Origin of the sequence: Pseudomonas halotolerans, from assembly GCF_039581215.1 — a bacterium.
Taxonomy (GTDB): domain Bacteria; phylum Pseudomonadota; class Gammaproteobacteria; order Pseudomonadales; family Pseudomonadaceae; genus Aquipseudomonas; species Aquipseudomonas tehranensis.
Map to the genome: position 1 here is coordinate 115,344 of NZ_JBCNTJ010000014.1, position 56,177 is coordinate 171,520.

A 56,177-nucleotide genomic window follows, 5' to 3' on the forward strand; every position below is an offset into this window, starting at 1 on the left:
ACCAGCGAGGCCGGCAAAGGTACCCACATCGAGGCGAGCTTTCCCTGGACACCTCGTGCCCTGGAACGGGCCAGCAAGAATAAGGTTCTCCATTGATTTGTAATTTGCTGCTGATAGATGACCACTCGCTGATCAGAGCCGGCGTGCGCGCCCTGGTCATGGATCTTCCCGGTTATGCCGTTGTTGGCGAAGCCAGTGACGGGACGCAATTGCTGGAACTGGTGGAGCGGCTGGCTCCAGATATCGTCTTGCTGGATATTTCCATGAAAGACACCTGCGGCCTGGACGCACTGCAACAGCTCAAACGAGTGCGCCCCCAAAGCAAAGTGCTGATTCTGTCGATGCACACCGATCCGGCGTTGATCATGCAGGCGCTGGAATCCGGAGCCCATGGCTATCTGCTCAAGGACACCACCGCCACCGAGCTGGAACACGCCCTGGAAGCACTGCGCAACAACGAACGCTACCTGAGCCCCGCCATCGCCCACACCGTGATCAACCAGGCACTGACCCGCGTCCAGAAGCCGCAACCCGACCCTGGCCGGGCTCATAATCTGACCGCTCGCCAGTTGGAGATCCTGCGGCTGATCGTGCGCGGCAAGTCCACCCGGGAAATCGCCAACGGCCTGAACCTGAGCATCAAGACCATAGAAACCCACCGGGCGCAGATCATGAAACGCTTGCAGATCCATGATGTGGCCGGGTTGGTGCTGTTCGCCGTGCGCGAGCAGATCATCAGCCTGGACGATTAAGCGCCACCGCCGCCCCCAGCAAAGGCGAATCGGCGGGCAGGTGAACACGCAGCGCTTTCGCCCGGACAGTGAAACGCAAACTGTCGACCTGCAACGGCTCGCCATCAAGATTGATATCCAGACCTTGCGCGACCTTGATCTCCACCCACGGCAAGCGGGCGCGCACAAACATGTTGTCGATGCCCAGGCCACCCGCCAGCAGGTCCTTCAGGGTGCTGACCACTTCCTGTGGCGCCGGCAGGATGCTGATGTCCAGCAACCCATCATCGGCCAGCGCCTCCGGACACAGCACATGGCCACCTCCCGCCTGCCGGCCATTGCCGATGCCCAGCGCCAGCAAATCGCCCTGCCAGTGGAAATCCGGGCCCTGCAACTCGCCATAGGCCGCACTCAGTTCACTGAAACGAGACAAACCGGTGAACAGATAGGCGGCACCGCCCAAGACCTTTTTCAAGTCCTCGGAGGTGTTCGCCGTCACTTGACTGCCAAAGCCGCCCGTGGCCATGTTCAGGAAAATCCGGCCAGCGACTTCCCCCAGATCGATGGCCCGGGGCGTGATATCCAGCAGATCCAGGGCCTGCTCCGGCTCCAGCGGGATACCCGCCGCACGGGCAAAGTCATTGGCCGTCCCCAGCGGCAGCAATACCAGGCTGACCTCACTCGACTGACCCACGATCGCCTCGGCGATATCACGCAAGGTCCCGTCCCCGCCGCCGGCGATCAGTGTCGTGTAACCGGCATCCAACGCCTCATCGACACAGCGTCGGGCATCGCCGGCCTCCCACGTCAGCCGGACCGCCAGGTCCCAGCCCTGCTTGCGCTTGAGCATCACTGCGGCGCGAACCTCATCGTTGAGCGCTTGCTTGCCATGCAAAATCAACAGCGCCTTGCCTTTGCTCATTGTCATCTCCGTCATGGGAAGGTTCAGAGAATGGGACCGCTCACACGGCCGAAAAAGCCCGGGCCGATTCAATTTAAATAAAAGAAGCCGCGTGCCCATGGAAGAACAGCCGGGCAGCCCGCCCGCTTTCTGCTTCTCGGCTCGAAGAATTTTCTTACAAGAACTGACGAATCAGCTCAATTGACCCTTCAACGGTATTGAGACACTTTGGTGTCCTGTTGTGCTGGATCGTTTAAATGCTCATTACACAAGGATGTCCTAACCCATGGATGGATACGTCACGGCCGACAAGGGCCGGAACAATGGTTCGAACCGTTATGGCCAAAGGGATGAAACGTCCCATGCATAGCCATAAATACAAGCTGTCACCCCGGCAGCTCGCATCTGGAAACGAACAGGCCAACGTTCAAAACGAATGCAAAAGTTGCAGTAGTACTGCAGGAGGAGTTGATTTGGAGCCGCGCGTCGTTGAACTGGAAACCCACCTTAAATACATCCGTAAAGACATGGATGAAATCCGAACCGATGTGAAGGTTATCCGCCACAGGCTCGCCTATTCGGCAGGCGCAGCGGCGGTACTCACTGGCCTGCTGGGCTGGGTTGCGAACAGCCGATTCGATCAACTGGTCATGTTGCTCTCGCAATAAATTCGATGGGCATGAGCGCCCGAGCACTCCACTCGGGCCAGATGACACCGCTGCTGCAGCGCTAGCCCAGGACCTCGCTCAAAGGAATGAAACCCACTTCGTCACCTTCGACCAGGGTTCGCCCTTCATGCACTTCAACCAGTCCTTCAGCCCAGGCCGCGCTGCGCAGCACACCGGAGCTTTGATTGCGGTAAATGATCGCCCGACCGTTCTCGATGCGACCTCTCAAGTATTCTCGTCGTCCGCCTGCCTTCGGCCAATTGAAGCCGGCTGGCACCTTGAACGTGAGCGGCGTTACCGCCTGAACGCCCTGGCGTCGCAACAAGTAAGGCCGGGCCAGCAGTGCGAATGTCACCAAGGTCGAGGCAGGGTTTCCGGGCAGGCCTATCACGGGCACACCACGAAAATGCCCGAACGTCAGCGGTTTCCCGGGTTTGATGGCGAGCTTCCAGAGCGCGAGTTCACCTTCTTCGCGCAAGGCGGTTCCCAGGAAGTCAGCCTCCCCCACCGACACCCCGCCAGTGGACAGGATCAGATCGACATCCGACAACTGCCCCAAACGCTGGCGGGTGGCTGGCAAGTCGTCGGGCAGAATACCCGCGTCGACCACTTCACAGCCCAACTGCCGCAGCCAGCCACAGAGCAGCACGCGGTTGCTGTTATAGATCTGACCAGGGCCCAGCGCCTGACCTGGCTCTACCAGTTCGTCACCGGTGGAGAGGACTGCAACACGCACCTTGCGCACGACCTCCAGCGACGCGCAGCCAAGAGACGCCGCCAGCCCCAGCTCGATGGGCCCCAGGCGAGTACCGCAGGAAAGAACCGTTTCTCCGACGGTTGTCTCCTGCCCCTGAGGACGGATGTTTTGTCCGCTCACCATGGGCTCGGTAAAGCGTATGCGCAGGTCATCTTCAACGACGGTGTTTTCTTGCATCTCGACGCAATCAGCACCGGCAGGAACAGGCGCTCCCGTGAAGATCCGTGCACAGGTTCCGGCCGCCAGCGGCTGCGGGGCCTGACCGGCGAAAATTCGCTGGCTGACCACCAGCGGCTCACCTGTGCAGTCAGCCAGCCGCAAGGCGTAGCCGTCCATGGCGCTGTTGGGCCATGGCGGCAAATCAAGGGTCGATACCACATCCTCTGCAAGCACCCGCCCTTGTGCCGCAGCCAAAGGCAAACGCTCGCGCTGGGTAATCGGCGTGGCCGCCGCCATCTCGAGCAAACGCTCCAATGCCACTTCCACAGCCATCAAGGCGCCGGCCTTGCCCGGTTTACCCACGGGATTCACAAGGCGCCGCCTGTTTCAGATGGGCCACGAAGTTACACGGACGATGCCGCGCATCCAGTTGCTCGGCGAGGATCCCGTCCCAACCGGTGCGCACCGCGTTGGTCGAACCGGGCAGGCAGCAAACCAGCGTGCCATTGGCCAGGCCTGCCAGCGCCCGAGACTGGACGGTGGAAGTGCCGATGTCCGCCACCGATATTTGGCGAAACAACTCGCCGAAACCGTCGACCTGTTTGTCCAGCAGACACGCGACGGCTTCCGGAGTGCTGTCGCGCCCCGTGAAACCGGTGCCGCCCGTAATCAGCACCACTTGCACCACGTCCTCGGCGATCCAGTTCGCGACTTGCGCCCGGATCTTGTACAAATCATCTTTGAGCAGAACCCGCGCCGCCAGGTTGTGACCGGCCGCCGTGAGCCGATCGACAAAAACCTGCCCGGACGTATCGGTTTCAAGGGTGCGGGTATCACTGACTGTCAGCACCGCGATATTGAGCGGCACGAAAGGTACATCAGCCTTGGCTTTCATAGGCTCGTCCAGTTGTAGAGGAAACAGCCCGGTGTTATATCACAGCGCTTCATTTTTTCGCCTGTGCGGAGATACGCCATGACTTCGAACACTTCACCGCCATCATGCTCCATCCTGCTGCTGGCGGGTGGCCGCGGACAACGCATGGGCGGGCAGGACAAAGGCCTGTTGGAGTGGCAGGGCGAACCGTTGATCGCCCATCTGCATAGACGAACCCGAGCACTGAGCGACGACCTGATTATCTCCTGCAACCGCAACCCGGAACGCTATGCGCGGTATGCCGATCAATTGGTGCATGACGATGAAGGGGGCTTCCCCGGCCCTTTGGCAGGCATACGGGCGGGCCTCAAGGTGGCACGCTACCCAACTCTGCTGGTGCTGCCGTGTGATGTACCGCAAATCGACGCAAGCCTGCTTGACAGCATGCTCAGCGAAGCGAGCCAGCATCCCGACAAGCCGCTGATGATACGTCATGGTGAACATTGGGAACCGCTGCTGTGCGTCATTCCGGTGGCGCTGGCACCGGCCTTCGAACAGGCCTGGAGCGAAGGCGAACGCAGCCCGGGTCGCATCATGCGGGCCCTGCATGCGATTGCCCTGCAATGCCCTGCCAACGATCATCGCCTGGCCAATCTGAATACGCCGGAACTGCTCAATGGACACAAAGGTGTGTCAGATTGACACTAGCCAGGAACTTGCGTGCGATGTATACGTCTGAAGGTCAGTAACTTGAAGAATTCTATTTCGGAGAAACACCATGACTCAACGGACCCTCGCCACTTTCATGCTCGCACTGGGCCTCGCCACTCTCGCCGGGTGCGCATCGCCAACAGTGATCACCTTGAATGACGGTCGCGAAATCCAGGCCGTCGACACCCCCGAGTACGATGAAGACACCGGCTTCTACGAATTCGAACAACTGGACGGCAAAGAGACTCGCGTGAACAAGGATCAGGTTCGTACCGTTAAGGACCTGTAATTTTCAACGCCACAGCCAGATACAGAAAAGCCCGCGATGTTTGCGGGCTTTTTAATGCCTGTTCGAAAGCCGGGCCGACTACCACTGCAAGCTGATAGCGCTTTGAAAAACACGTTCCTGACCGGTGACAGGATCGATGAAACGCAACCCCTGGGCCAGCAACTTGAGCGGGTTGGCGTAATCGTCCGCCACGTCCCGGAGCACATCGGGGTAAAACGGATCGTTACAGATGCCCGCCCCGAGCGCATTCATATGTACTCGTAACTGGTGCTTCTTGCCCGTGACCGGATACAGACCGTAGCGCCACAGCTCGCCGTTTTCTTCCAGGACTTCGATGGCCGTTTCGGTATTGGGCACGCCCGGCCCTTCCTGCATCCGGAAGAAGGGTTCGCCATCGATCATTCGGCTTTTGTGCACTCGGGGAAAGACCAACTCGGGCAACGCAGGGGCTATGGCCTGGTAGCGCTTCTCGATTTGCCGCGTTGGAAACAGCGACTGATAAGCCGAACGGCTCTGGGGGTTGGCTGAAAACAGCACCAGCCCGGCCGTATGCCGGTCGATACGGTGCAGGGGCACCAGATGGGGATTGTCCAGACGCCGGATCAGACGTCGCAACAGGGTTTGCTCGACGTACTCGCCCGCGGGAGTGACAGGCAGAAAATGCGGCTTGTCTGCCACCACCAGATGTTCGTCGGCATACAGAATCGATTCCACGACCGGTATCGGCTTCTCGTCGGGCACTTCACGAAAATAGTGGATGCGCAGGCCCTCCCGGTACGGCAGATCGGCGGTAATTGCCTTGCCCTCGCCGTCCAATACCCGGCCCCGAGCGATCCGGTCCACCCACTGCTCACGACCGATGGTGCTGAAATGCTCGCACAGGCACTCCAGCACCGTCTGCCAGGAGCCGGGCGGAAGATACAAGGTGCTGGCCTGATGGTGTGCGGCGCAAAACGATGACCGGGACATGGGAAACTCTAATCTTCTTGCAGGGTGGCATTATCCGTCAGCCGCGCAAGCCAGCCCAGCAATGATTGCTTCACGCCGGGATCGACGTCGTCTTGGCTGCCGCTTCGGTAAACTCTTTCAACCAGCGCAGCACCTCCACCGCCTCCCAGCGACCCGGATCGTACAACGCGTACAACAAGCCCTGGTAACCCACCACATCCAGTTGCTTGTGGTAGCCGGCACGCTGGAATAATGCTTCGATCTCAGCGAAGCAGGTGTTGAAATGCAGTTTGTTGAAAGGCGTCTTGCCTTCGGTGACCAGCCCGTCCAGGCGCAACTCCTGGACCGCCTCGCGCACAACGTCCACGGACATCCTGTTCACGCTGTTTTTCAGTTGTTCGACATTGACCAAGGGACACACTCCGGATAGCTGTATGGGCATACAGTAACCGAAGAAGGGAATTTTCGCCAATGGCCGTGTCCGGAATCGACGTACGCAGGGAGTCAGCGCAGAAAGTCGGCAACCCGATCAGGATCGTCGAAAGGCCAATCCAGCTCCGCACCATTGTCGACCCTGCGCAGCACCGGGATTCGCAGCCCATAACGTTCGGACAAGTCCTCGCTCTCGGCGATATCCACCAGTTCCACCAACAATCCATGCTCGACGAAGGACATCAATACACTTTCGGCAACTTCACAAAGATGACAACCCACGGTGCCGAACAATTGGCATTCAGGAGACATGGCAGGTAGACCCACAAAAAATAGATGGTCATTCTAGGCCCCCTCCGCGAAACCGTCGAGCCGGGTAATATGTCGCCCGGTGCTTCGGTGAACGCTGATGCAAATCTCTGAGCGCCAATGCTTTTCCCGCGATGCCCGGCGCTTTTTCCTTCTACGCTGTGTGGCGCAAACCTTGAAACGGAGTTCCCCTTGTTTGCCAATCTGCTGATCATTCTTGCCTCGTCCCTGGTGGTCATCGCCCTGTTCAGGCGCCTGCGCCTGCCCCCGGTGCTGGGCTATCTGTGTGTCGGGCTGGCAGTCGGCCCTACCGCCCTGGACTGGGTGAACGACAGCGAAGAACTGCCAGACCTGGCCGAGCTCGGTGTGGTTTTCCTGTTGTTCTCGTTGGGTCTGGAGTTCTCCCTGGCGAAGATGATCCAACTGCGCCGGGTCGTGTTTGGCCTTGGCAGCCTGCAGGTGCTGTGCTCAGGGATACTGCTGGGCGGCCTGTTACTCCTCGCCGGCGCCCCCCCTATCGCGGCAATGCTGCTCGGCACCGGGCTGGCCTTGTCATCCACCGCTATTGTCAGCAAGGAGCTGACCAGCCTGGGGGAAATATTCAGCAGCCATGGCCAGAACGCAATCGGTGTGCTGCTGTTTCAGGATGTCGTCGCCGTGTTGCTGTTGACCCTCGTCCCCGTTTTCGCCGGCAGCAGCGAACAACCATGGTACTGGGCGTTGCCCCTGACCTTGGGCAAGACCCTGGTGCTGTTCGGGGGCTTACTGCTGGCCAGCCGTCTGTTGTTGCCCCGGTTGTTCCATGAAGTGGCCGAATCCCGGTCCGCAGAGCTGTTCGTGCTGCTGGCCCTGGTGATCGTATTGCTGACGGCGTGGCTGACCCATCTGCTGGGCCTGTCGCCGGCCCTTGGGGCGTTTCTGGCGGGTATGTTGTTGGGGGAAAGCCATTACCGACATCAGATCGAGGCCGACATACGGCCGTTCCGCGACATTCTGCTGGGGCTGTTTTTCGTCAGTATCGGCATGTTGATCGATCTGCAATTGTTTGTGGAGGACGGCTTGCTGATCCTCGGCTTGACCTTGGGATTGATGCTTGTCAAAGGCGGCGTGGTCGCAGCGCTGGTGAAATGGCAAGGGGACGACGGCGAAACCTCCTGGCGCAGTGGCTTGGCCCTGGCCCAGGGCGGCGAATTCTGTTTTGCCCTGATGGCACTGATGCAGCAGAACCGTCTCATGCCCGCTGACATCAGCGGCCTGCTGCTGGCAGCGACCTTCTGCTCGATGCTGCTGACGCCACTGCTGCTACGTGCCGCGCCGCGTATTGCTGCCCATCTGCACCGCAAACCCAACGAAGAGGCACAGCTGGACCAGATAAGTGCACTCAATGCCGACTTATCAGGTCATGTAGTCATTTGCGGGTATGGTCGTGTCGGCCAGTCAATCGGACGGTTTCTACGCCGGGAAAACCAGGCGTTCGTGGCGCTGGACGACGACCCGGTCATCATTCAGGAAGCCAGCGTCGGGGAAAGCTGCGTGCACTATGGAGATTCACGCCGGGGCGACCTGCTGGCCGCTGTCGGGCTGAGTCGCGCCAAACTGTTGGTGATCGCCGTGGACAAAACCGACATCGCCATCAGCGTGCTAAAGGAAGCCCGCCGGCTCAATCCGCAGGTGCCGATTCTGGTACGCACCCGCGATGACAGCCAATTGGCCGAGTTGCAGGCTGCCGGGGCCAGCGAAGTGGTCCCCGAGCTGCTGGAGTCAAGCCTGATGCTGGCCTCCCACGCCCTGATCATGCTCGGGCTGCCGAACCAACAGGTCCAGCAGCATGTGAATCAGGTCCGCCGCGACCGTTATCGCTTGCTACACGGTTTCTACCCCGGGAATCAGGACAAAGAGCCTTAGCATCAGTCCTGACTGACCGCGCCGATGCTGTGGATCGAAAGGTCGGCGCTGTAAGACTCCTGCTCCTGGGGCAGACGCAGCCTCAGCACAACGCGGTGTTGCGCTGGAGTGCTTCGCGAATTCTGATTTTCTGGGTTAAGGTTTTACTCGCTGACGCCCAGCTTCAGCGCACAGGCGCAGGGGGGGCGCACCCGTACATGACAGAACCCTGGGCAAAAGTTGCACCAGTCAGTTTCACTGAACCTTCCGGCAAGGCTCATACTCGAACGCTTCAGACGTCACTTACGGAGATCCACCCATGGCCAGAACCCAGGCAAAGACTGCTCAAGAAATCCTGATGGAAGATTTTCAGACGCTGGTCAGCGACACCGAACGGCTGTTGGATCACACCGCGACATTGGCCGGCGACCAAGCCGATGAGCTGCGCGGTCAGATCCACGAAACCCTCCTGCGCGCCCGCGACACCCTCAAGTTGACCGAAGACTCCGTGCGTGAGCGCGGCCAGGCTGCGGTGATAGCCACCGAGGAATACGTACAGGCCAATCCTTGGCAATCCGTCGGCATCGCCGCGGGCGTGGGCTTTCTGATCGGCCTGCTGGCGACACGGCGCTAATGATGGGCATTGACGAATCCGACTCGTCCAAAGCGGGCACACAACCTACAGCACGCCGCCTGGGCGCAGCATTTCTCGGCTTGCTGCACAGTCATGTCGAGTTGTTCGGCATCGAATTGCAGGAACAGAAGGCACGCACAGTCAGCCTGCTGCTGTTCGCAGGGCTGGCGCTGGTATTTGCGTTGCTGCTGCTGGTCGGGCTGTCGGCGCTGGTACTGATCCTGGTATGGGATACCTATCGTCTGGCGGGGATTATCGGACTGTGCCTGTTTTATCTGCTGGCAGCGCTGTTCTGCGGGCTGCGGCTCAAGGCAGCAATCTATGACGAGTCCTCACCCTTCCATGCCACCCTGGAAGAACTGGCTAACGACCGGGAGCGCCTGTTGCCATGAGCCTGCCTGATATCCCTCAAGCCCGGACACGCCAGGAAATGCGCAAGGCGCTGGTACGCCTGCGCATGGAAATGCATCGACAGGAAATTCGCCAGGAAACCCGTCAACTGTTGCAACCTCTGCAGCGGGTGCGCGGTTTCACACAGAGTTGGCACGAGGGCTTCGGCATCAAGCACGCGCCGCTCTGGGGCGTGGCGGCGGTGTCCTTGCTCGGTTTTCTCACCGGCAAACGGACCCGCAGCGGCCGCACCAGCAGCCTGACGGGACTGATCCGGCTGGCAACGACCCTGCTGCCACTCATCAAACTAGCCAAAAGTGTGCGTAAACCCTGACGTAGCGATAGCCTATAGGCCTTGCGAGGTGCCCCGCGAACCGCGAAGCTAGTGTCCTGTTTCGCAAATACGTTCCTTTTGACGAGTGGCTGTTTTCGTCAGGCAAGGCGCCGCGACAAGTCATAGCCCGCTATGGCGAGGAGCGGCAACGCAGCATGACGACAACAGACGCCGTCAAAAAGGAACAGTATTTGTGATACTGGACACTCGCATCGACCTCATCAAACGGAGCAACCGGCCTTGGATTGGCATACCCTGCTGACTCGCGAACGCCTCGGAAAGCCGCTGCACAGCCCGGAAGAACTGGGCCGCAGTCCGTTCCACAAAGACCACGACCGCATTATTTTCTCTGGCGCGTTCCGACGCCTCGGACGCAAGACGCAAGTGCATCCGGTCTCCAGCAACGACCACATCCATACACGCCTGACCCATTCGCTGGAAGTCAGTTGCGTGGGCCGCTCCTTGGGCATGCGCGTGGGAGAAACCATCCGCAACGTGCTGCCTGATTGGTGTGAGCCAAGCGACCTGGGCATGGTGGTGCAATCGGCCTGTCTGGCCCATGACATCGGCAACCCGCCATTTGGTCATTCCGGGGAGGATGCCATCCGCTATTGGTTCCAGCAGGCCGCAGGCCGCGGTTGGCTTGACGCCATGAACGAAGCCGAGCGCAACGACTTTCTCAACTTCGAAGGCAACGCCCAAGGGTTCCGGGTGCTTACGCAACTTGAATACCACCAGTTCGACGGCGGTACGCGGCTGACCTACGCCACCCTTGGCACTTACCTGAAATACCCCTGGACCGCCCGTCACGCAGACTCCTTGGGCTACAAGAAGCACAAGTTCGGCTGCTATCAGAGCGAACTGCCGTTGCTGGAGCAGATCGCCCACAAACTCGGCCTGCCTCAGCTCGAAGACCAACGCTGGGCACGGCATCCGCTCGTTTACCTGATGGAAGCCGCCGATGACATCTGCTACGCGCTGATCGACCTGGAAGACGGCGTGGAAATGGAGCTTCTGGAATACTCGCAAGTAGAGTCGCTGCTTCTGGACCTGGTGGGCGACGATCTCCCGGACACTTACCGTCAACTGGGGCCACTGGATTCGCGAAGGCGCAAACTGGCGATCCTGCGAGGCAAGGCGATCGAACACCTGACCAACGCTGCAGCCAGGGCTTTCGTCGAGCAGCAGCAAGCGTTGCTGGCCGGGACGCTGCCAGGGGATCTGGTGGAGCATATGCATGGCCCGGCCAAACGTTGTGTGCTGAATGCCAAGGACATGGCGCGCAAAAAAATATTTCAGGATAAGCGCAAGACCCTGCATGAGATTGGCGCATACACCACGCTGGAAATCCTCCTCAACGGATTTTGCGGCGCCGCCCTGGAGCAGCATGGCGGTCGCACACCCTCGTTCAAGAATCGCCGCATTCTTGATCTGCTGGGCAACAATGCGCCCGATCCGAACGGTTCTTTACATGGTGCGTTCTTACGAATGATCGATTTTATCGCCGGGATGACTGACAGTTATGCCAGCGAAATGGCCCAGGAGATGACGGGCCGTACCCGTCAGTGAAAAATGGCGTCGGCCTCCACCGCCAGCCGACACCACGCATTCGTCAAAGCCCCCCTGTTGGGAGCGAGCCTGCTATCGCGTGCAGGCTCGCGCCCAATAGTTCGTCGCACAAGTTGCGCATGAACGTATGGGCAAACAGCCTAACCCATCACCTCCTCCAACTTACTTTAATAACAAACTCCCCAAAGAAACATCTGACCCACTATAACTTTGTAATATAAAACTAACGCAGTTCTTCTTACCTGCCTACCACACCCCTAATTACCTCGTAGTACCTCGCCTCTTTTTTTGTAGGAAACTTCTGAAATTGAAGATGTATGCCTGTCTCCTCATACGACCTCGGCTTTAACTGGGCTAAGGTGCGCGCTTTATAAGCTCGTAGGGACTTTATTCATGAACTCCGTTTTCATTGTTGACGACCATCCAGTCATCCGCCTCGCCGTGCGCATGCTCCTTGAGCATGAAGGCTATAAAGTCGTAGGGGAAACTGACAACGGCGTCGATGCGATGCAAATGGTGCGCGAATGCATGCCGGACCTGGTCATCCTCGACATCAGCATACCCAAACTTGACGGGCTGGAAATCCTCTCGCGCTTCAACGCCATGACCACTCCGCTTAAAACATTGGTGCTCACGGCCCAATCCCCAACGCTCTTTGGTATCCGATGCATGCAGTCCGGCGCCTCCGGTTACGTTTGTAAACAGGAAGACCTCAGCGAGCTGGTCAGTGCAATCAAAGCCGTGCTGTCAGGCTACAACTATTTCCCCAGCCAAGCGCTGAACCCTGTCCGTCATGATGATCCGCGCAGCATCGAGTTGGAACTTTTCAAGAGTGTCAATGACCGGGAGCTGATGGTGCTGCAACTTTTTGCTCAAGGCCGTACCAACAAGGAAATAGCCAAAGGCATGTTTCTAAGCAATAAGACCGTCAGCACTTACAAGCAAGTTTTTCATTAATGCACTTTATAAGGAAGCCGCCGCGACAGGCGAAAGCCATACCTGTTTGCCTCCTTGGCTTGACTCAAGATGCCACCCATCGCCCACAGATTGAAAACCCGCTCTTGTACCGATACTGTTCATTTGTACAGTATTTGGTGCGACGGCAATGCAAGACGATTTTGATGGTTTGGTGGACGATTCAGGCTTTGAGCTGGGGATGCCCACCCATGAGGAGCTGCTGAAACATCAGTGCGACCTTCTCTGTAGCGACCTGGAGCTAACACGCCGCAACCTCAGAGCGGCCCACAGGGAGCTTGCTGGGTTGATCGTTATGTACCGGGGTGTGCTGAAGGAGGTGGCAACACTGAAGATCGAGAACGAGAAGCTGAGGTGGACGCTGAGTGAGATCTACCTCCGACAAAGCCGAGAGGCGACGAAGAAGATGGGGTATGCCTATGGGGATCACGGCAAGAAGTGAAACGCTAGGGGCAGGTTCAACGGGTGACGTGATGGCACGGCACTCCACCGAGGCGGTAAGCTGAGGGAACCCGACATCCCGAAAAGGAGCCTCTCGTGATTATTGGTCATTCCGACCCACACAAATACCTCTACCACTACACCAGCGCCGAGACAGCGACTACTGGAATTCTCAAGTTTCGCACGCTGAGGCTCAATCCTTACATCAACACCAACGATCCGAAGGAGAGCAAAGACTGGCTTTTCGATTTCGGCTCGAGTGAAGGCAGGGATCTATCTGCATATGACCGAAACGACCTTTCCGCCAAGCTTTCTCAAGAACTCAAACACAAGACCCACGTCACTTGCTTCTCGACAGATGAAGACTCACTAACGGGCAACCAAGCTCTGGATATTAACAAGCGAGGTTTCTGTAAGCCCACCATGTGGGAGCATTACGGTCGCAGACATACAGGTGTGTGCTTGGTCTTCAATCGAGAACGACTCATCGAGCAAGTGAGAACACAAATTGCTGAAAGATATCCGGTCTACTGTGGCCCCGTCAGCTATGCCAATCACGTCCTTGAGCACCACCCCGACCACCAAGAATTCACAGTAAACGTCGATGTATTGGATAGGGTCGGGGTGGAGAAATACATGCTGATGCACCTCGCCGAATACCATCAAAACCTTTTCTTTGAAAAAATGACCGACTGGAAAGCCGAATGCGAGTGGCGCTTGCTTGCGTTCACAGACTCAGACAAGCCTGTCGATATTAATTTCGAACAATCGCTGGCAGGACTGGTATTTGGGTGTGACATCACACCAGAACACCGTAAAGAGATATTTGAGTTAAACCATTGCAGCGGCGTTCATCACATAGGTCTTCAGTGGAAAAATAATAGGATGTGGTACGACTGGAAGTGAGGCCGATATTTCCAGAGACTGGCCCGCGCCAAAATCCACTAAGCACTCTTGCTCAGCCTCCGCGTTTCCGGCTGAAAAATAAGATTGGCTGATTTTCGTCAGTTCTGCCCGAGGTGTTAAACGGGCTCACTGGGGGGGCATGCCTAGCCGCCAGTGATTATAAAATAACCCTTCCCCCTAGGACGCTTTCTGAGGCTGATTCAGACCAGCAATCGGCTCAGCTTGCATGGGATCCAAACGCAATCAAGCCCACCTTGAGCGGGCTCCTGAGACTGCCTGAAACCCTATTTCATTTCACGTTTGATCCTGTACACAGTTGCCACGCCGCAGTCAGCGAGCTTAGCCACGTCGTCGGCTGAAAGGGTTGGATTCTTGGTTATGATCGCTTGCACCTTATTCCAGAGATCGGCGTTCTTGCCCTTCCCGGCTGGCCTCCACTCAGGATCAGCAGCTCGCTTGTTGCTCAATCCTTGCTTGATGCGTTCAACACGCTTCTCCTGGTCGAGACGGGCCATGGTAGCCATGAGGTCTAGAAGCATTGCGTTGATCACTTCCATGATTTGGCCGGTAATGCCCTTATCTTCAACCATCAAGTGAGAGGTTGGCAGGTCAGCGATTACTAAACGTAGGCCCTTGGCCTTGATGGCGGCCTTCAGAGTCTCCCAGTCAACCTGTGAGAGACGACTGAGGCGGTCTACAGACTCACAGGCGATAACCTCCCCTGGCTTTGCTGCATCGAGCAAGCGCATTAACTCAGGACGGTCGAGCTTCGTTCCGCTGATGTTCTCGGCATACACGGCAACGATGGTCAGGCTTTTTTCAGCAGCGAACGCTTCCAATGCTATCCGGGCACGGTTGGCGTCTTGGTCCTTTGTGCTGGCTCTCAAGTACAAATGTGCGTTCATGGCTGGCTATCCTTTAGTCTGTTGACTTGATAGATCAAGGATAGTCTATCAGATAGCTATTTATCTATAGATATTTAATAGTCGGATCAACCCTCAGACAGACGGTTATCGGACTACCGGAAAGGTATAGACCTCAGATAGCGATCATTGGCGAAGTTTGAGAATTCCAGCACTGATGGCGGAGGCGTTCTCATCAAGGGTCGCAAGCGATGTGACAACGCTCTCATGGGTAAATGGCGAACCACCAGCTTTAGCCCACAAGGCCAACTCTTCAATGGCTGCCGCAATCGCGTGTTGGTTGTGCAACAGGAGCGTCAAAACGTCTGCTGTGGCGATGTTAGCGTCTGAGCTGTCTGGCATGAGTGTCATCCTTGAGGGTGTGAGGGAGACTAGCCACTTCCCTCACGATATAGCTATTTACCTTTTGGCTTTGTTGGTTTCTTCGGCGGGGGGATCGTCTCCACCGTCGTAGTGTTGGGGCGCCGATTTGCTTCTTTGATAGGGATGAACTCACCTGTCTTTGAATCTCTGCCACGTTTGTTAGCCATGCGCTGCTCCTTGATAACCGTCGCCACGTTGGCGACACCATCAAAGCTAGTTCAGGAAGGACTTTCCGCAAGCTGACCGGGGATGTGCGTTCTTTTGTAGAAATCAGTGATTGCGGCTCAAAACTGACGTTTTGGTGCGAAAACCTCAAGTTGAGACGCTCTCACCGTATCCAGCTTATCCATGGAATATGGAAAGCCCCGGAAATGCGGGGCTACAGAAATGCCACATACTCAAATTCCCGGAGTGAGCGCCGACAGCGGCCACAGGTTTAAGGTATGTTTCGTGTGGGATAATCGAGGTTATGCTTGAGACAACTGACAAGTGGGGGTCATTCGATGCAAATGGTGGTAGACAGCAACCAGCTACAAAGCCCACAGCTTAAAGCATTTCTTGAGGCTTCCACTGCCAACCGAGCGATATTGACGGATTACTCCGCAATAGAAGCGCTACAGGGAGATATCGTTAGGAGTTTCGCCAACGGCATGAGTATCGCCGGACAATATCCAAATCAAATCATCATACTTAAAACAACGCAGTCGGTTTGCCAGCTCAGTGGTAGGAAAGCTGGGTTGCAACGCCGCTTGATTGATACATCGCAAACATCTGGATTTGCCGACTTCGTTCAAAAGCTCAAGTTGGCAGGGAGTGGTTACCAACCGATGGTTGACGAACTTATAAAGAAGGCGAGAGACGCCGATGAACAACTAAACAGAATGCTTTCCGACGCAGCCGCTATAGCTCAAGTCTTTGATGAGCTCACAATAGGCTTCAGCAAGGATGAGCGCAAAATAGTGCGAGATAATGAACCCTTCACCATGAAAATGGTGGACACTCTTATCAAGTTGGTAATAGAGGTATCTGGAGAAATATTCAGGACCCACCCAAGAGCACCCCGAAAGGTTACGTACGAACAGTTGTCCAACACTTTTATATTTCGGAACTCGCTCTGTTGCTGCCTTCTCGCACTCGAATGGACAGCTAACGGGGGAGCCAAAGACGTCAAACGCCACAAAATACGAAATGACATGATTGACTCTCACTTTGCTACTTATGCAACATACTTTGATGGCCTACTATCCAATGATGCAAAAGCATTACGACTTTACAATAGAACCAAGGAAGTTTTAACAGCCGCTTTCAAATGAATCGCTTACTACCGATTAAAACCAGCTCATCCACTCTCAAACATTACCCCATAGATCCGGCTCGCTATCGGTAAGCCCTTTAGGTAACACAGGAGCATCAAACTTAATCTCCTCATCCAATGTATCTGCAAATCCTCGTAACGTTTCATGCACGACTACAGAAGCCTTCGGCGGCATGTCAATATATGCCTCTAACGGAACATCTTCAAAAATCGGCCCTGTAAGGCCCTGTGGAGCCACTGTAGACTCGCTGGGCGTTATGACTACCGAAGCCATTACTGAGCCCTCCCCTCTATCCAAAGACTGCGCTGAGACGGCTGTAGAGGCATGTTTATTATGTGACTCTAGTGAAGCAATGATCCTGTAACTATTTGAATAAACATAGCCACGGAGTTTCTTACGCTCCACCGCCATATAACCATGCTCAACTAGCAGCTTGATGAATCCCTTCACTGTACTAACGTCGCATCCCGTATCTTTGGCGATGTCTTCTTGATCATCAAACCATTCTTTACCTAGCGAGCGGAAAAACTCGTAGCGACTGGTCATGTGCACCCAGATGATTTTCTGAGTACCAGTGAGCTTAAAGAGTTCGCCAGTAGTTTTACTGATCCAGTGTGTAGCACGCATAATCTCATGTGTAAGCTTGCAAAATGTTTCGGTCATCGTATTCCTCGTATTAACTTATAAAGTTTTCATCTGCCTTAGAAATTCTGCCTCATCTGTAACACCTGTACGGAATAAGGCAATTGCTTCAATCATCGCAGCTACACGAGCTGCTGCACTGGGACCACCAGTACCATTGCGAGCCTTCAACCATTCCCGGCTCTTGCATTTAAAATCAATATTCATTTATATGCTCTCCTATTAAATTTATGCTCACGCATACGGTTTATTGCACAGAAAGCGAAGCTTTCATCCCAAGCACTCTCATAATGAAATCACCCTAAGCATCTCTGCACAGTTAACAGCTTTGACACGAAAGCGTTAGCTTTCAGGAATTATCTACAGAGGCGGGATCAACTTAGACCAAGCGGTCTTGCACCCAACAAACAACAAATATCAACACAAAACTAAAAAGCTTTGCTCTTGATCTTCAGTATTTACAGTGCCAAAACTCAGAGGGCGAGCCCGACGTGTCTGCGAAACAGAGCGAGCAGACAAAATCAATCTTATTATTTCTTTCTTGTTATTATCTATCTTACTAGTAGGGGATTTTCCACCGTGTACGTAGTGGATTTTCCCCTGCGTACATAGGGGAATTTCCCCTCCGTTGATATCTGGTGCAAACGCCTGGGTCAAATTTCAGGCAGCACAAAACCGATGCCTGACATCACTCTATGGTGAAGTCGAGAACATTCGATGTAGACTGCTGAAGAAGGTGGCGAATATACGCCTTTTGACCCAGTTTGTCAAGTTGTAAATAATGCAGTTAGTTATACAAAATGGAACTATCGATGCGAGCTCCTATAGTGCGCTCTGGGAGGCGTTAGATACACTCACCACCCATAGAGGCATCCCGTGCTTATTAAGCGTGATAGAGCGCATTACAGGGCGTCGTAGGAGGTAGGATAAATAGTGAGCAACTCTCATTGCTTCAGTAGCGTTATCAAAGACTTGATTCATTATCGGGTATCCTTTAGATGATAGGGCCGCAAGCAACCCTTAATTATTGCATCAATAAACTTCCTGCTGATTTCCTCTCGCTTTAATCAGCATCTTAGAAAGCTGCGCATCAACCTCGACCCCAACAACATCACCAATCTTGTTAGCCAGCGCCGTATCATCGAGACGACCCCCTTCAACAGTGACGTTAACTATCACAGCACTCTCCGAAGCGTGGGTGCTCGAATTAATGTGTTCGCTGGGAGCGGCTATCTTCCCAGCGTTCAAGTCAGTTGGCAGCAGCCAGTCACTTGGCAGCAATGTTTGTCGGCGCTGTTGTTGAGCTGTGTCGTCCATAATGTCTTTAGCGGTAACTGGCTCAGGCATCCTGAACTGCCTGTATCGGCCATCAGCGAAGTTCTCAGGCTCAAGAACGAATTTAGATAAGTCCAACTTTGGAAATTGCATCGCTACCGTGTTTGGCTCTAGAGCTTGCAATTCATTAGCCTCACCCTTGCGATAATCTTTGACATCGAAGAGCCAGTTCCAAAATCCGCCAATAGGCCCGCCTTGACGCTGGGTGCTGCCATCAATGGCGTCATAGTTTCCTGTGCCCGTCATACGAGTATCTACAGCGATATCAACTGTGGACATCTTATCTTGAACTTGTTGATCGGATGTCTTCTCAGAGCCATCGACATTACGATTTGCACCGAAGCGAAGCATCTGTGTAGCCAGCTTAGTCAACCCAATATCAAATAACGCTAGCGTCTCTTTAAAGGGTTTCATTGCCTCATTAAGTTGTCGCTCAGACTCTATTCGCTCAAGGATAACGCCTTTCAATTCCTCGCTAGCGTTGATAATGTTGTCATTCAAATAAGCTTGATTGTCAGAACGCTGTTGAGCGGCTGCAATAGAGTTCATTTGTTTGGCGAGGATATCTTGGTTAGCCTTCAGGAAGTTGGACATACCCTGATCAAAATCAGCAGCCGTAATCTTGGCATCCGTAACAGCCTGCTTGAACCATCCTGCCTGCTCTTCCACCTTCCCCTTAAAGCCCAAGCGAGTTGCAGCAGCTTGTCTGATTGAAGCAGCGACTACACCACCAACAGCATCGAACAAATCGTTTACATCAGAGCCCTCCGGGCGCCCTTTTGCTCGAATTTGGGAAATCTGGTAGTTGGCGCGCTTCTGACTCTCCTTATCAAGAGACGCTGCTCTCCAAGTAGCACTCTGATTTTCAAAAATTTTTGTTGCCTGTGTCAGAGTCTTACCTAGAGCCAGTTGTCCTTGAACAAACAGAGCAAAGCTTCTGGCCGTTTCTACTGACACTTCCTGCCCATACTTATTGCTGATATCGATGAACTGATCACGAGCAAATTTCTGATTGTCTGGATTTTTCCCGCCAGCCGCTTGGAGTGACGTATCAAAGGCTTCTGCACCACTTGCCTCAGATTGTCTTTGTGTAACACGTTCGCTTAAGTAGCTGACACCGCGTACAAGCCCGTATAGCGCTGCTGTAGCTCCCGTAACTCCTATAGCGAGACCACTGAAGTCCATAGGCTTTGGCATAGTCTGACGGGCCTGCCAAGCCTCGTGGCGTTGAGCAGCAAACTGGAATCGCTGAGCCTGCTGCTGGTGACGCTCAGTAGCGCGGGCTTCACGATTAGCGGTTGTGGTCTTAGTTGTTGCCCAGCGCTCCGCCTGACGGATCCCAGCAGCACGAGCATTATTTAAGGCAACTTCGGCACGCTGGAATTTGTTCTGAGCTAACAAGGCTTGTTGTTGAAGCTGCACCGTCCGAGCCTGTCGCTTTTGGAGTATGTCGGCCAAGCGAGTCTGACGAAGCTGGGACTGTTCAGCAGCAGCGGTTAGCTTGGCCTCGCCTAGTCGAGTCTTGAGTGCCTCTTGTTGAACTTTCTGCTGTTTAGCGGCAACTACAGCTCGTTGAATTTGATCCTTGAGTGCAGCACTTTGAAGTGAAGCCTCTTGTTTGGCACCAGCGTAAACCAACTTCTGCTGGGCGAGTTCAGTGCTAAACTGTTGGCGGCGAAGTTTAGTAAGCTTTGTTTCCAAAGCCAGCTCTTTATCCAATGATCGACGAACATCAGCATCGAGCTTAAGTTTGCTAGAACTCTTATTGCCAATGTTAAGTGATTTGTTAAGTTTGGTTTGGAGCTGCGTAGCCTGCTTGCCTAGCCTAGTCATTTGGCTTTCGGCTGTTTTCATCATCTGTGTGAAACGCTGTAAGCCGCTTGAGTCTACAGAAAACTTAAGGGCGCCAACGAGCTGAGAAATAATTTCGTTCATAGGCTACGCCCCTCCCGATACCCGAGACGACGAGGGTAAAAATAATCAACGTGGCTTTTAAAGGTTTTAGCACCACGCCCACGATAAATAACCTCATAGCCACTTGGAAGGTGATGCCGATACTGAGAGATGTATTCAGCAATGAACGTTAGACTGTTACGACTACCGTGCATAGCGACAAGGGTTGAATTTTCATCGTAATCAAACCAGTGATATCCAAAGCTGCTCTCGCCACGACGCTGAACATACATGGAAACAAGCCCAACGAAGTTTGGTACGTTTGCTGGGCGATGGACCCGGAGAAGAAGAAAGTATTCGGGCTCTTTATTCAGAGCTTGTTGCAATGTATCGGGTTTTTCCATTAAAGCTCCTCAAATTCTATATAAACCCACGATCCAGCGGGGATACCTTCATAGGCGCAGGGTAGTTGATAACTGTTGCTCATCGTTTCAGGGTGCATAGCATTAAACTCATTACAAGCCTTAGTAATTATCCCGTCACTATATTTGCTTGAACTCATCAAGACAGTAATAGTGCCCGCCCTACCACTTGCAGACTTATGTAGGAGCCCCTGTGAGCTCGCAGGAGGCGTTACATTAGACTGTTGATGCGTATGTAGCGCCTCGCTATTAGAAGCGCTTACAGGGGCTTGTAGGAGCCTATTAGTTGGATCATACTTCTCAAGCAAGATCCTGGTAGTTGCATCGAGTATCATGCTGCACTTCCATCGGCGTTTAGCTTACCAGCCTCAATTAACTCTGCACGAAGCTTGGCCCGGGAAGCGGTGAGCTGATCACGTGTCTGTTGAGCAAGCTTCTGACGCTCTTGGTCAAGTTCTCGTTGGCGCTTACGCTCATCTGCTGCAAGGGCAAGATCAATCTGTCTTTCAACCGCAGATTCAAAAGCCGCAGACAACTCAGCTTCCAACTCAGCCTTCACCTGATCATATATCGCAGCGAGGTCTTGTTCTTGCTGAGCTGCGGGCTTCTTCAGATATAGGCTGATGTATTCGCCCATTGGATTACTAACTAATGTCGCCGTTGGCAGACTACCCGGTACTGGTTCGAGTGGCGCGTAACCTTCATTAAGAAGCCGGTGGTACAAGTCTAGGGCTTCGATCAACGTGCTGGGAACAAACTCAACGATTGCTCCGGGAACATCCGTACTTGGACGCTCAAAGCGGTTTAAATAAAAGTCTCGCTTATTATTGCAACGGGCTTGGTACTCCGATTCGCTAAAGACGAACTGCATTGGTGTTTGTGTTTGCTGTTGTTTGCTCACGATAGGTGTTTCCTCGATTTTTAGTTGTGTATTACTTTGTTTGGGTTGCGGGGTGTTATTCTGTTTAGCTGCTCGACACGCCTTCTGACGACAGGCAGCGGAACAGGTTTTGCTAATAGTGTTTCGAGCGCCGTAGCGAGCGGAACATACATCACAGTTTCTAAAGATTAGAGCCACAGGCGGGCCTCCTATTACGGGGTAGTTGTCACGGATGTTTGAGTTTTACTGGAGGGATGTCACAGAAGGAGCTTCAGGTAAAAAAATAAGCCGAACGGAGTCCGGCTCAATGAGCGCATAGAGCGTTCTAAAGCTTGCTTCTTCGTGAGAGGGTGATGCGGAAAATAAGTGACAGGAATCGGCACATCGCTCCTGTCGGGCGAGCCCTAGGCGCCACCGCCTCGGCCTACACGACACACTGAACTCAAGCAGCGCTTGGTTCCATGTCGGTGATTCTGGAATTTAAGAGGATATTGCGACTGGCGTAGGAAAATTTCCCTATCTACAGGCTTAGTATGCACCACAAAAGCTATTTTGTCAAGCATAAACACGCTACAATAGCAAGCTATTTTATGAAGTTGTCGTATATGTCTTATATTTTGTCGCTTTTATCACATTAAAGAATGTTCTAACGTTGGGCCTGGAGACTTTCGTAGTCTGCCTCGGTCCAAATCGCCTCCCCCATCATGGCGTCCCCTTCAAGTGGTTCCGCTTCTAGATGTTCATCAGCCGCTTTAAGGACGAGCAATAGCTTTTCCCCTACATAGAGCCGATACCGGTTCGATTTCCGATCGACACCGGCATAACGGTAAACAGCATCCGAATGAGACGAAGTGATACGGCGATCCGCGTATATGGTGATGGTGTAACCAACACTGCGCAGCATCGCTGCAAGCCGTTGGGGGTCGTCCCGCTCTAGTTTCCAGACGTCCCCCTGCTTTTGCCATACCTGCCCCTGGGAGGGCACTACGGTAGCTTTAAGCAAGGCGAGATCTCGCTTAAGCAGTTCGCGCTCTTCATTAGCCTGACCTATCTGTTCTACAAGCTCCACAATAGCTCCCGTGGAACGAATGGCAGCCCCTAGGGACTCTATGCCCCGCGAGAGCTCTAGTAATCTCGCCTCGGCTGCGATAATTGCTTTCTCATTTACGCCCACGCTCTGTTGGGCTACCGCCTGTCGTGCAGCCTTCACACTAGTGTGGCGATAAACCGTATCGATGATTTCCTTTGGAATCACTTTCTTGTTTTCACAACCCTTCAGCTCCTGGCGCCTCCGGCATCGCATAGATACCTGCACACCCTGAATGGTTCTCATGATGTAGTTGTGGCCGCAACTCTTGCATTTCACCAAACCAACATAGAAGTGAGCAGCGGTTTTCGCCCTTGGAAGGGTTTTACGTTTCTCGCCTTCAATCTGAGCCAAGTGAAATGTGGATATGTCCACGATTGGCGGATACACCTCCGAACCGTCCCAGCGGCCTATCGCCGCTTCATTTCGAAGCCATCCTTCAACACCCGGCCCGGAGCACTTAGCAAGCGCGGCAAGGCCACTCTCACGCATGCGTCTTGCGATGACAGCTTTACCTAGACCCGAGATGTAAAGCTCAAATGCCAGCTTTACCTGGGCTGCAATCTCTGGAATCACTACACCTTCCGAGGTGAGCCAAACAGGGGTATTCCGCTTGGGCGTCTTACCCTCCTTCGCCAGCCTACGGCGGGAATCGTAAGATCCGGTGAGGCGACGACTGAGGTTGTCACTGTACTGGCGAGCTGACTGAATCTTTCCCAACAGGATGTAGATATGCCCGCCGTCCAGACTCTGGCGTGTGTATCTTATGCCGTCGTCTAGAGTGACGATCTCGACGCCTTTGCGGAGTATCGGACCCAAGATGTCCAACATTCCTAGGGTATCCAGACGGCCAGCTCTATCTACCGACTCGACTAGAACCGCGTCTCCCGACGCAATCGCGCCTGCTTCAACAGCGGCCAATAGATTAGCGAAGCCTCCGCCTTCCTTGATGTGGTCGCCTTTCCAACCGCTCTTACCCAGGTCTTGAAACGTCAACTCGCTAATGGTGTAGCCGGGGTTTTGGGCCAGCCAGTTAGCAACCATGGATTTCTGACGCTCAAGGCTTGAACCCTTTGCTTGTGGGGCACTTGAGAAGCGTGCGTAGCTAAATGCGGTAGCCATTTTTTCCCCCGAATGTGAACCTCAATCTAATTCTACATATGTGAAATAGCTACAAAAAAAGGCTGATGCAGAAACTCAAAGTCAAATCCCTGGTAGAACTGATAGAAATGGCAAAGCGCAACGCGTTGGTGTGAGAAAAAACAGGATGCTCAAATGCATAAAAAAATACCTCCTGCCGTTAAGCGCGGGGTTATATGCGCAAGTCCTCATGGCGACGCCGGGAGTGCCCGAACCCTACACACTTTTGGGTCGCTCGACGGCGGCTCATATCGAGGTCCTGCTGGATGACGCTCACCGTAGCCTGTTACAAGACCGGCAGGAACTGGTACTGGGGACGTCTGCCCCGGATTATCCGCCCTTCGATCTGTCCACCAGCGGGCACGACTACGAGGGCATGACCGCCGACTACGCCGGCATCATCGCCAGGGCGATCGGTCTGCCCATGCGGGTTTTGCGCTTTGCTTCCCGAGATGAAGCCATTGCTGCCCTCAAGAATGGAAAAATCGACATGCTCGGCACCGCCAATGGGTTCGAAGCTCGCACCCCCGGCATCGTGCTGTCGACCCCCTATGCCGTGGACCAGCCCGTTCTTGTCACCCGAACGAATGAAAGCCGTTCCCTGACCGAAGATCTCCAGGGATTGCGGCTGAGCATGGTCTATCACTACCTGCCGCTGCGGGAAATACAGAAGCTTTACCCCAAGGCAATCATCAGCACCTATCCCTCCTACCAGAACGCCATAAACGCCGTTGCTTTCGGCCAGGCGGATGTCTTTCTCGGCGATACCATTTCCACCCACTACATGATCAGCAAGGGCTACCTGAGCAATATCCGCATGGCCAGCTTCGGCAAGCATGAGTCCTACGGATTCGGTTTCGCAGTTCGAGGTCACGATACCCGGCTGCTGGAGGCTATCAACGCCACGCTGAACCAGATTTCCATCGCCGAGCAAGCAGCCATCTCCAAACGCTGGAGCGCAGGCAGCGACTTGTATCTGACTGAACACAAAATACAACTGACCGCCCGTGAGAAACGCTGGCTGGCAAGACACCCGGTGGTTCGAGTCGTCGTGAATGAAACCGCGGCCCCCTTCACTTTTTTCGATTCCGATGGCGATTTTCGCGGCATCAGCGCCGACCTGCTGGAACTGATCCGGTTGCGCACCGGCATGCGCCTGGAGATCCAGCGCAGTCAGAACGACAGCGAAATGATTGGTGCGGTGTTGAACGGTCAGGCCGATATGATTGCTGCGCTGCTGCCCAGCAGCGAACGGCAACAACAGTTGAAGTTCAGCCGCCCCTATGTCGACAGCTCATTCGTGTTGCTGACCCGCAAACAGTCTGACACCCCCGCAACCCTCGACCAGTTCGGGGACCGAAGTCTGGCAATCACCAAAGGCAATCCGGTCATTGAATGGCTGCGCAGCCAGTATCCCAACATCAGGATCATCGAAACCGTCGACCCCCTGCATGCCGTGGAAATGCTCGCCCAGGGCCAGGTCGACGGCGGTGTGAATTCTCTGGTCATGGCCAACTACTTCATTTCGTCCCACTCGCTGCGCAACACGTTGCAAATCAGCAGCACCGTAGGAACCCAACAGGCCATGTTCTCGCTGGCCACGGCTAAAAACACCCCAGAGCTGAACGCCATCCTCGACAAAGCCTTGACCAGCATCGACCCCGACGAACTGGGCGTGATCAACAACCGGTGGCGGGGTTACGTTTCGGCATCGGAACACGCTTGGCGCACTTATAACCGCCTGTTTTTCCAGATTGTCGCCGCCGTCGGGCTCTTGTTACTGCTGTCCCTGGCATGGAATGCTTATATGCAGCGGCAGATCAGGCAACGTCAACGGGCGGAGCTGGCCCTCAATGACCAGCTTGAGTTCATGCATTCGCTGCTCAATGGCACTCCCCACCCCATCTATGTCCGAGATCGCAACGGTTTCCTGCAAAGCTGCAATGACAGTTATCTGCAGACGTTCAACGTCAAACGCGAAGACGTCATCGGCAGGAACGTTATGCCCGGATCCATGAGCAATGCCTTCGAAGCGCAGGAGTATCAAGCGGACTATCAGCGTGTCATGGCTGAAGGCACCCCGCTGATCATGGATCGCCCGCTGCATATCGGCGATAGAAAACTGACCATCTATCATTGGATTCTCCCCTATCGCAACTCTACTGCCGAAGTACAAGGCATCATCGGCGGCTGGATCGACATCAGCGAACGACGCCAACTGTTCGATGAACTGCGCGCCGCCAAGGAGCGGGCCGATGACGCGAATCGCGCCAAAAGCACATTCCTGGCGACCATGAGCCATGAAATCCGCACCCCCATGAACGCGGTGATCGGTATGTTGGAACTGGCTTTGAAACATGCCGACAAAGGCCATCTGGACCGCTCGACAATAGAGGTGGCGTACGAGTCGGCTTCCGGTCTGCTGGAATTGATAGGCGATATCCTGGACATTGCACGTATCGAGTCAGGCCACCTGAACCTGGCACCCGAGCGGGTCAATCTCAGGGCCTTGCTGGAATCGGTCATACGGGTTTTCGAAGGCGTGGCCCGGCAGAAAAACCTGGCATTGTCGCTGCTGTTCGAGCCCAGTGAAGACAACCCGGACGTCCTGATAGACCCCTTGCGATTCAAACAGGTACTCTCGAACCTGATCAGCAATGCCCTCAAATTTACCGAACGGGGTCAGGTCCGAATCAAGGTCCAACTGTCTCCGGGCGCCGAGGATGACGCCCTGCACATGCAACTCGAGGTCAGCGACACCGGCATCGGCATCAGTCCGGCAGACCTGCAGCGCCTGTTCGAGCCGTTTTCCCAAGTCGACAATACAGGCCGGATGGCGCGAACGGGTGCGGGGCTTGGCCTGGTGATCAGTCGCAACCTGTGTCAGATGATGGGCGGTAGCCTGCACATGAACAGCCAGCCGGGCGTCGGTACCCAGGTCCAGGTTTCCCTGCAACTGACCACCCTGCCAAAGACAGCAGTCTGCGCGCCCCCTGAGCCTGTCATCGATACAGCCGCGACCGCCCTGAGCGTTCTCATCGTGGATGATCACCCGGCCAATCGCTTGTTGATGTCGCAACAACTGGAATACCTGGGTCATCACTACCATGTCGCCCATGATGGCGCACAAGGGCTCAAGGCCTGGCGTGAAGGGGATTTCGACCTGGTCATTGCCGACTGCAACATGCCCATCATGAATGGTTACGAACTGGCCGGATCGATTCGTCGCCATGAGCACGAACGAGCACTGCCGCGCTGCACCATCCTAGGGTTTACCGCCAATGCGCAACCGGAGGAAAAACAACGCTGTAAGGAGGCAGGAATGGACGACTGCCTGTTCAAACCCATCAGCCTGAGTGCCCTGAGCCAATGGATGAAAACGGTCAGATCCGCCGGCCGCTCAAGGGTCTTCAATGTGCAAAGCCTGCAGGCATTAACCGGTGGCAACCCCTTGTCAATCCGGCGCCTGTTGGAGGAACTGCTCAACAGCAATCGTTCGGACCGTCAGGAATTGCTCGACGTCGCCCGCGGTGGGGACCGACAGGCACTGACCGAAACGGCGCACAAAATAAAAGGCGTCGCCCGAATTGTGCAGGCGACCTCGCTGATTCAGCGATGCGAAGCACTGGAGCACGCCTGCCAAAAGGCTCAGGGGCCTGAACCCATTGGCGAATACACCCAGGCCCTCGATCACGCCCTGATTGACTTGGAGCGGGCCCTGGAAACAGAGATCGCCAAGGCAAAATAATCCAGCGTTTACTATGCTGTTCGCTCAGCAGTGCGCACCAGGGGGCGCTCTCAATTGGTTTTCCCCGGCGCGGCAGGGAATGAGTTGGGAACGCCCACTGACACTTGGAGTGACTGCAATGCCCAGCGCACCGCCTCCGCAACAACGCCGGTTCCCTCTGCACGTACACATCAGCGTGATGTTTACGTTACTCCTGCTGCTGACGGGTGTGATGCTAGGCATTTTCAACTATCGCCAGACCACGCAAATCATCCTGTCCAGCAGTGAAAAGCTGTTCAACCGTATCGAGCAGGACGTACGCCTGGATTTGTATGACACCTATGAGCCCATCCGCCATCTGTTGGGCCTGCTGGCCGATTACCCGGCGACACGCGAACCCACGACCGCTCAACGTCTGGCCCTGCTCGTGCCCTTCAGCCAGGCGCTGCGGGACAACCCGAACCTGGCGTCGCTGTACCTGGGCGACAGCAATGGCGACTTCCTGATGGTCCGCCCCTTGCGCACCGAAACCCTGAAGACCGCGCTGAACGCGCCGACCAACGCAGCCTACCAGGTCTGGACCGTGGATCGGACAGCTACCCCCGGCCAGGTTCGTGCCCAGTCGCTGTTCTACGACCAGAGCCTGACGCTCATTGGCCGTCAGAACATTGCCGACGAATCCTACGATCCGCGCAATCGAAGCTGGTTTCGCAGCGCGCTGGCAAGCGCCGAGCAAATCACCACCGAACCCTACGTCTTCTTCTCCACCCAAAACCTGGGCACCACCCTCGCCCGGCGCAGTGGCGCACAGGCGGTCATCGCTGCCGACCTGACCCTGGCGTCCCTGTCCCAGACCCTGGCCAAGCACAGGGTGACCGCCGGCACCGAAATTGTGCTGCTCGACCCCCAGGGCAATACAGTCGCCTACCCCGACAGTCATCGGCTGATCGCCGACACCCAGTCGGCCCGCCTGAGCAAGGCACGCGACCTCAGCCCGGCCATCGCCGCCGCACTCGACGACAACACCGACACCCCACGCCTGGAGGCAGGTGGACGCCAATGGATCGTTTCCCGCAGCCACATGCAGGAAGGCGGACCGCAGGGCCTGGAACTGGCGTTGCTGGTCCCTGAAGATGAGTTGCTGGCCGATGCCTATCGCATGCGCTGGCAAGGCGCGCTGATTACCCTGGCCACCCTGCTCCTGTGCCTGCCCCTGGGCTGGTTGACCTCCAGGATTCTGGTCAAGCCCCTGCGCGCCCTGGTGCAGGAGGCCGACGCCATTCGCAGCTTTGATTTCAACTACCCGGTGTCCCGTCGCTCCCCCGTGCTGGAGGTCGATCAGTTGGGCGTTTCGATGGCGCGAATGAAAGAGACCCTGGCAAGTTTCTTCGAAATCACCGCCAGTCTGCGCGCCGAAACCCGCTTTGCCCCATTGCTGGAGCGGGTGTTGTTCGAGACGGTGAAAATCGCTCAGGCCCAGGCCGGCCTGATTTACCTGCGCGAAAACGATGACGATCGGGTCAGGCCTTACGGGCTGGTCATCGATGGAACGCCTCGGGACCTTGCCGCCTTCGAGTTGAAAGGCCATGCGCTCAAGGCACCGGACAGCCCGCCATGGCTGCAGCAGCTGGACGCCTCGGACAACCTCGTCACCTCGCTGGGCTTCGAGCAGGCCGCCGACCTCAAGAGTGTCTTGCTGGCACTGGACGCCCCTCGGGTTCACCTGATCGGCATTCGCCTGCGCAATCGTCACCAGGAAACCGTCGGGGTTTTGGTGCTGCTGATCACCGACAGCGGTACTGAAGCCGACCTGGAAAAACTGCAGCCGGACCGCATCGCCTTCCTGCAGGCCGTGTCCGGTGCCGCCACCGTGAGCATCGAAGGCCAGCGCCTGCAAGCCCGGCAAAAACAACTGCTCGATTCGTTCATTCAACTGCTGGCCGGGGCGATCGATGCCAAGAGTCCTTACACCGGCGGTCATTGCCAGCGGGTTCCCGCCCTGACGCTGATGCTCGCCCAAGCCGCCGCGGCCAGCCAGGCGTCGGCGTTCCAGGCCTACCGCCCCACGGAGGATGAGTGGGAAGCGCTGCACATCGCCGCCTGGCTGCACGATTGCGGTAAGGTCACCACACCCGAATACGTGGTCGACAAAGCCACCAAACTGGAAACCCTGAACGATCGGATTCACGAGATCCGTACGCGCTTCGAGGTGCTCAAGCGCGACGCCTGGGTCGATTACTGGCAGGCCCTGGCAACGGGTGGCGAGTCGTCATCCCTGGCCCAGCGACGCGACGCGACACTGGCCCGCCTCGATGACGACTTTGCCTTCGTCGCCCGCTGCAACCTCGGCTCCGAGGCCATGGCCGACGCCGATCTGCAACGTTTGCAAGGTATTGCTCAACGCCCTTGGACCCGGACCCTGGATGACCGCCTGGGCGTTTCCTGGGAAGAAAACCGCCGCCAGGCACGCACCCCCAAACCTTCGCTTCCAGTGACTGAACAGTTGCTGACGGACAAGCCCGAGCACCTGCTGGAGCGCCACGAAGCCGAACTGATCCCGGCGGACAACCCATGGGGCTTCCAGCTCGATGTGCCGCCCTGGAAATACAACCGCGGCGAACTGTACAACCTCAGCATCACGCGGGGCACGCTGACGCGAGAGGAGCGCTATGTCATTAATCATCACATGGTGCAAACAATCCTGATGCTCAGCCAGTTGCCCTTCCCCAGTCATTTGGACAACGTGGCGGAGATCGCCGGCGGGCATCACGAGAAGATGGACGGCACGGGATATCCCAAGCGGCTCAAACGCGAGGAGATGAGCCTGCCCGCGCGCATGATGGCGATTGCGGACATATTCGAAGCGTTGACGGCGGCCGATCGCCCTTACAAGAAGGCCAAGAAACTGAGTGAAGCCCTGGGCATCATGGCCACCATGTGCCGTGACGCCCACATCGATCCAGAGCTGTTCGGGCTGTTCATCGATGAAAAGATCTACCTGAGCTACGCCAACCAGTTTCTCGATCCGCGCCAGATCGATGACGTCGACCCGGACAGCCTGCTGGCCAAAGCGGGGCTCAAAGCATGAAAGCTATCCCTGTAGGAGCTGCCGAGCCAAGCGAGGCTGCGATCTTTCTGCTGACGTTTGAATCTCACGCGGAAGATCAAAAGATCGTCCGAACGCGGCCCGAGCCTTCGCCAGCGCCTACAGGAAGCAGGTCAGCAGTCGGTCAGGCGCAGGAAAATTTCGGCCAGTTGTTCAATACCGACCCGATCATGTTCGGTAAAACGCGCCAGTTTCGGACTGTCCAGGTCGAGCACACCGATCAGGCGCCCGCCCTTGACCAGCGGCACCACCAGTTCGCTGTTCGATGCGCTGTCGCAGGCGATATGACCGGCAAAGGCATGGACGTCTTCGACGCGCTGGGTCTGGCGAGTCGCCGCCGCCGTCCCGCACACACCACGGCCAAAGGGAATCCGCACGCAGGCGATCTGGCCTTGGAACGGGCCCAGCACCAGCTCTTCGTTACGATTGAGGTAAAAGCCGGCCCAGTTCAAGTCGTCCAGTTGACTGAACAGGAAAGCCGAAAACTGCGCGGCATTGGCGATGAAGTCCCGCTCATCGGCCAGCAGGGACTCAAGCTGTGCCGCTAACAAGCCGTAGCCGTCCAGACCTTCGCCCGTGCCCTTCAAATCGATCATGCCTTATTCTCCAAAAGTTTGAGGCCTACCCAATACCGGGCAAACTGATAGGCGCAACGTCCGTTGCGGTTGCCACGCCCGGTGGCCCAACGCACCGCCTGCACATCCAGCGCTTCATCACGCTGCCAGGCCAACCCGGCCTTGGCCGCCAGCTCGCCGATCCAGTGCTCCACCACGTTGAGGAAATGCTCCTGGGTAAACGGATAAAACGACAGCCACAACCCGAAACGGTCAGACAGTGCGATCTTGTCCTCCACGGCCTCACTGGGGTGAAGCTCGCCATCGACCCGCTTCCAGTTCTCGTTGTCGCTTTCCTTTTCCGGCACCAGGTGACGGCGGTTGGAAGTGGCATACAACAGCACGTTGTCCGGCGCCTGTTCCAGAGACCCGTCCAGCACGCTTTTAAGAACGCGGTAATCACCCTCCCCGGATTCGAACGACAGGTCATCGCAAAACAGCACAAAGCGCTGTGGCAGTTTTGCGATTTGTTCGACCACCCGCGGCAGATCGGCCAGGTGATCGCGCTCGATCTCGATCAACCGCAAGCCATGCTGGGCATGTTCGGCCAGCAACGCGCGCACCAGAGACGACTTGCCAGTGCCACGCGAGCCCCACAGCAACGCATGGTTGGCCGGCAGGCCATCGATGAACTGCTGGGTGTTGCGACCCAGCTGTTCAACCTGACGATCCACGCCAATCAGGTCCGACAAGCGCATGTCGAGGCTGACTTCAAGCGGCAGCAGGTAACCACTGCGCCCGTCGCGCTGCCAGCGGGCCGCCAGCGTCCGGGTCCAGTCGATCGTCGGCCGTGGAACGGGCAACAAGGGCTCTATGCGGGCCAGCACTGCATCGGCACGCTCAAGAAAAGCATTCAATCGAGAGTCCACGTCTTCTCCTCGGACAGGTTCACAGTGATGATGGCGCAACAGCGACGAAACGCCGTACCCAATGGCGGGTCTATCCCACACAACATAAACCGGCTGCATCGGTATTCAGAGATGATCAGCTATGCTTGAGCGGCGAAGGGAAACGTAAGTGGTTCATCATTCCATGGACATCAGATTCACCCAACGGCTGTCCTACAAGCAGGCCCGGCTGACCGTTCTGGTGGGTTTCGTGCTGGGTACTTTGCTCAGCCTGATGCAGATCGGCATCGATTATGCCAGCGAAGACGCGTCGATCAACCGTGAAATCCTGTCGCTGCTGGAAATCAGCCACAACCCGGCATCGCGCATCGCCTATAACATCGATGCCGAACTCGCCCAGGAGCTGTCCCTGGGCCTGTTGCGCTCACCGGCCATCATCGGCGCCCAACTGGTCGATAACAACAACACCGTGCTAGCCAGCGTCAAACGCCCTGAACTGCAGAGCAGTTACCGGTTCATCAGCGACTTTCTCTTCGGCGCCCAGCGCCAGTTCGAAGACCGCCTCTACCTGGACCATCTTCCCGCCGAGTCTCTGGGCGTGCTGCGGCTGGAGGTCGACACCTATGCGTTCGGCAGCCGGTTCCTGCGCCGGGCCGAAGTGACGCTGCTCAACGGTTTCGCCCGCAGCCTGATCCTGACCGGTCTGCTGCTGGCGTTGTTTTATGTGATGCTGACCAAGCCGCTGGTTCGGGTCATCCGCGAACTGAGCAGCCGCGATCCCAGTAGCGGCGAGCAGAGTCGCCTGGAATGCCCCTCCGGCCACCAGCAGGACGAGATCGGCGTACTGGTGTCGGTGGCCAACCAGCAGTTCGAAAATATCGCCACCGAGATTCAGCAACGGCGCACCGCCGAAAATCGCCTCACCGATTACCTCGCGCAGTTGGAAAACATTGTCTCGGCCCGTACCGCCGAACTCAAAGCCATCAATGCCCGCCTCAGCCAGTCCAACGAGGAGCTGGAAGTGGCCCGGCGCACCGCTCTGGATATGGCCGAAGCCCGTTCCGTGTTTCTGGCCAACATGAGCCATGAGATCCGTACGCCGCTCAATGGTCTGCTGGGGATGATCGCGCTGTCACTGGATGGCCCCCTGACGGCCGAACAACAGCAACAGCTATCGATCGCCCATGACTCAGGCAAAGTGCTGGTTGAACTGCTCAACGACATCCTCGATCTGTCAAAATTCGACGCCGGTCAACTGGAACTCGAACGCATCCCTTTCGACCTTGGCGCCCTGGTCGAAGACACCGCCAACCTGCTTTCCCAGAACGCCGCTCCCAGTGTCGAACTGGCCTGCCTGATCGATCCGGCGTTTCCAGCACAGGTCCTGGGTGACCCGACCCGGGTGCGCCAGATCGTCAGCAACCTGCTGTCCAATGCGCTCAAATTCACTCGCTTCGGCCGGGTCGACGTCCGCTTGAGCCCACATGAAGACGGTGTGCGAATCGAGATCTGTGACACCGGCATCGGCATCCCCCAGGAAGATCAAGCGAGAATCCTCCAGCCGTTCACCCAGGCCGGTGTCGGCATTACCCGCCAGTTCGGGGGCACCGGGTTGGGCCTGGCGCTGACCTACAACCTCTGTGAGGCCATGCAAGGCCGTTTGACGATCACCTCCGAAGCCGGTTTCGGCAGCCAGTTCTGCGCTGACTTGCCCCTGCCTTGCCACACCGCCGCGACGGCCGTCGAGCCGTTGCGTGGCAATGTCGTGGCCATCACCGACCGCAGCAGCGGCCTGGCCGAATTGCTCAGCATGCTGTTGCCCGGCTGGGGGCTGGACTATGAAAGACGTTCGGTGGATGACGGGTTGCTGGGCCTCAAGCCTGACGTCCTGATTACCGACTGCCCGGAATGCCTGTTCAATATGCGTCCCACTTTCGACGCGCCCATCCTGCTGGTCACCGCGTATGGCAGTTTTCTGCCCAGTGAAGAAGCCACCGCTCTTGCCCCTTTGTTACAGCAGGCCCGGCCCTTGGCGCGCCACGCCCTATACCAGATCCTGCGGCGCGCCTTGCAAAGCGACGCCACCACCATCAATGACGCTCAGATCGAAACCCTGGCGCCGTCCAAACGCGGGCGGGTCTTGCTGGTGGAAGACAATCCGGTCAACCAACTGGTGGCCAAGGGCATGCTGGTGAAGCTGGGCTGCGAAGTCATCGTCGCGGCCCATGGCGCCGAAGCCCTGGACCTGCTGGAACAGAGGGATTTCAATTTGGTCCTGATGGATTGCAACATGCCGGTCATGGACGGTTACGAAGCCAGTCGGCAGATCCGTCGCAGCGGGCGCTGGCCGGACCTGCCGATCGTCGCACTGACCGCCAACGCCATGCCTGAGGAACGTGAGCGATGCCGGGCCGCCGGCATGAACGATTACCTGTCCAAACCGTTTCGTCGCGAAGAGCTGGCGGCGTTGCTGGACCAGTGGGTGCCGACTACGTCAGCGCTTTGATCTGCCTCAACAGATGATCGAGACCGTCTCGCAAATCCCCCAGGCGGTCCAGGTCGAACCCGCTATCGCATAACAGACGGGCCTTGAGCGGACCGACCTGCTCACGCAAGTTCCAACCTGTTTGCGTAAGGCTCAGGTGCACCTCCCGCTCATCGCGGGCCGAACGCTGGCGCTGGACCAGGCTCAATTGCTCCAGACGCTTGAGCAACGGCGTGAGCGTGCCAGAATCCAGCAGCAACCGTTCGCCCAAGGCCTTGACCGTGGGTTGTTCCGGTGCACTTTCCTGCCACTCCCACAGCACCAGCATCGCCAGGTATTGCGGATACGTCAGGCCGAGCTGATCGAGCATAGGCTTGTAGCCGCGAATGACCGCCCGCGATGCGGCGTACAGTTTGAAGCACAACTGGCTGTCGAGCTTCAGCGCATCGACTGACAGATCATTCATTTGAGCAAGGCTTCGATCTCACCGGTCAGGTCCTGAGGTTTGGTGGTCGGCGCAAAACGCTTGACCACCTGACCGTCCTTGCCGATCAGGAACTTGGTGAAGTTCCACTTGATGCCCTTGGACCCGAGTACGCCGGGCGCCCGCTGCTTGAGCTGGACAAACAACGGATGAGCATTGGCGCCATTGACTTCGATTTTCTTGAACAGCGGAAAACTCACCCCGAAGTTCAGCTCGCAGAACTCGGAAATCGCGCCCTCGTTGCCCGGTTCCTGCTTGCCGAACTGATTGCAAGGAAAGCCCAGCACCACCAGGCCCTGGTCCTTGTAGGTCTGCCACAGCGCCTCAAGCCCCTTGTACTGCGGGGTGAAGCCGCACTGGCTGGCGGTATTGACCACCAGCACAGCCTTGCCGGCGAAATCGGCGAGGGTCTTTTGCTCACCCTTGATCGTGGTGCACGGGATGCTCAGCAGGTTGTCGCTCATGGCAGGGCTCCAAATGGGAAGAAGAGGACACTGAAGATAGCGAGCAATTAAATTGCATGCAATTTAATTATTGGAACCCGCTCGCAACACAAAGGCCCGGCCGGACAAACTTGTGGCGAGGGGGTTTATCCCCGCTGGGCTGCGCAGCAGCCCAATGGCTATCACTTGGCTGTGCCAGGCTGATTGCGTTCAACCTGTTTGGGGTCGCTTCGCGACCCAGCGGGGATAAATCCCCTCGCCACAAAGGACTGCACCCGGTTTACCCTCGGGGTACGAGATCCAGGCACACCGAATTGATGCAATAACGCAGCCCCGTGGGTGGCGGGCCGTCGGGGAAGACGTGGCCCAGGTGAGCGTCACACTGGGCGCAAACCACCTCAGTGCGGATCATGCCGTGGCTGACATCGCGCACTTCCACGACCGCGCTGCCTTCGATGGGCGCGTAGAAACTTGGCCAACCGCAGCCGGAATCGAACTTGGTCCGCGAATCGAACAGTGGCTCGTTGCAGCAGATGCAGTGGTATACGCCATCAGTCTTGGTGTCGTTGTACTTACCGGAAAATGGCCGTTCGGTGCCCTTCAGCCGACAGACGTTGTATTGCTCCGGGTCGAGCATGGCGCGCCATTCTTCAAGGGTTTTCTGCAACTTTTCCATCGTCCTACCTCGGCAATTGAAAAAGCCCGATCCGACGCTTTTCCACAGATCGGGCGGCACGTATGATTGCGCCTCGTCAGGCGCCAGTCTGGCAGCCACGTCATGCGCATTCAAACGGATTGTCACGCATGTACCGCGTCACGCCTGGGCACAGACGCAGGATCCCCAGTACGGTAGTTCACTCGCCGCCTGGATCGTTCATTTTCGGGAACACATCGCCATGCAGGTCAGCAAATCGAACAAGCTCGCCAACGTCTGCTACGACATTCGCGGCCCGGTGCTCAAGCACGCCAAGCGCCTGGAAGAGGAAGGCCATCGCATCCTCAAGCTGAATATCGGCAACCCGGCGCCCTTTGGTTTCGAAGCACCCGATGAAATCCTCCAGGACGTTATCCGCAATCTGCCGACCGCCCAGGGTTACAGCGACTCCAAGGGCCTGTTCAGCGCCCGTAAAGCCGTAATGCAGTACTACCAGCAGAAACAGGTCGAAGGTGTCGGCATCGAAGACATCTACCTGGGCAACGGCGTGTCCGAACTGATCGTGATGTCGATGCAAGCCTTGCTCAACAACGGCGATGAAGTGCTGGTGCCGGCCCCGGACTACCCATTGTGGACCGCCGCCGTGAGCCTGTCGGGCGGCAATCCGGTGCATTACCTGTGTGATGAACAGGCCAACTGGTTCCCCGACCTGGCCGACATCAAGGCCAAGATCACCCCGAACACCAAGGCACTGGTGATCATCAACCCGAACAACCCGACTGGCGCGGTGTACTCCAGGGAAGTCTTGCTGGGCATGCTGGAGCTGGCTCGCCAGCACAATCTGGTGGTGTTTTCCGACGAGATCTACGACAAGATCCTGTACGACGATGCCGTGCACGTCTGCACCGCCTCGCTGGCGCCGGACCTGCTGTGCCTGACCTTCAACGGCCTGTCCAAATCCTACCGGGTGGCGGGTTTCCGCTCCGGCTGGATCGCCATCTCCGGTCCCAAACATCACGCCCAGAGCTACATCGAAGGCATCGACATGCTGGCCAACATGCGCCTGTGCGCCAACGTGCCGAGCCAGCACGCTATCCAGACAGCGCTGGGCGGCTACCAGAGCATCAATGACCTGGTCCTGCCACAGGGCCGGCTGCTGGAGCAGCGCAACCGCACCTGGGAATTGCTCAATGACATTCCTGGTGTCAGTTGCGTCAAGCCAATGGGGGCGCTGTACGCCTTTCCGCGGATCGACCCGAAGGTCTGCCCGATCCACAACGATGAGAAATTCGTCCTCGACCTTCTGCTGTCCGAAAAGCTGCTGGTGGTCCAGGGCACGGCGTTCAACTGGCCATGGCCGGATCACTTCCGCGTCGTGACCCTGCCGCGGGTCGACGACCTGGACCAGGCCATTGGCCGGATCGGCAACTTCCTCAAGTCCTACCGCCAGTAATCCAGGTGGCGTGCGAGGGTCTACTCGCACGCTGTTTGATTCAGCAACACATCCGTTTCGCCCGCTTCGGCAGGCCTTCTACACTGAAGGCGCGGTAAACGGTGCGCAGCGCAACTCAACGTTCACGGGGTACGGGTGCTCTTTTTCTTTTCCACGAGCACTTTCAGAAAAGTCTTTCAATCATTTAGGACGTCTGTAGGACACAGTTTGAAATAGTCGGCGTGTTGAATAGCCTGCGGCGGCACCTTATATACCCGCATAACGCTACATCTTTAGCATGAGGAGATTTCCACAACCATGATGCGCATCCTGCTGTTTTTGGCCACTAACCTGGCGGTCGTGCTGATTGCCAGCATCACCCTGAGCCTTTTTGGCTTCAACGGGTTCATGGCGGCCAACGGGGTTGACCTCAACCTCAGTCAGCTGCTGATCTTCTGTGCGGTGTTCGGTTTCGCCGGTTCCCTGTTCTCGCTATTCATCTCCAAGTGGATGGCGAAGATGAGCACCAGCACCCAGATCATCACTCAGCCGCGCACTCGCCACGAACAATGGCTGCTGCAAACCGTCGAGCAGCTGTCCCGCGAAGCCGGCATCAAGATGCCGGAAGTGGGTATCTTCCCAGCCTACGAGGCCAACGCCTTCGCCACCGGCTGGAACAAGAACGACGCGCTGGTCGCTGTCAGCCAGGGCCTGCTCGAGCGGTTTTCGCCGGATGAAGTCAAGGCCGTACTGGCCCATGAGATCGGTCACGTCGCCAACGGCGACATGGTGACGCTGGCACTGATCCAGGGCGTCGTGAACACCTTCGTCATGTTCTTTGCCCGCATCATCGGCAACTTCGTCGACAAGGTGATCTTCAAGAATGAAGAAGGCCAGGGCATTGCCTACTACGTGGCAACCATTTTCGCCGAGCTGGTATTGGGCATCCTCGCCAGCGCCATCGTCATGTGGTTCTCGCGCAAACGTGAGTTCCGTGCCGATGAAGCCGGTGCACGCCTGGCAGGCACCAGCGCCATGATCGGCGCCCTGCAACGCCTGCGTGCCGAGCAAGGCTTGCCCGTGCACATGCCCGACACCCTCAATGCCTTTGGCATCAACGGTGGCATCAAGCAAGGCCTGGCGCGCATGTTCATGAGCCACCCACCGCTGGAAGAGCGTATCGACGCGCTGCGTCGTCGCGGCTGACAGGTTCAAGCTTCAAGAAAAGCCCGCAGCGATGCGGGCTTTTTTCTGTCTGATTGATGAGTTGCCTGATCTGGCCCCATCGCGGGCAAGCCTTGCTCCCACAGGGGGCAATGTGGGCGCGAGCCTGCTCGCGATAAGGCCAGCGGGCACGCCATATCAACGACTGGAAACCCGATACACCCGCTCATCCAGTCTTTTGACGCCAGCCTGCAAGAACTTCCAGCTTTCCCCCAGCACATCCTGCTCCTGCAATACCTCCAGCCGCCAGACCTCGCCCAACAGCCTCTGCACTTCGTCATCCCCTACGGAAAACGGTGGGCCAGGCATTTCATCCTGGGCGTAATCCAGAGTAATGAGCAATCCGACGCACTGCGGCAGAATCGTCTGCAGATGAGCCGCATACCGCTCCCGCATCGGCCCAGGCAAGGCGATCAATGCGGCGCGATCGTACAGCGCCGAGCAATCGCTCACATCCTCCGGGCTCAGGGCAAAAAAATCACCGCAGCGGATTTCAATGTCAGCGGCCCGGAACACCTTGAACGCGCCCTCTTCACTCACGCTCGGCTCAAGATGATGCTCAAGGAAAAAATCCACTGCGGCTTTTTCCGACAACTCCACACCCAGTACCGAATACCCTTGATGAGCGAGCCATAACAGATCCAGGGTTTTCCCGCACAGGGGCACCAGAACTCGACTGCCCTGCGCCAATCCCAGTTGCGGCCAGAAACGTTGCAGATAGGGGTTCACCTCCGGCAAGTGAAAACCGATCTGATTCGTTGACCAGCGCTTATGCCAAAACTCAGGCTCCATCACTCACTCCAAAAAAACCGATTAAAACGGGCTAAAACTTATATTAGATTTAGATCATAGACCTGACCGAAGATGGCGACATCTTAACGCTCAGGAGTCCGCTCATGCTGCCCAGCCTGTTTATCTCCCACGGCTCACCGATGCTGGCCCTGGCACCCGGCGACAGCGGCCCGGCACTGGCTCGCCTGGCCGCGCAACTGCCCACCCCCAAAGCGATCGTCATCGTGTCGGCGCACTGGGAAAGCACCGAACTGCTGGTCAGCGCCAATCCGCACCCACGCACCTGGCACGACTTCGGCGGCTTCCCGCCGGCTCTGTACGAGGTGCAATATCCGGCGCCAGGCGATCCGCAACTGGCGGCGCATGTGGCGGACTTGCTCAACGCCGCGCACCTGCCGGCCCGCCTCGACACAGGACGGCCCTCCGATCATGGCGTCTGGGTGCCGCTGTCCTTGATGTACCCCACGGCGGACATCCCGGTGGTGCAGGTCTCCTTGCCCAGTCGCCAGGGAGCCGCGCTGCAGACGCAGGTCGGCCAGGCCTTGGCCAGCCTGCGTCAGCAAGGCGTATTGCTGATCGGCTCCGGCAGCATCACCCATAACCTGCGCGATCTGGACTGGAACGCCGGCCCCGAAAGCGTCGAGCCCTGGGCCAAGGCTTTTCGTGACTGGATGGTGGAGAAACTGGCAGCGGATGACGAAGCCGCGCTGCATGATTACCGTCGCCAGGCCCCACACGCCGTGCGCAGCCACCCCAGTGATGAGCACTTGTTGCCCCTGTATTTTGCCCGGGGTGCAGGGGGTAAATTCAGCGTTGCCCACCAAGGGTTCACCATGGGGGCTTTGGGAATGGACATCTATCGGTTTGACTGACAGATAGACCGAGTCGCTCCATTCGCGAGCAAGCCCGCTCCCACACTGGATCGCGGGGCCCTCAAATGCTGTGTTCACTGCAATTCCCTGTGGGAGCGGGCTGCTCGCGAATGGGACAATGCCCCTCAACCTGAATGAACACAAACCAGCAGGCAAAAAAAATCCCCGAACCAGTCGGGGATTTTTTATGTTCGATCAATCAGCTCGAGAGCGGATCAATCTTCGCGATAGCGACGCAGCTTGAGCTGCTTGCCGGCGACACGGGTGTCCTTCAGTTTGGTCAGCAACTTCTCCAGACCATCTTCCGGCAGCTCTACCAGGCTGAAGCTGTCACGCACCTGGATACGACCGATGGCCTCACGAGCCAGGCCGCCTTCGTTGAGAATGGCGCCCAGCAGGTTCTTGGCGGCGATGCCGTCACGGGCACCCAGCGCGGTACGGCAGCGGGCACGACCTTCGGCCAGCGGGATCGGTGCACGACGCTCGCGATCACCCCGGTCCGGACGATCACCGCTACGCTCTGGACGATCGCCACGCGGTGCGTTGTTCGGCACCAGTGGACGTTCCTTCTCGATCGCAGCGAGGGTCAGCGCCTGGCCATTGGTGGCCTTGCGCAGCAGAGCAGCGGCCAGGGCACGTGGGGTGCAACCGATGTCGGCGGTCAGGCGATCAAGCAGATCACCGTGGGTCGATTCGGCGTCAGCCACCAGTGGCGACAGGCTGTTGGTGAGTTTCTTGATGCGGGCATCGAGCACCGCCTGGGCGTCCGGCAGACGAACCTCGGCAACCTTCTGACCGGTTACACGCTCGATCACTTGCAGCATGCGGCGCTCACGCGGGGTGACCAGCAGCAGCGCACGACCTTCGCGACCGGCACGGCCGGTACGGCCGATACGGTGAACGTAGGATTCCGGATCGTACGGCATGTCCACGTTGAACACGTGGGTGATGCGCGGAACGTCCAGGCCACGGGCGGCAACGTCGGTCGCCACAACGATGTCCAGACGGCCATCCTTGAGGGAATCGATCACGCGCTCACGCTGGTTCTGGGCAATATCACCGTTCAGCGCAGCGGCTTTGTAGCCTTTGGCTTCCAGGGCACTGGCCAGGTCCAGGGTCGCTTGCTTGGTCCGTACGAACATGATCAGGGCGTCGAAATCCTCGACTTCCAGCAGGCTCAGCACGGCCGAGGTCTTCTGGTCGGCGTGAACCAACAGGTGAGCCTGTTCGATCGCGGTGACGGTCTGGGTCTTGGTCTGGATCTTTACGTGTTGCGGATCGCGCAGGTGGCGCTCGGCAATAGCGCGGATCGACTGCGGCAGGGTGGCCGAGAACAATACAGTCTGACGGGTCGCTGGCAGGGCCTTGAAGATGACTTCCAGGTCATCCATGAAACCCAGCTTGAGCATTTCGTCGGCTTCATCGAGAACCAGGTGGTTCACGGTGGCCAGGACTTTTTCGTCACGACGCAGGTGGTCGCACAGACGGCCCGGAGTGGCGACAACAATCTGCGCGCCGTTACGGATGGCTTTCAGTTGCGGGCCCATCGGAGCGCCGCCGTAGACAGCCACGACGGTTACACCAGGCATTTGCTTGGAGTAGGTTTCAAAAGCGGTTGCTACTTGCAGCGCCAACTCACGAGTTGGCGCCAGGATCAGGGCTTGCGGTTCGCGCTTAGCAGGATCGATGCGATGCAGGATCGGCAGGGCGAACGCGGCGGTTTTACCCGTACCGGTTTGCGCCTGACCAATCATGTCGTGACCGGCCATGATGATCGGGATCGATTGCTGCTGAATAGCCGAAGGTTCTTCGTAGCCGGTCGCAATGACGGCTGCAAGAATGTTCGGATTAAGATTAAAAGCGACGAAGCCGCCGGTTTCCTGGGTCATGGGTCTGCCTCTAAGTGCATCCGCAAAGACCCATGCTCCAAAGCTGCGCGTGCCGTGTTGAGACTCAAGAGTCGCCCTGGCTGCTTTGTCGGCGGGGATTTGCGAAAACGAATGAATGAAAAAGAACGTCGTGGAAGCATCCGTTGTGCGGACATGCAACCGAAGCTGGCTTCGGGGAATTGCGCTACCTTGACGCGGCCCGGCTAAAGGCCGGCGCGCACTATACCGGAAATCGCCCGAAAAGGGAGATTTTTTATCGTAGAACACGCCTGTGGCGAGGAGCTTGCTCCCGCTCGGCTGCACCTGTAGGAGCTGTCGAGTGCAACGAGGCTGCGATCTTGTCCCAGACAGTGGAGTCGCAAGCGAAAGATCAAGATCAAGATCAAGATCAAAAGATCGCAGCCTTCGGCAGCTCCTACAGGTGCAGCCCTGCGGGAGCAAGCTCCCTCGCCCCTCAGGTCGCCGGGCGGATCGCCTTGATCAGCGGCAACAGCGAGTAACCCAATTGCGGCGCCAGCCCTTCAGCCCGAACCACCAGGCCGTCCATGTCCAGCGTCTGGTCCAGATCCGCCGGCACGATCAGGATGACATTGCCTTCTTTCACCGGCAGCTCCCAATAATGCCGGTGGTACAAGCCACGCAGCAGGGCAGCACCCAATGGCCTGCCGTCGTCGGTGGCCCATTGGTTGATCACCAGCCAACCGCCGGGGTTGAGGCGTTTCTGGCAGTTTTCCAGAAAACCCCAGGCCAGGTGCCCGACGCCGGGACCGACGTCGGTATAGAGGTCGACAAAGATCAGGTCCGCAGGCTCGGCGGTTTCCAGCAGCTCCAGGGCATCGCCGACGCGGATGTACAGCCGCGGGTCGTCTTCCAGCCCCAGGTATTGGATAGCCAGGCGCGGCACATCGGGACGCAGTTCGATGGCTTCGACGTCTTCCAGCGGCAGGAACCTGAGGCAGGCCTGGGTCAGGGTTCCAGCACCCAGCCCCAGGAACAGCGCGCTTTCCGGCTGCTCGTGGCACAACGCGCCAATCAACATGGCGCGGGTGTAATCATATTCGAGCCAGCTCGGGTCGGCCGTGAACACGCAACTCTGTTCGATGGCGTCGCCAAACTCCAGGAAACGGTAGTCCGCCACTTCGAGAACCCGGATAACACCGAACTGGTCACGCACTTCGGCGAGCAAATGCTCGACGCGCTCCTCTGTCATTTCGTCTCCTGTGGTTGCGCTGACCCTGAACGCAACCGGGGCAAAAACGCGATTGTCCGCGAAGCGACGCAAACAGGTCACGCACTAATTTGCTGATAACATGGCAACCCGAGCGTAAACCACCTAGAGATCATGATGAGCCAACCCTGGAGCCCTGACAGCTGGCGCGCCCTGCCGATCCAGCAGCAACCCCGATACCCCGACGCGGCGCATTTGCTGCAGGTCGAGCAGACCCTGGCCAGTTATCCGCCGCTGGTGTTTGCCGGTGAAGCCCGGGAGTTGCGCCGTCAGTTCGCCGAAGTTACCCAAGGCCGGGCCTTCCTGCTGCAGGGCGGCGACTGCGCCGAGAGTTTTGCCGAGTTCTCGGCGGCGAAGATCCGCGACACCTTCAAAGTGTTGCTGCAAATGGCGATCGTCATGACCTTCGCCGCCGGTTGCCCGGTAGTCAAGGTCGGCCGTATGGCCGGGCAGTTCGCCAAGCCGCGCTCGGCCAACGATGAAACCATCGGCGGCGTGACCCTGCCGGCCTATCGGGGCGACATTGTCAACGGCATCGGCTTCGACGAAAAAAGCCGCGTGCCGGACCCGGAGCGGTTGTTGCAGTCCTACCACCAGTCCACCGCCACCTTGAACCTGCTAAGGGCCTTCGCCCAAGGCGGATTCGCCGACCTGCATCAGGTGCACAAGTGGAACCTGGACTTCATCGCCAACTCGGCCCTGGCGGAGAAGTACAGCCACCTGGCCGACCGGATCGACGAAACCCTGGCCTTCATGCGCGCCTGTGGCATGGACAGCTCGCCGCAATTGCGCGAAACCAGTTTCTTCACCGCCCACGAAGCACTGCTGCTCAATTACGAAGAAGCGTTCGTGCGCCGCGACAGCCTGACCAACGATTACTACGACTGCTCGGCCCACATGCTGTGGATCGGTGACCGCACCCGTCAGTTGGACGGTGCCCACGTCGAATTCCTGCGCGGGGTGAACAACCCGATCGGCGTCAAGGTCGGCCCAAGCATGAACCCTGACGACTTGATCCGCCTGATCGACGTGCTCAATCCGGACAATGACCCGGGGCGGCTGAACCTGATCGCGCGAATGGGCGCGAACAAGGTCGGCGACCACCTGCCGCAGCTGTTACGCGCCGTGCAGCGCGAAGGCAAGCAGGTGCTGTGGAGTTCAGACCCGATGCACGGCAACACCATCAAGGCCAGTAGCGGTTACAAGACCCGGGACTTCGCGCAAATCCTCGGCGAAGTGAAGCAGTTCTTCCAGGTTCACGAAGCTGAAGGCACCTATGCCGGGGGCATTCACATCGAAATGACCGGGCAGAACGTCACCGAATGCATTGGCGGTGCGCGGCCGATCACCGAGGATGGACTGTCAGACCGTTACCACACGCATTGCGATCCGCGGATGAATGCCGATCAGTCGCTGGAACTGGCGTTTCTGATTGCTGAGACGTTGAAGCAGGTGAGGCGGTGAGTCAGTCAGTTTTGTAGCGCCAGGCCTATTGCTTTCGCGAGCAAGCCCGCTCCCACAAAGGATCTGTTGAGTTCACAGCATCAGTGACCGACTCGGTCCAATGTGGGAGCGGGCTTGCTCGCGAAAGGGTCAGCTCAGTCCCCCCCCCACCTCAGCCAACGCCCCCGCCAACCGAACCCCGCCCGCCCGAGCGCAATTGAGCTGCACCCGCTCCAATCCCAACCACCGAGCCATGCGCCACAGGTTCACCGCCAAAGCCCGCAGCCCCTCCTCGTCCAACCCCGGCGCTTCCTCGTGCACGGCATGCACCGCTAATCGACCCAAAGCCCGCTCCGCCCGCAGGTCGACCCGCGCCGCAATGCGTTCGTGGTGCAGGAACGGCAACACGTAATAGCCATACACCCGCTTGTGAGCCGGGGTGTAAATCTCCAGCCGATAACGGAAGTCGAACAGCCGCTCGGTACGGCTGCGCTCCCAGACCAGCGAATCGAACGGCGACAACAGCGCGCTGACCGCCACCTTGCGGGGGATTTTCACGCTGGGTCGGCACCAGGCCGGTTGCTGCCAACCTTGCACCTGACAGCGCACCAGCTCACCGGCCTCCTCCAGCTCGGCCAGGCGCTCGCGGCTATCGGCCGGATCGAGACGAAAATAGTCGCGCAAGTCTTTCTCGGTGCCCACGCCCAAGGCTTGGGCAGCATGCAGCAGCAAGGCACGCTGAGCCTGGGGCTCGTCTGGCAGGGGTTGTTGCAGGACCGAGGACGGGAGCACGCGTTCGGGCAAGTCGTAAAGCCGCTCGAAACCCCGCCGCCCCGCCACCGTCACTTCACCCGCCGCGAACAGCCATTCCAGCGCATGCTTCTCGGCGCTCCAGTCCCACCAGGGGCCGGCCTTTTCCTGGCGCGTGGACAAACTGCCCGCCCCCACGGCGCCTTGCTCACGGACCGAAGCCAAGACGCGACGAATGACGTCCTGGCGCTCCTGACCGAACTGCGCCAACTGTCGATAAATGCCCTCACCGCGGGCAGCACGATCCATGCGCCAGCGCATCAGCGGATACATCGCCAGCGGCAGCAGCGAGGCCTCGTGTCCCCAGTATTCGAACAGCGTACGACGTCGGCCCTGGCTCCAGGCTGCCTGATCGAGCAAGTCGGGGGTGTAGTGACCGAGACGGGAAAACAGTGGAAGGTAGTGCGAACGCACCAAGGCATTGACTGAATCGATCTGCAGAACGCCGAGGCGTTCAATCAGGCGGTTCAGGCGCGCCGGTTGCACCGACGCCGACATTGGCCGCCCGTCGAATCCTTGGGCGGCCAACGCCAGACGCCGGGCCTGTTTGAGGGTAAAGGACAGAGTCGCGGGCATGAAGATCTCCTTGTCTGCTCGCAACCTACCTCACCATTAAGCGGTTTGTGTAGGGAAGGATGGCTCATTTGTGCATCGGGTCATCCCAGAATGGCCGAACCACTTCCTTTTCGACATCGGCACGGCTGACGCCGATGTCTTTGAGCGCCTCATCGCTCATTCCGGCAAGCAGTTCACGTTCGTGGTGCAATTCGTACCAGCGGCTAAACTTGTGCAGCAGAGCGCTGATGGAAAAGCCGTGGGACGAGAGTTTTTCTATCAGTAGATAACCTTTTTGACCTTTCATCGTGATGTCCTCCGTTGGGGATGGCTCAAGTCTCGCGCCAACGATAAGATCAATCCAACGAATGTTTCTTATGCAATACATCTCGGAGATTGATCAATTGTCGAGTTACCCGAGCATCGATACGGAAGTGCTGCGAACCTTTGTCGCGATCGCTGACCAGGGTGGTTTCACCCGTGCCGGTGAGCTGGTCAATCGCACCCAGTCCGCCGTCAGCATGCAGATGAAGCGGCTGGAAGAAGATGTCTTGCAGCGGCGGCTGTTCGAGCGTGACGGGCGCCAGGTCAAACTCACCGCCGAAGGCCAGGTGTTGCTGGGCTACGCCCGGCGGATCCTCAAGCTGCACAGCGAAGTGTTCAACACCCTGCGCGAACCGCACATGGTCGGCACGGTGCGCATCGGCACCCCGGACGATTATGTGATGCGTTTTTTGCCGGGGATCCTGCAGCGCTTCGCCCAGTTCTACCCCTTGATCGAAATTGAAGTGCACTGCGAGTCATCCAAACAGTTGCTGCTGCGCCAGGATCTGGACCTGTCCATCGTCACCCGCAAACCGGGGGACGAAATCGGCCAGTTACTGCGCAAGGAACGCTTTGTCTGGGCCGAAGCGGCGTGCTTCAACGTCCATGAACAAACACCGTTGCCGCTGGCGATGTTCAACAGTGATTGCTTCTGCCGGCAATGGGCCTGCAATGCGCTGGATGCCATGGGCCGCGATTATCGCGTGGCGTACAACAGCTCCAGCCTGTCGGCGCTCATGGCGGTGGTTGGCGCGGGCCTGGCGATCACCGCGCAGTTGGAAAGCCTGCTGACCCCGGACATGCGGGTGCTGGGCGAGGCGGAAAACCTGCCGGAGTTGCCCGAGGCCAGCATCATGCTGATCCGCAACCTGCATAATCCGTCGCCGATCACCGAGTGCCTGGCCGAGCACATCGTCGAAGGGTTCAAACTTTAAAGGCGAGCAAGATCGCGCACAGCACCAGGAAGCCGCAGAACAGCCCGCGCAGCAGCCGCTCCGGCATGGCGTGGGCAACCTTTACCCCCCAACTGATACTGAGCAGACCTCCGGCGGCCAGCGGCAGGCCGATCCACCAGTCCACTTGATGATGCACCGCATACGTGGCGAGGGTCACGCCGGTACTGGGCAAGGCCAGCGCGAGCGACAATCCTTGGGCGACCACCTGACTGGTGCCAAACAGGCTGGTCAGGATCGGGGTCGCGACGACCGCCCCGCCGACACCGAACAATCCGCCCATGGTCCCCGATGCCGCTCCCAACACCGCGAGCCATGGCCAGCCATAACGCATCTGCGCCGAGGCCGGCGCACTGGCGGCAAACATGCGAATCAGGTTGTAGGCCGCCAGGACAATCATGAACGCGACAAAGCCGATTCGCATGCTTTGCGGGTCGATGCCCACGGCCCAGATCGAACCAAGCCAGGCAAAGCAAAAACCCATGGAGGCCAGTGGCAGTACATGACGCATTTCAATGCGGTTGCGCTGGTGGTAACGCCACAAGGCGAGCATTACGTTTGGAACGACCATCACCAGGGCCGTGCCCTGGGCGATCTGCTGATCGAGGCCGAACAACACGCCCAGCACCGGAATGGCAATCAACCCGCCACCAATTCCGAACAATCCCCCCAAAGTGCCCAATGCGGCACCGAACGCCAGATACATCACACCTTCGATCACAGCCGATTCCCCCTTGATCAGGGCGCTTATCCTACGCAGTCGGCGCTCGCGGGGGAACGCAACATCTGATCAGAACGTCAGAATTATCTGGCGCATTAAAGGTTCGCCCGCTAGATTCGTAGCCATCATTGATTGAAGGTTCTGCCATGAGCACCCAGCGCGTTACCCCTGACCCCTGCGAAGCCCTGTTGCTCGACAATCAGGTGTGCTTTGCCCTGCACTCCACGTCGCTGCTGATGACCAAAGTCTACAAGCCGCTGCTGCAAGCCCTGGGCCTGACTTATCCGCAGTACCTGGCGATGATGGTGCTGTGGGAAAAGGACGGCCTGACTGTCGGTGAAATCAGCAACCGCTTGCTCACCGATCCGGGCTCACTGACCCCGTTGCTCAAACGCCTGGAGGCCGAGGGCTTGCTGAGCCGCACCCGTAGTCGCGAAGATGAACGCGTGGTCATCGTCGAGCTCACCGAACAGGGGCGTGCCCTGCGGGAAAAAGCCCTCGACATTCCCCAGTGCATTCTCGGCGCCAGCGGCCAGACCCTGGAGCAGTTGAAGAAGCTGCAACTTGACCTGCAAGCACTGCGCAGCAACCTGCAAGACAGCCTCTGATTCCAATTCCAGGTACACCACCGCTCCCACAGGCCCGGAGTCAGATGCTGTGGATACCACAGATCCAATGTGGGAGCGGGCTTGCTCGCGAAGGCGGTGGCACATCCTGACCCATCTTTAACTGACCCACCGCTTTCGCGAGCAAGCCCGCTCCCACAGGGAGAATGAGGGCAAGCCTGAATTTTGCGTTCAACCTAGCGTCGCTAAAAAGTTAAATCCTTTGAAACAGCTCTAGCTCAAGGGTTACGCACCCTTTCAGCTTCGCAAACCCAATGTCTCTCAAAAATTTATCTTGCGCACTAAATATTTGCGCTATATATTCGCCTCACACCTACTTAGCGCGCAAACATTTAGCGCTTAAACAGCAACCAGAAACGAGGCTCTCACCATGCAAACGCTCTACACCGCAATCGCAACTTCCACCGGCGGCCGTGATGGTCGTGCCATCTCCAGCGACCACATCCTGGACGTCAAACTCGCCACCCCCAAAGAACTCGGCGGCGCAGGTGGGGCGGCAACCAATCCTGAGCAGCTGTTCGCTGCCGGCTACTCAGCCTGCTTCATTGGCGCCCTGAAATTTGTTGCCAGCCAAAGCAAACGCAAAATCCCGGATGACGCCTCGATCACCGCCCATGTCGGTATCGGCCAGATTCCCGGTGGTTTCGGCCTCGACATCGACCTGCACATCAGCTTGCCGGGCCTGGACCAGGCCGATGCACAAAGCCTGGTAGATGCGGCTCACCAAGTCTGCCCGTACTCCAACGCCACCCGCGGCAACGTCGATGTGCGCTTGCACGTCACCGTTTAACCAACCTCTCGCGACCTGTACTTAAGGAGATGCACATGAACACTTTCAGCAAAGTTTTGACCGGCACCCTTCTGGCCCTGAGCGTCGGCAGCGCTTTCGCCGACGGCATCGTGGAACACAACACCCAGGCGTTTCTCGATGCACTGAATGCCGGCACCGGCAAGCCACTGGAGCAACTGTCGCCCAAGGACGCCCGCGCGGTACTGGTCGGCGCCCAGGCAGGGGTGAAGCTGAGCTTGCCCAAGGCCGACGTCAGCGAGAAGACCATTGAGGTCGATGGCCAGCCGATCAGCCTGACCATCGTCCGGCCGGCCGGGGTCAAGGGTGAGTTGCCGGTGTTCATGTTCTTCCACGGCGGTGGCTGGGTATTGGGAGACTTCCCAACCCACGAACGGCTGGTTCGCGATCTGGTGGCCGGATCAGGTGCCGTCGCGGTGTTCGTCAACTACACACCCTCACCGGAAGCGCACTACCCGGTAGCGATCAACCAGGCCTACGCGGCCACGAAATGGGTGGCCGAACACGGCAAGCAGCTCAATGTCGACGGCAAGCGTCTGGCGGTGGTGGGCAACAGCGTGGGCGGCAACATGGCCGCTGTCGTGGCGCTGATGGCCAAGGACAAAGGTACCCCGGCGATCAAATTCCAGGCCTTGTTGTGGCCAGTGGCCGACGCCAGCTTCGAGACCGCATCCTATAAGCAGTTCGCCGAAGGACACTTCCTCACCCGCAACATGATGAAGTGGTTCTGGGACAACTACACCACCGATGCCGGGCAACGTAACGAGATTTATGCCTCGCCGCTGCGGGCAACCACTGCACAACTCAAGGGCCTGCCACCCGCGCTGGTACAGACTGCCGAGGCCGATGTCTTGCGGGATGAAGGTGAAGCCTACGCCCGCAAACTGGACGCCGCTGGCGTGCCGGTCACGGCGGTGCGCTACAACGGCATGATTCACGATTATGGTTTGCTCAATGTGGTGAGCCAGGTGCCAGCGGTGCGTTCGGCTATGTTGCAGGTGTCCGAAGAACTGAAACAACATCTGAAGTGACTTGTGGCGCAACCTTGTGGGAGCAAGGCTTGCCCGCGATGAACACAGCGCGGAACCGAGGCGTCTGGATCGCGAGCAAGCTTTGCTCCCACAGGGCAGGATTAAATCCCCTCGCCACAGTCTCCATCCCGCCCTCTGTCTGAACATGATCCGCAGGCATGAAAAAGCCCGACTCAATGGTCGGGCTTTTTCATACACAAGACTTCGCTTATTTAGCGCGGCCTTTGTAGGAACCGCCTTCGCGGGTATCGATCTCGATCATGTCGCCGATTTCGATGAAGTCAGCGACCGACAGTTCGGTACCGTTCTTCAGTTTGGCAGGCTTCATGACCTTGCCGGAAGTGTCACCGCGAGCGGAACCTTCGGTGTAGTCAACCTGACGCACGATGGTGGTCGGCAGTTCTACGGAGACCAGACGCTCTTCGAAGAACACGGCTTCGCAGACGTCGGTCATGCCTTCTTCGATGAACGGCAGAACGCTTTCGATGTCTTCGGCGTTCAGCTCGTACATGGTGTAGTCAGTGGTGTCCATGAACGTGTAGGTGTCGCCGCTGATGAAGGACAGGGTCGCTTCTTTACGGTCGAGGATCACGTCGTCCAGTTTGTCATCGGCGCTGTAGACGATCTCGGTTTTGTAACCGGTCAGCAGGTTCTTCAGCTTGGTCTTCATGATCGCGCTGTTACGACCCGACTTGGTGAACTCAGCTTTCTGAACCAGCCAAGGATCGTTTTCGAGACGGATCACGGTCCCGGGTTTCAGTTCTTTACCAGTTTTCATTGCGAATATCCGAATTTGGATGGGATTTACAAAAATCTAGGCCGCGTATCATATCCAATTTACATAAAACTTCACCAGCGCTGCGGCAAGATCGGGTCGCGAGGCCTGTTCCAGACACCATGCCTGGGCATGTTCGAGCAGTTCCTGTTGCTGTTGGTCGACCATTTTCCAGTGTTCGGCCATGTCCTGGCCGGCATTCCAGGATCGCCAGAGACCGCTGATCGCTTTTTCAGCCGGCTGCGAAAGACCGTGGGTGTACAGCCGGAGAAAGGCCTCGAGCTTTTCCAGATGAACGTCTTCTTCCTGTTGGTAGATATGCCAGAGCAGCGGCCGCCCCGCCCATTGGGCGCGCACGAAGGAGTCTTCACCCCGCACGGCGTTGAAATCGCAGCACCATAACAGTTGATCGTACTGATCCTGGCGGACGAACGGCAGCACCTGCACCGTCAGGGCACCCCGTTGGTGTACCGCCCCGGCCTTCAGGCCATCGATGCCCAGCCAACGCTGGACATCGCCAAGGACCCGCCCTTCGGGAATCAGCACATGCGAGGCGCGGGAATCGGCCACCATGGCATCGAACCAACTGGCAAGCCCGGCGTTTTCGTAGGCAAACAGCGAGATCAGACGCGATCCCGGCGTCCGATGGACTCCCAGCGCCTCCAGGAAAAGCCGTTGCGCCTGGGCATCCTGCTGAAATTGCCGACGCCGCTCCAGCAGGCCGGCTTCACGCAGCAGCCCGCCCGTTCCCTCCCGAAACCCCGGAAAAAAGAAATATTTCTGCACGTGCCTGTATTTGACCGACGGTAATCCGTGGCAGCCGATCACCCAATCCTCCGCACTCAGATAATCGAGGTTCATCCACAACGGCGGGGTCTGACGCTCGGCCATCGCGTCCATGTAGGCACTCGGCAACTGGCAGGCAAACGCGGCGATCACCACATCGGCGGCGTCGGTGGACGGCCAGGCCTCAGGCCAATGACACACTTGCACACCCTGCTGCCATTGCTCGCCAAGCGTGATGTCGATTTGCGGACACAATCGTTCGAAGGCCCGCAGGTCATCGACCCATAACCGCACCGCACATTGATGCTCGGCCACCAATTGCCGAGCCAGGCGCCAAGTGACGCCAATGTCGCCAAAGTTATCGACGACGGTGCAAAAAATATCCCAACGCACGGTCATTCCCGACTCCCTGTGGCAAAGGCCCGATTGTCCCGCATTAAACCGATGATGCAGAAGAGCCGACGGCGATTAATCTTCATGCGACAATCGCCGCCTATCACCTGTTCATTGCCAGGAAGCAGCCATGTCCGATCACCCACCAGCGCCACGCCTTAGCGCCTTGCAATTGACCGTCAGCATTGCCCTGGGCCTGTGGCTGGGGTTCCTCGCCATCGTGTTGACCGGTTGGCTGCTGTCCAGATTCCTGTTCAACGAACAACTGGCTCCAGTGGCCGCGGCCGTGCAGCAACTGGGGCAACCGCCTGCGGAGCAACCGGCCCCGGAACCGCCAACCCCCATGTTCGAGCAATACCAGCAAAACCTGCAGCGAAACGAACAACGACAGGCTCTTGATCAAGCCCGCAGCGATCCTCGCAACCTGTCCAACCCCAAGTGCCAGTTCTGGCTGCAACAGGACCAGAATGCGCCCAGTGAAAAGAGCCGTGCCAACGTTTTGCAGTTTTGCGATTGATCATGAACAAACAGATCGTCCACCAACTGATTCTCGACAAACTCAAAATTGACCTCGATGTCGCCGAGCGCGCCGCGCAGACGGCCTACGAAACCGCGACCCACGAGGAAAACATCGCCGAGAACAAATACGACACCCTGGGTCTTGAAGCGTCCTATCTGGCCGCCGGGCAAGCCAGGCGTGTCGAAGAAATCCGCCAGGCCCTCGCCCTCTGCCAGAACCTGATACTCAGGCCATACGACGAACAGCGCGGCATTCAGATTGGCACGTTGATCGGGCTGGCAGATGAGGATGATCGCCAGCAATGGCTGTTTCTGGGGCCGGATGCAGCGGGGTTGAAAGTGTCGCTGGTGGGCCAGCCGATCACCGTCATCACCCCTCGCTCGCCGTTGGGACGAAGCCTGCTGGGCAAATTCGAAGGGGATGAAGTAGAGATCGTCGTCGCAGGCGCCCGGCAACAGTTCGCTGTTACCGAGGCGATCTAGCACTCACTGTTCAGTGCACCGGTAATTCCACACCGTCGAACAGCTCTTCGAGTTCCTGCTTGTTGTGGCACTGGATGGCCTTGGCCATGACGTCCCGGGTCAGGTGTGGCGCGAATTTTTCGATGAAGTCGCACATGAAGCCACGCAGGAAGGTGCCGCGCCGGAAACCGATCTTGGTCACGCTGGACTCGAACAACTCGCTGGCATCCAGCGCCACCAGGTCGCCATCCAGCTTGGTATCGACGGCCATTTTCGCCACGATGCCCACACCCAGGCCAAGGCGTACATAGGTTTTGATGACGTCGGCGTCGGCGGCGGTGAACACCACTTTCGGGGTCAGGCCGCGATGGCTGAAGGCTTCGTCGAGTTTCGAACGGCCGGTGAAACCGAACACATAAGTCACGATGGGGTATTCAGCCAGGGCTTCGAGCGTCAGCTTCGGCAGCTTGGTCAGCGGATGGCCCTGAGGCACGACCACGCAGCGGTTCCAGCGGTAGCACGGCATCATCACCAGGTCGCCGAACAGTTCCAGGGCCTCGGTGGCGATGGCGAAATCCACGGTGCCATCTGCGGCCATTTCGGCGATCTGCATCGGTGAGCCCTGGTGCATGTGCAGGGCCACGTCCGGGTATTGCTTGATGAAATTGCTGATCACCGGCGGCAGTGCATAACGGGCCTGGGTGTGGGTGGTGGCAATCGACAGGGTGCCTTTTTTCTCGTTGGAAAATTCCTGGGCAATCTGCTTGATGCTTTCGACCTTGCGCAGGATCTCCCCGGCCGTGGTGATGATGCGCTCACCGGCCGGGGTCACGCGGGTCAGGTGCTTGCCGCTGCGGGCGAACACTTCAACACCCAGCTCATCCTCCAACAGGCGGATCTGCTTGCTGATGCCAGGTTGCGACGTGTAGAGGCTTTGGGCAGTAGCGGAAACGTTGAGGTCGTGGTGCGCCACTTCCCAGATGTAGCGCAGTTGTTGAAGCTTCATATGTATCCCTCAAAGCAGTTGGACGCCACGGGCATCAGCGACGGTATATAACTATATGAATGGTTGTATTAATTAATCTAGAACTTTTTATAAAAAAGCCACTACTTTGCCTCAAGCCTCCCCCTGACGTCGCCGCTGCACCAGCGGCACCAGGTAGACCGGTACCCGGGATAACTGCAATACCCGCGCAGCGGTCCTGCCCAGCGGCGTTTCGCCGCTCGCCCCTTGGCAGTGACTGCCTACGATCAGCAAATCGACAGAGAGTTTCGCAGCCTGTTCGAGAATGACCTGGGATGGATCGCCCTGAAAAACCCGGACCGACTTGATCAACTTCAAGTCCTGCTGCCCCTCCCCCAACTCTTCGCGAAAGCTGTCGAGCACCCGCTGCTCAATGTTGGCCATCACCGTATTCAGACCCTGGCGATGAAATTCGTTCAGCGCTTGCTCATCGAGATAACTTTGCAACACCGACTCCGCGAACAGCCCCATCGGCTCTACCGCGTGCACCACATACAACTCGGCTTCGAACGTCCGTGCCAACGCCAAGGCATGCTGCATCACATAAGGGGCGTAAAGTCCCAGGTCTGTGGCGTACAGCATCGAACGAATCATGTGACCTCCTCGCGTGCCAGAATGGCGGAGATGGATTCAGCTTAGCAGCGCCTTGAGCAGTGCGACGTCCAGCGTAACGCCCTAAACAACGGGCAGTCAGAGCTTCACTTCATTGCTGATGCCGTGAGGCACATGACCCGTGGCGACCACCTCGCGAGCCAGTTCGCAGTGGCCGGTCTGGTCGTCGAAAAAGACGTCGGCGGCGAAGGCTTCGAGAAACGCCGATTTGGTCAGGCCGCCGAGAAACAGCGACTCATCCAGACGAATATCCCATTCGCGCAACGTCCGGATGACGCGCTCGTGGGCCGGTGCCGAACGCGCAGTGACCAGCGCCGTGCGAATCGGACAGGCGTCTTCGGGGAACTCGCGTTGCAGTGCATTGAGCGCCGCCAGAAAGCCCTTGAACGGCCCGCCTCGCAGCGGCTCTCGGGCGGCCTGCCGCTCGCTGGCCTGGAACGCCGCCAGGCCGCCGCTCTGATAGACACGCTCGGATTCGTCGGAAAACAGCACCGCATCGCCGTCGAAAGCGATGCGCAGTTCCTCACTGGCGGCGCGGCTGGCACCGCCCGACAGAATGGTCGCTGCGGCAAATCCGGCGTCCAGGGCGCTGCGCACATCTTCAGCGTGGGTGGACAGAAAAA

At 57.6% G+C, this 56,177-nt stretch carries 56 protein-coding genes and 2 pseudogenes (2 of these 58 cut by a window edge); 28 read left to right on the forward strand and 30 right to left on the reverse strand.

Annotated features, from left to right (window positions below; all coding sequences use genetic code 11):
- Positions 1–96, forward strand: partial view of a sensor histidine kinase gene (locus AAIS01_RS18785; RefSeq protein ID WP_343470236.1) — the 3' end only. 798 nt of this gene lie to the left of the window's left edge; the window shows 96 of its 894 coding nt (coding positions 799–894); its start codon lies off the left edge, out of view; it ends in the stop codon at positions 94–96.
- On the forward strand, positions 93–752 hold the full coding sequence (locus tag AAIS01_RS18790) for a response regulator (RefSeq protein WP_343470185.1): 660 nt from the start codon (positions 93–95) through the stop codon (positions 750–752). The genes AAIS01_RS18785 and AAIS01_RS18790 overlap by 4 nt, the downstream gene beginning before the upstream one ends.
- On the opposite strand, the gene yegS is transcribed toward AAIS01_RS18790, so the two are convergent.
- Positions 736–1,653, reverse strand: coding sequence for a lipid kinase YegS (gene yegS / locus AAIS01_RS18795; RefSeq protein ID WP_343470186.1), 918 nt, complete (start codon positions 1,651–1,653; stop codon positions 736–738). The genes AAIS01_RS18790 and yegS overlap by 17 nt on opposite strands.
- A gap of 341 nt (positions 1,654–1,994) precedes the next feature.
- Between yegS and AAIS01_RS18800 the strand changes: the two genes are divergently transcribed.
- A complete protein-coding gene (locus AAIS01_RS18800; RefSeq protein WP_343470238.1) occupies positions 1,995–2,300 on the forward strand; it encodes a hypothetical protein in 306 nt (101 codons plus the stop codon).
- Positions 2,301–2,361: 61 nt separating this feature from the next.
- Here AAIS01_RS18800 and AAIS01_RS18805 read toward each other — a convergent pair whose 3' ends face one another.
- Positions 2,362–3,588 carry a molybdopterin molybdotransferase MoeA gene (locus AAIS01_RS18805; protein ID WP_343470187.1) on the reverse strand — a complete coding sequence of 409 codons (1,227 nt, stop codon included), beginning with the start codon at positions 3,586–3,588 and terminating at the stop codon, positions 2,362–2,364.
- Positions 3,572–4,111, reverse strand: a complete 540-nt coding sequence (gene moaB / locus AAIS01_RS18810; protein WP_047226393.1) for a molybdenum cofactor biosynthesis protein B — start codon at positions 4,109–4,111, stop codon at positions 3,572–3,574. The genes AAIS01_RS18805 and moaB overlap by 17 nt, the downstream gene beginning before the upstream one ends.
- Before the next feature lie 78 nt (positions 4,112–4,189).
- Between moaB and mobA the strand changes: the two genes are divergently transcribed.
- Together mobA and AAIS01_RS18820 are read left to right on the forward strand one after the other, a co-directional pair.
- On the forward strand, positions 4,190–4,792 hold the full coding sequence (gene mobA, locus AAIS01_RS18815) for a molybdenum cofactor guanylyltransferase MobA (protein WP_343470188.1): 603 nt from the start codon (positions 4,190–4,192) through the stop codon (positions 4,790–4,792).
- Between the two features lie 76 nt (positions 4,793–4,868).
- Positions 4,869–5,090, forward strand: a complete 222-nt coding sequence (locus AAIS01_RS18820; RefSeq protein WP_047226391.1) for a YgdI/YgdR family lipoprotein — start codon at positions 4,869–4,871, stop codon at positions 5,088–5,090.
- A gap of 78 nt (positions 5,091–5,168) precedes the next feature.
- Here AAIS01_RS18820 and AAIS01_RS18825 read toward each other — a convergent pair whose 3' ends face one another.
- The 3 genes from AAIS01_RS18825 to AAIS01_RS18835 form a co-directional block, all read right to left on the reverse strand.
- The gene (locus AAIS01_RS18825) at positions 5,169–6,059 is read right to left on the reverse strand and encodes a pseudouridine synthase (RefSeq protein ID WP_343470189.1); all 891 of its coding nucleotides are present in this window, start codon (positions 6,057–6,059) and stop codon (positions 5,169–5,171) included.
- Positions 6,060–6,129: 70 nt separating this feature from the next.
- The gene (locus tag AAIS01_RS18830) at positions 6,130–6,450 is read right to left on the reverse strand and encodes a transcriptional regulator (RefSeq protein WP_047226389.1); all 321 of its coding nucleotides are present in this window, start codon (positions 6,448–6,450) and stop codon (positions 6,130–6,132) included.
- A 92-nt stretch (positions 6,451–6,542) separates the two neighbouring features.
- A complete protein-coding gene (locus AAIS01_RS18835) occupies positions 6,543–6,782 on the reverse strand; it encodes a glutaredoxin family protein (RefSeq protein WP_214913001.1) in 240 nt (79 codons plus the stop codon).
- A 189-nt stretch (positions 6,783–6,971) separates the two neighbouring features.
- Here AAIS01_RS18835 and AAIS01_RS18840 point away from each other — a divergent pair, with 189 nt between their 5' ends.
- From AAIS01_RS18840 to AAIS01_RS18875, 8 genes and pseudogenes are all read left to right on the forward strand, one after another.
- The gene (locus AAIS01_RS18840; RefSeq protein ID WP_343470190.1) at positions 6,972–8,684 is read left to right on the forward strand and encodes a cation:proton antiporter; all 1,713 of its coding nucleotides are present in this window, start codon (positions 6,972–6,974) and stop codon (positions 8,682–8,684) included.
- 298 nt (positions 8,685–8,982) lie between these two features.
- Positions 8,983–9,297 carry an ElaB/YgaM/YqjD family protein gene (locus AAIS01_RS18845; protein ID WP_343470191.1) on the forward strand — a complete coding sequence of 105 codons (315 nt, stop codon included), beginning with the start codon at positions 8,983–8,985 and terminating at the stop codon, positions 9,295–9,297.
- 2 nt (positions 9,298–9,299) lie between these two features.
- Positions 9,300–9,689, forward strand: coding sequence for a phage holin family protein (locus AAIS01_RS18850; protein WP_343470192.1), 390 nt, complete (start codon positions 9,300–9,302; stop codon positions 9,687–9,689).
- Positions 9,686–10,021: a hypothetical protein gene (locus tag AAIS01_RS18855; protein WP_047226383.1), complete on the forward strand. Its 336-nt coding sequence runs from the start codon at positions 9,686–9,688 to the stop codon at positions 10,019–10,021. The genes AAIS01_RS18850 and AAIS01_RS18855 overlap by 4 nt, the downstream gene beginning before the upstream one ends.
- Positions 10,022–10,261: 240 nt before the next feature.
- A complete protein-coding gene (locus tag AAIS01_RS18860; protein WP_343470193.1) occupies positions 10,262–11,590 on the forward strand; it encodes a deoxyguanosinetriphosphate triphosphohydrolase in 1,329 nt (442 codons plus the stop codon).
- Between the two features lie 393 nt (positions 11,591–11,983).
- Positions 11,984–12,535: pseudogene (locus tag AAIS01_RS18865) on the forward strand (response regulator); the annotation flags it as partial.
- 160 nt (positions 12,536–12,695) lie between these two features.
- On the forward strand, positions 12,696–13,007 hold the full coding sequence (locus tag AAIS01_RS18870) for a hypothetical protein (protein ID WP_343470194.1): 312 nt from the start codon (positions 12,696–12,698) through the stop codon (positions 13,005–13,007).
- A 95-nt stretch (positions 13,008–13,102) separates the two neighbouring features.
- A complete protein-coding gene (locus AAIS01_RS18875; protein WP_343470195.1) occupies positions 13,103–13,912 on the forward strand; it encodes a DUF2971 domain-containing protein in 810 nt (269 codons plus the stop codon).
- Between the two features lie 284 nt (positions 13,913–14,196).
- On the opposite strand, the gene AAIS01_RS18880 is transcribed toward AAIS01_RS18875, so the two are convergent.
- Together AAIS01_RS18880 and AAIS01_RS18885 are read right to left on the reverse strand one after the other, a co-directional pair.
- Positions 14,197–14,817, reverse strand: coding sequence for a recombinase family protein (locus AAIS01_RS18880; protein ID WP_343470196.1), 621 nt, complete (start codon positions 14,815–14,817; stop codon positions 14,197–14,199).
- A 144-nt stretch (positions 14,818–14,961) separates the two neighbouring features.
- On the reverse strand, positions 14,962–15,177 hold the full coding sequence (locus AAIS01_RS18885; protein WP_343470197.1) for a hypothetical protein: 216 nt from the start codon (positions 15,175–15,177) through the stop codon (positions 14,962–14,964).
- Positions 15,178–15,701: 524 nt separating this feature from the next.
- Here AAIS01_RS18885 and AAIS01_RS18890 point away from each other — a divergent pair.
- On the forward strand, positions 15,702–16,511 hold the full coding sequence (locus AAIS01_RS18890) for a hypothetical protein (RefSeq protein ID WP_343470198.1): 810 nt from the start codon (positions 15,702–15,704) through the stop codon (positions 16,509–16,511).
- 36 nt (positions 16,512–16,547) lie between these two features.
- Here the strand turns inward: AAIS01_RS18890 and AAIS01_RS18895 are convergent, their stop codons facing one another.
- The 6 genes from AAIS01_RS18895 to AAIS01_RS18920 form a co-directional block, all read right to left on the reverse strand.
- Positions 16,548–17,177: a helix-turn-helix domain-containing protein gene (locus AAIS01_RS18895; protein ID WP_343470199.1), complete on the reverse strand. Its 630-nt coding sequence runs from the start codon at positions 17,175–17,177 to the stop codon at positions 16,548–16,550.
- An 18-nt stretch (positions 17,178–17,195) separates the two neighbouring features.
- The gene (locus AAIS01_RS18900) at positions 17,196–17,363 is read right to left on the reverse strand and encodes a hypothetical protein (protein ID WP_343470200.1); all 168 of its coding nucleotides are present in this window, start codon (positions 17,361–17,363) and stop codon (positions 17,196–17,198) included.
- A gap of 825 nt (positions 17,364–18,188) precedes the next feature.
- On the reverse strand, positions 18,189–20,426 hold the full coding sequence (locus AAIS01_RS18905; RefSeq protein ID WP_343470201.1) for a hypothetical protein: 2,238 nt from the start codon (positions 20,424–20,426) through the stop codon (positions 18,189–18,191).
- Positions 20,423–20,788, reverse strand: coding sequence for a hypothetical protein (locus AAIS01_RS18910; protein ID WP_343470202.1), 366 nt, complete (start codon positions 20,786–20,788; stop codon positions 20,423–20,425). The genes AAIS01_RS18905 and AAIS01_RS18910 overlap by 4 nt, the downstream gene beginning before the upstream one ends.
- Positions 20,789–21,137: 349 nt before the next feature.
- Positions 21,138–21,707, reverse strand: coding sequence for a hypothetical protein (locus AAIS01_RS18915; protein WP_343470203.1), 570 nt, complete (start codon positions 21,705–21,707; stop codon positions 21,138–21,140).
- A 625-nt stretch (positions 21,708–22,332) separates the two neighbouring features.
- Entirely contained in the window at positions 22,333–23,895 is a 1,563-nt protein-coding gene (locus tag AAIS01_RS18920; protein WP_343470204.1) for a recombinase family protein, read from the reverse strand.
- A gap of 44 nt (positions 23,896–23,939) precedes the next feature.
- On the opposite strand from AAIS01_RS18920, the pseudogene AAIS01_RS18925 reads away from it, so the two are divergent.
- The 3 genes and pseudogenes from AAIS01_RS18925 to AAIS01_RS18935 form a co-directional block, all read left to right on the forward strand.
- Positions 23,940–24,029, forward strand: a pseudogene (locus tag AAIS01_RS18925) (LuxR C-terminal-related transcriptional regulator); the annotation flags it as partial.
- 11 nt (positions 24,030–24,040) lie between these two features.
- Positions 24,041–27,661 carry a transporter substrate-binding domain-containing protein gene (locus AAIS01_RS18930; protein ID WP_343470205.1) on the forward strand — a complete coding sequence of 1,207 codons (3,621 nt, stop codon included), beginning with the start codon at positions 24,041–24,043 and terminating at the stop codon, positions 27,659–27,661.
- 118 nt (positions 27,662–27,779) lie between these two features.
- Positions 27,780–30,728: an HD domain-containing phosphohydrolase gene (locus tag AAIS01_RS18935; protein ID WP_343470206.1), complete on the forward strand. Its 2,949-nt coding sequence runs from the start codon at positions 27,780–27,782 to the stop codon at positions 30,726–30,728.
- Positions 30,729–30,859: 131 nt separating this feature from the next.
- Here AAIS01_RS18935 and AAIS01_RS18940 read toward each other — a convergent pair whose 3' ends face one another.
- Positions 30,860–31,342, reverse strand: a complete 483-nt coding sequence (locus AAIS01_RS18940) for a GAF domain-containing protein (protein WP_343470207.1) — start codon at positions 31,340–31,342, stop codon at positions 30,860–30,862.
- A complete protein-coding gene (locus AAIS01_RS18945; RefSeq protein ID WP_343470208.1) occupies positions 31,339–32,229 on the reverse strand; it encodes an ATP-binding protein in 891 nt (296 codons plus the stop codon). The genes AAIS01_RS18940 and AAIS01_RS18945 overlap by 4 nt, the downstream gene beginning before the upstream one ends.
- A 163-nt stretch (positions 32,230–32,392) precedes the next feature.
- Between AAIS01_RS18945 and AAIS01_RS18950 the strand changes: the two genes are divergently transcribed.
- The gene (locus AAIS01_RS18950) at positions 32,393–34,714 is read left to right on the forward strand and encodes a hybrid sensor histidine kinase/response regulator (protein ID WP_343470209.1); all 2,322 of its coding nucleotides are present in this window, start codon (positions 32,393–32,395) and stop codon (positions 34,712–34,714) included.
- Here AAIS01_RS18950 and AAIS01_RS18955 read toward each other — a convergent pair.
- The 3 genes from AAIS01_RS18955 to msrB all read right to left on the reverse strand — a co-directional run bounded on the left by AAIS01_RS18955 (position 34,698) and on the right by msrB (position 36,296).
- Entirely contained in the window at positions 34,698–35,159 is a 462-nt protein-coding gene (locus tag AAIS01_RS18955; protein WP_343470211.1) for a MarR family winged helix-turn-helix transcriptional regulator, read from the reverse strand. The two genes, AAIS01_RS18950 and AAIS01_RS18955, sit on opposite strands and share 17 nt — an antisense overlap.
- On the reverse strand, positions 35,156–35,641 hold the full coding sequence (locus tag AAIS01_RS18960; protein ID WP_047226374.1) for a glutathione peroxidase: 486 nt from the start codon (positions 35,639–35,641) through the stop codon (positions 35,156–35,158). The genes AAIS01_RS18955 and AAIS01_RS18960 overlap by 4 nt, the downstream gene beginning before the upstream one ends.
- 259 nt (positions 35,642–35,900) lie before the next feature.
- The gene (gene msrB, locus AAIS01_RS18965; RefSeq protein WP_343470213.1) at positions 35,901–36,296 is read right to left on the reverse strand and encodes a peptide-methionine (R)-S-oxide reductase MsrB; all 396 of its coding nucleotides are present in this window, start codon (positions 36,294–36,296) and stop codon (positions 35,901–35,903) included.
- 220 nt (positions 36,297–36,516) lie between these two features.
- Here msrB and AAIS01_RS18970 point away from each other — a divergent pair, with 220 nt between their 5' ends.
- Both AAIS01_RS18970 and htpX read left to right on the forward strand, forming a co-directional pair.
- The gene (locus tag AAIS01_RS18970; protein ID WP_095963474.1) at positions 36,517–37,728 is read left to right on the forward strand and encodes a pyridoxal phosphate-dependent aminotransferase; all 1,212 of its coding nucleotides are present in this window, start codon (positions 36,517–36,519) and stop codon (positions 37,726–37,728) included.
- A gap of 297 nt (positions 37,729–38,025) precedes the next feature.
- The gene (gene htpX, locus AAIS01_RS18975) at positions 38,026–38,913 is read left to right on the forward strand and encodes a protease HtpX (RefSeq protein WP_214913014.1); all 888 of its coding nucleotides are present in this window, start codon (positions 38,026–38,028) and stop codon (positions 38,911–38,913) included.
- Between the two features lie 156 nt (positions 38,914–39,069).
- Here htpX and AAIS01_RS18980 read toward each other — a convergent pair whose 3' ends face one another.
- On the reverse strand, positions 39,070–39,723 hold the full coding sequence (locus AAIS01_RS18980) for a thiopurine S-methyltransferase (RefSeq protein WP_343470215.1): 654 nt from the start codon (positions 39,721–39,723) through the stop codon (positions 39,070–39,072).
- Positions 39,724–39,827: 104 nt separating this feature from the next.
- On the opposite strand from AAIS01_RS18980, the gene AAIS01_RS18985 reads away from it, so the two are divergent.
- Positions 39,828–40,595, forward strand: coding sequence for a DODA-type extradiol aromatic ring-opening family dioxygenase (locus AAIS01_RS18985; RefSeq protein WP_343470216.1), 768 nt, complete (start codon positions 39,828–39,830; stop codon positions 40,593–40,595).
- A gap of 215 nt (positions 40,596–40,810) precedes the next feature.
- Here AAIS01_RS18985 and AAIS01_RS18990 read toward each other — a convergent pair whose 3' ends face one another.
- Both AAIS01_RS18990 and AAIS01_RS18995 read right to left on the reverse strand, forming a co-directional pair.
- Entirely contained in the window at positions 40,811–42,484 is a 1,674-nt protein-coding gene (locus tag AAIS01_RS18990; RefSeq protein WP_047226368.1) for a DEAD/DEAH box helicase, read from the reverse strand.
- 454 nt (positions 42,485–42,938) lie between these two features.
- Positions 42,939–43,694: a spermidine synthase gene (locus tag AAIS01_RS18995; RefSeq protein WP_343470217.1), complete on the reverse strand. Its 756-nt coding sequence runs from the start codon at positions 43,692–43,694 to the stop codon at positions 42,939–42,941.
- A gap of 135 nt (positions 43,695–43,829) precedes the next feature.
- On the opposite strand from AAIS01_RS18995, the gene AAIS01_RS19000 reads away from it, so the two are divergent.
- Entirely contained in the window at positions 43,830–45,176 is a 1,347-nt protein-coding gene (locus AAIS01_RS19000) for a class II 3-deoxy-7-phosphoheptulonate synthase (protein WP_092401922.1), read from the forward strand.
- 129 nt (positions 45,177–45,305) lie between these two features.
- Here AAIS01_RS19000 and AAIS01_RS19005 read toward each other — a convergent pair whose 3' ends face one another.
- A complete protein-coding gene (locus tag AAIS01_RS19005; RefSeq protein WP_343470218.1) occupies positions 45,306–46,541 on the reverse strand; it encodes a winged helix-turn-helix domain-containing protein in 1,236 nt (411 codons plus the stop codon).
- A gap of 64 nt (positions 46,542–46,605) precedes the next feature.
- Positions 46,606–46,827 (reverse strand): DUF1127 domain-containing protein, encoded by a 222-nt coding sequence (locus AAIS01_RS19010; protein WP_047226364.1) that lies wholly within the window; start codon positions 46,825–46,827, stop codon positions 46,606–46,608.
- Positions 46,828–46,924: 97 nt separating this feature from the next.
- Between AAIS01_RS19010 and AAIS01_RS19015 the strand changes: the two genes are divergently transcribed.
- Entirely contained in the window at positions 46,925–47,779 is an 855-nt protein-coding gene (locus tag AAIS01_RS19015; protein WP_030141879.1) for a LysR substrate-binding domain-containing protein, read from the forward strand.
- Here the strand turns inward: AAIS01_RS19015 and AAIS01_RS19020 are convergent.
- Positions 47,769–48,503 (reverse strand): sulfite exporter TauE/SafE family protein, encoded by a 735-nt coding sequence (locus AAIS01_RS19020; protein WP_343470239.1) that lies wholly within the window; start codon positions 48,501–48,503, stop codon positions 47,769–47,771. The genes AAIS01_RS19015 and AAIS01_RS19020 overlap by 11 nt on opposite strands.
- 161 nt (positions 48,504–48,664) lie before the next feature.
- Here AAIS01_RS19020 and AAIS01_RS19025 point away from each other — a divergent pair, with 161 nt between their 5' ends.
- From AAIS01_RS19025 to AAIS01_RS19035, 3 genes are all read left to right on the forward strand, one after another.
- Positions 48,665–49,126: a MarR family winged helix-turn-helix transcriptional regulator gene (locus AAIS01_RS19025; protein WP_343470219.1), complete on the forward strand. Its 462-nt coding sequence runs from the start codon at positions 48,665–48,667 to the stop codon at positions 49,124–49,126.
- Between the two features lie 388 nt (positions 49,127–49,514).
- Positions 49,515–49,934: an organic hydroperoxide resistance protein gene (locus AAIS01_RS19030; protein ID WP_343470220.1), complete on the forward strand. Its 420-nt coding sequence runs from the start codon at positions 49,515–49,517 to the stop codon at positions 49,932–49,934.
- Between the two features lie 35 nt (positions 49,935–49,969).
- Positions 49,970–50,983 carry an alpha/beta hydrolase gene (locus tag AAIS01_RS19035; RefSeq protein WP_343470222.1) on the forward strand — a complete coding sequence of 338 codons (1,014 nt, stop codon included), beginning with the start codon at positions 49,970–49,972 and terminating at the stop codon, positions 50,981–50,983.
- Positions 50,984–51,191: 208 nt separating this feature from the next.
- On the opposite strand, the gene AAIS01_RS19040 is transcribed toward AAIS01_RS19035, so the two are convergent.
- Positions 51,192–51,761 (reverse strand): elongation factor P, encoded by a 570-nt coding sequence (locus AAIS01_RS19040; protein WP_003199385.1) that lies wholly within the window; start codon positions 51,759–51,761, stop codon positions 51,192–51,194.
- Positions 51,762–51,809: 48 nt separating this feature from the next.
- On the reverse strand, positions 51,810–52,943 hold the full coding sequence (gene earP, locus AAIS01_RS19045; RefSeq protein WP_343470224.1) for an elongation factor P maturation arginine rhamnosyltransferase EarP: 1,134 nt from the start codon (positions 52,941–52,943) through the stop codon (positions 51,810–51,812).
- A 124-nt stretch (positions 52,944–53,067) separates the two neighbouring features.
- Between earP and AAIS01_RS19050 the strand changes: the two genes are divergently transcribed.
- Positions 53,068–53,454 carry a hypothetical protein gene (locus AAIS01_RS19050; protein ID WP_343470225.1) on the forward strand — a complete coding sequence of 129 codons (387 nt, stop codon included), beginning with the start codon at positions 53,068–53,070 and terminating at the stop codon, positions 53,452–53,454.
- Between the two features lie 2 nt (positions 53,455–53,456).
- The gene (locus tag AAIS01_RS19055) at positions 53,457–53,939 is read left to right on the forward strand and encodes a GreA/GreB family elongation factor (protein WP_092458925.1); all 483 of its coding nucleotides are present in this window, start codon (positions 53,457–53,459) and stop codon (positions 53,937–53,939) included.
- Between the two features lie 10 nt (positions 53,940–53,949).
- Here the strand turns inward: AAIS01_RS19055 and cysB are convergent, their stop codons facing one another.
- The 3 genes from cysB to AAIS01_RS19070 form a co-directional block, all read right to left on the reverse strand.
- A complete protein-coding gene (gene cysB / locus AAIS01_RS19060) occupies positions 53,950–54,924 on the reverse strand; it encodes an HTH-type transcriptional regulator CysB (RefSeq protein ID WP_343470226.1) in 975 nt (324 codons plus the stop codon).
- A 111-nt stretch (positions 54,925–55,035) separates the two neighbouring features.
- Positions 55,036–55,536 carry a universal stress protein gene (locus AAIS01_RS19065; RefSeq protein WP_092397725.1) on the reverse strand — a complete coding sequence of 167 codons (501 nt, stop codon included), beginning with the start codon at positions 55,534–55,536 and terminating at the stop codon, positions 55,036–55,038.
- Positions 55,537–55,632: 96 nt separating this feature from the next.
- Positions 55,633–56,177, reverse strand: partial view of a 5'-nucleotidase gene (locus AAIS01_RS19070; RefSeq protein WP_092458923.1) — the 3' portion only. It continues 361 nt past the right edge of the window; the window shows 545 of its 906 coding nt (coding positions 362–906); the start codon falls outside the window, past its right edge; the stop codon is at positions 55,633–55,635.

Coding starts and splice junctions, on each gene's coding strand:
- AAIS01_RS18920 (WP_343470204.1), bottom strand. CDS start 23,895: ATGGCTACCGCATTTAGCTACGCACGCTTCTCAAGTGCCCCACAAGCA.
- AAIS01_RS19025 (WP_343470219.1), top strand. CDS start 48,665: ATGAGCACCCAGCGCGTTACCCCTGACCCCTGCGAAGCCCTGTTGCTC.
- AAIS01_RS18880 (WP_343470196.1), bottom strand. CDS start 14,817: ATGAACGCACATTTGTACTTGAGAGCCAGCACAAAGGACCAAGACGCC.
- AAIS01_RS18955 (WP_343470211.1), bottom strand. CDS start 35,159: ATGAATGATCTGTCAGTCGATGCGCTGAAGCTCGACAGCCAGTTGTGC.
- AAIS01_RS18950 (WP_343470209.1), top strand. CDS start 32,393: ATGGACATCAGATTCACCCAACGGCTGTCCTACAAGCAGGCCCGGCTG.
- htpX (WP_214913014.1), top strand. CDS start 38,026: ATGATGCGCATCCTGCTGTTTTTGGCCACTAACCTGGCGGTCGTGCTG.
- AAIS01_RS18985 (WP_343470216.1), top strand. CDS start 39,828: ATGCTGCCCAGCCTGTTTATCTCCCACGGCTCACCGATGCTGGCCCTG.
- AAIS01_RS18990 (WP_047226368.1), bottom strand. CDS start 42,484: ATGACCCAGGAAACCGGCGGCTTCGTCGCTTTTAATCTTAATCCGAAC.
- cysB (WP_343470226.1), bottom strand. CDS start 54,924: ATGAAGCTTCAACAACTGCGCTACATCTGGGAAGTGGCGCACCACGAC.
- AAIS01_RS19030 (WP_343470220.1), top strand. CDS start 49,515: ATGCAAACGCTCTACACCGCAATCGCAACTTCCACCGGCGGCCGTGAT.
- AAIS01_RS18930 (WP_343470205.1), top strand. CDS start 24,041: ATGCTCAAATGCATAAAAAAATACCTCCTGCCGTTAAGCGCGGGGTTA.
- AAIS01_RS18935 (WP_343470206.1), top strand. CDS start 27,780: ATGCCCAGCGCACCGCCTCCGCAACAACGCCGGTTCCCTCTGCACGTA.
- AAIS01_RS19020 (WP_343470239.1), bottom strand. CDS start 48,503: ATGTATCTGGCGTTCGGTGCCGCATTGGGCACTTTGGGGGGATTGTTC.
- AAIS01_RS19055 (WP_092458925.1), top strand. CDS start 53,457: ATGAACAAACAGATCGTCCACCAACTGATTCTCGACAAACTCAAAATT.
- AAIS01_RS19005 (WP_343470218.1), bottom strand. CDS start 46,541: ATGCCCGCGACTCTGTCCTTTACCCTCAAACAGGCCCGGCGTCTGGCG.
- AAIS01_RS18970 (WP_095963474.1), top strand. CDS start 36,517: ATGCAGGTCAGCAAATCGAACAAGCTCGCCAACGTCTGCTACGACATT.
- AAIS01_RS18895 (WP_343470199.1), bottom strand. CDS start 17,177: ATGACCGAAACATTTTGCAAGCTTACACATGAGATTATGCGTGCTACA.
- AAIS01_RS19040 (WP_003199385.1), bottom strand. CDS start 51,761: ATGAAAACTGGTAAAGAACTGAAACCCGGGACCGTGATCCGTCTCGAA.
- AAIS01_RS18845 (WP_343470191.1), top strand. CDS start 8,983: ATGGCCAGAACCCAGGCAAAGACTGCTCAAGAAATCCTGATGGAAGAT.
- AAIS01_RS18960 (WP_047226374.1), bottom strand. CDS start 35,641: ATGAGCGACAACCTGCTGAGCATCCCGTGCACCACGATCAAGGGTGAG.
- AAIS01_RS18905 (WP_343470201.1), bottom strand. CDS start 20,426: ATGAACGAAATTATTTCTCAGCTCGTTGGCGCCCTTAAGTTTTCTGTA.
- AAIS01_RS18910 (WP_343470202.1), bottom strand. CDS start 20,788: ATGGAAAAACCCGATACATTGCAACAAGCTCTGAATAAAGAGCCCGAA.
- AAIS01_RS19010 (WP_047226364.1), bottom strand. CDS start 46,827: ATGAAAGGTCAAAAAGGTTATCTACTGATAGAAAAACTCTCGTCCCAC.
- AAIS01_RS18980 (WP_343470215.1), bottom strand. CDS start 39,723: ATGGAGCCTGAGTTTTGGCATAAGCGCTGGTCAACGAATCAGATCGGT.
- AAIS01_RS19065 (WP_092397725.1), bottom strand. CDS start 55,536: ATGATTCGTTCGATGCTGTACGCCACAGACCTGGGACTTTACGCCCCT.
- moaB (WP_047226393.1), bottom strand. CDS start 4,111: ATGAAAGCCAAGGCTGATGTACCTTTCGTGCCGCTCAATATCGCGGTG.
- yegS (WP_343470186.1), bottom strand. CDS start 1,653: ATGAGCAAAGGCAAGGCGCTGTTGATTTTGCATGGCAAGCAAGCGCTC.
- mobA (WP_343470188.1), top strand. CDS start 4,190: ATGACTTCGAACACTTCACCGCCATCATGCTCCATCCTGCTGCTGGCG.
- AAIS01_RS18900 (WP_343470200.1), bottom strand. CDS start 17,363: ATGAATATTGATTTTAAATGCAAGAGCCGGGAATGGTTGAAGGCTCGC.
- AAIS01_RS18885 (WP_343470197.1), bottom strand. CDS start 15,177: ATGCCAGACAGCTCAGACGCTAACATCGCCACAGCAGACGTTTTGACG.
- AAIS01_RS18940 (WP_343470207.1), bottom strand. CDS start 31,342: ATGATCGATTTGAAGGGCACGGGCGAAGGTCTGGACGGCTACGGCTTG.
- AAIS01_RS19035 (WP_343470222.1), top strand. CDS start 49,970: ATGAACACTTTCAGCAAAGTTTTGACCGGCACCCTTCTGGCCCTGAGC.
- msrB (WP_343470213.1), bottom strand. CDS start 36,296: ATGGAAAAGTTGCAGAAAACCCTTGAAGAATGGCGCGCCATGCTCGAC.
- AAIS01_RS19000 (WP_092401922.1), top strand. CDS start 43,830: ATGAGCCAACCCTGGAGCCCTGACAGCTGGCGCGCCCTGCCGATCCAG.
- AAIS01_RS18855 (WP_047226383.1), top strand. CDS start 9,686: ATGAGCCTGCCTGATATCCCTCAAGCCCGGACACGCCAGGAAATGCGC.
- AAIS01_RS18835 (WP_214913001.1), bottom strand. CDS start 6,782: ATGTCTCCTGAATGCCAATTGTTCGGCACCGTGGGTTGTCATCTTTGT.
- AAIS01_RS18825 (WP_343470189.1), bottom strand. CDS start 6,059: ATGTCCCGGTCATCGTTTTGCGCCGCACACCATCAGGCCAGCACCTTG.
- AAIS01_RS18850 (WP_343470192.1), top strand. CDS start 9,300: ATGGGCATTGACGAATCCGACTCGTCCAAAGCGGGCACACAACCTACA.
- AAIS01_RS18820 (WP_047226391.1), top strand. CDS start 4,869: ATGACTCAACGGACCCTCGCCACTTTCATGCTCGCACTGGGCCTCGCC.
- AAIS01_RS18995 (WP_343470217.1), bottom strand. CDS start 43,694: ATGACAGAGGAGCGCGTCGAGCATTTGCTCGCCGAAGTGCGTGACCAG.
- AAIS01_RS18890 (WP_343470198.1), top strand. CDS start 15,702: ATGCAAATGGTGGTAGACAGCAACCAGCTACAAAGCCCACAGCTTAAA.
- earP (WP_343470224.1), bottom strand. CDS start 52,943: ATGACCGTGCGTTGGGATATTTTTTGCACCGTCGTCGATAACTTTGGC.
- AAIS01_RS19050 (WP_343470225.1), top strand. CDS start 53,068: ATGTCCGATCACCCACCAGCGCCACGCCTTAGCGCCTTGCAATTGACC.
- AAIS01_RS18800 (WP_343470238.1), top strand. CDS start 1,995: ATGCATAGCCATAAATACAAGCTGTCACCCCGGCAGCTCGCATCTGGA.
- AAIS01_RS18870 (WP_343470194.1), top strand. CDS start 12,696: ATGCAAGACGATTTTGATGGTTTGGTGGACGATTCAGGCTTTGAGCTG.